This window comes from Nocardia mexicana NBRC 108244 (assembly GCF_001613165.1).
GTDB lineage: Bacteria > Actinomycetota > Actinomycetes > Mycobacteriales > Mycobacteriaceae > Nocardia > Nocardia mexicana.
Genome location: NZ_BDBV01000044.1, coordinates 1 through 56,457 on the forward strand (window position 1 = coordinate 1; position 56,457 = coordinate 56,457).

Here is a 56,457-nt window from a genome sequence, read left to right on the forward strand (position 1 = left end):
CGCGCCGACCGCTCGGCCGGTGCGGGTGGCGGCGGCAGGTCCGGGCGGCCCGTGACCCGCACCGTCAGCTCCGACGGATCCGGGGTGGGCGGCGTATTGCCCGAATAGGCCTGCGGCGCAGGCGGAACCGTCGGGATGGAGGGCTGCGACGGACCGGACTGCCACGACGGCTGCGCCTCGGCACCGGGCCCGCGCGTCGGTGCGTCCGGAAGAGGCGGGCGCGAGCCTGAATGCTGCGGTGGCTGTTCGGGTCCGCGTTGCGGTGCGTCGGGGAGTGGCGGGCGCGAGCCTGAATGCTGCGGTGGCTGTTCGGGTCCGCGTTGCGGTGCGTCGGGGAGTGGCGGGCGCTGTCCCGAATGCGACGGTGCGTCCGGCCCGCGTTGCGGTGCGTCGGGGAGCGGCGGGCGTGAACCCGAATGCTGCGACGGCTGTTCGGGTCCGCGCTGTGGTGCGTCGGGCAGCGGCGGGCGCGAGCCTGAATATTGCGGTGGTTGTTCGGGTCCCCGCTGTGGTGCGTCGGGGAACGGTGGTCGCGGTCCCGAGTGCTGCGGCGGCGCGAAATCACCGCCCGTGGGCGCGGGGGTGGGATGGAAACCGCCGCCCGCGTTCGGATCCGGTGCCGGAGGCATCGTGGGGCCGTGCTGCGCCGGGCCCGGGCCGCCGCCGCGTGGATCATGGTGCGGGGTCCGGAAATCGTCCCTGCCGGGCTGCGGTGGTTGCGGCCGGTCGGGCGCGAGTCCGCCGGAGTGGAATTCGTTGCTCGGCCGGAAGGAGTCCGGTGTGCGGTAATCACCCTGCGGCGCAGCGGTTTCGGGGGCCGGTGGCTGGCCCCAGTCCGTCCGCTCCGGCTCCGGTGCGTCGGGCTTGTCCTTGCGCCAGGTCTTGCGGCGCTTCTTGCCGCCGTCGGGCTCGGGCTTGTCGTCCGGTTTGCGCTTCGAGCGCTTCTTCAGCGCCTGGTCGGGAATGAAGTCCTCGTGCGGCAGGTTCTGGACCGGCGCCTCATAGCCGGACTGGGAGACATCACTCTCCGAGAGCCAGGGCGGCAGCATCGGAAGATCGTTGTTGCGACTCACGACTCCACCTCGCTAACGCTCGGCTCCGTCGTGCCCCGCGGACGCTGTGTCTTCGGTTCGCTCGCAAGCTCGCTCACGACTCCACCTCGCTAACGCTCGGCTCCGTCGTGCCCCGCGGACACTGTGTCTTCGGTTCGCTCGCAAGCTCGCTCACGACTTCGCCTCGCCACCAGCCGTGTCCATGGCTTGCACGCCCCCGACGTCACCTCGCTCACACTCGGTGACACCGTGCGTGCCGCGCGCTGCGCCCACGGCTCGCTGGCTGCGCTCACTCACGAGGCCCCCTGGATCTGCTGGACCGATTACCTGGACAGGCCGTAGTTTACGCGAGCACCAACGGTGGCGAGGCACGCGCTACCCGGCATCGGCCCGCCCAGCGGTACATGTGTCGAGTGTCGTCTTCCCCACACTAGGCGCCCCGCATTGCCGTGCAGTTGCGAGATCGGGAACATGACGGAATGGCAACCGCAGTCGACCCCGGGGACCGCCTGGACGTGCTCCCGGTCCGACCGATCCACGGGAAGCTGGTCGCCCTGGTCGGCATGGGCCTGTTCTTCGACCTGTACGAACTGTTCCTCGCGGGAACCATCACCGGTGTGCTGAAGCAACAGCTGCAGCTGTCGACCTATGAGCTCAGCGGCATCCTCGCCTCGGCCTTCGCCGGACAGTTCGTCGGCGCACTACTGCTCGGCCGCCTGTCGGACGTGTTCGGCCGCCGCCGGATGTTCATGATCAACATCGGGCTGTACGCGGGGTTCACGCTGCTGGGTGCGTTCAGCCCGAACGTCTGGTTCCTGATGGCGACCCGCGTCCTGGCCGGTCTGGGCATCGGGGCGGAGATGACCCTCTCCGACACCTATCTGTCGGAGGTGGTGCCGCCGCAGGTGCGCGGCCGCATGATCGCCATCGCCTACACGATCGGCTTCTGCGCCGTCCCGGCCGTCGGCTTCCTGGCCCGCTGGTTGGTGCCGCTGGATCCGCTGGGTGTGGACGGCTGGCGCTGGCTGTTCGTGATCGGCGGCCTCGGGGCGGCGCTGGTTTTCGTGGCCCGTCGGCACATGCCCGAATCGCCGCACTGGCTGGCCCGGCAGCGCGACGTGCGCAACGCGGAGGCCGCGCCCGCGCCCTTCCTCGAGATTCTGCGCAAACCGTTCCGCGGGCGCACCGCCCTGTTCTCCGCGGTCATGATCCTGCAGGTGTTCGGCTACTACGGCTTCGGCACGCTGGCCGTGCTCGTGTTGCAGCACAAGGGCTTCACGGTCGTCAACAGCCTCGGCTACCTGGCCGTCACCTACCTCGGCTACCCGCTCGGGTCGCTGCTGGCGATCCCGCTGATCGAGCGCATGGAACGCAAGTACCTGGTGATGGCCGCCACGGCGGTGATGGCGGTGTTCGGCCTGATCTTCGGCTTCGCGACCAGCGTGCCGCTGATCCTGATCTCCGGTGGCGTGTTCACCCTGGCCAGCAACGTCTTCTCGGACGCGATCCACACCTACCTGCCGGAATCGTTCCCCACCAGCGTGCGCGGCACGGCCTCCGGCGCCACCTACTCCCTGTCCAAGCTCAGCACCGCGGTCCAGCCGTTCCTGCTGCTCCCGCTCCTGGACAGCCGGGGTTCGGGCGCGGTGTTCACGGTGATCACCCTCGCGCTGGTGTCGATGATCGTGCTGATCGGGGTGTGGGGACCGGTCACCGGACGCAGACCCCTGGATGCGTACTGACCTCGCATCGGACCCCATTTGGCCGGGTCGTACATGCACAGGTAGCATTGATCGGCGGTGCACCTATCCGCCGGTCGCTCATGTCCGCATGTTACTTCCGGTGAGTATGGCACCAGGTGGACGCAAGTGCACGACAAACTGCAGTGAGAGCTAGCCGAAGAGTTGGGCCCAGCCAGGGGCCAGCGTAAACGGGATCGCGGAGGATATGGCGAAGAAAGACGGGGCCATCGAGGTCGAGGGTCGAGTTATCGAGCCGCTGCCCAATGCGATGTTCCGGATCGAGCTGGAGAACGGGCACAAGGTTCTCGCGCACATCAGCGGCAAGATGCGGCAGCACTACATTCGCATCCTGCCCGAGGACCGTGTGGTGGTGGAGCTGTCGCCCTACGACCTGTCCCGCGGTCGCATCGTCTACCGCTACAAGTGACGGCGGCGACGCCGCACGACAACAAAGACTTCCCCGGTCGATAGGCCGGGGAAAACCTGTGTTCACACCCCTGTGAACCACAACCAGATTGGACGGACGTGAAGGTTCAGCCGAGCGTCAAGAAGATCTGCGAGAAGTGCAAGGTGATCCGCCGTAACGGGCGGGTCATGGTGATCTGCGACAACCTGCGCCACAAGCAGCGTCAGGGCTGAGTGCAGGAGCGATCACGGTAGAGCACGAACGCAGTTCGGCTTGACTGAGAAGAAGACCTCCCAGAGCCAGTCACCGTCGGCGAGCCCGTAAGGGCGGATGGTGACCTACCCCCGGAACGGAGGCCGGGGCCCCACTAGCGGGGATGGACAGGGAGAAGACCTCCGCAACGATTAAGGAATCGCCACATGGCACGTCTGATGGGCGTCGATCTCCCGCGCGAGAAGCGCATGGAGGTCGCACTGACCTACATTTTCGGCGTCGGCCGTACCCGCTCGAAGGAGATCCTGGCAGCCACGGGCGTCAGCCCGGACCTGCGTTCGAAGGATCTCACCGACGACGACGTCACCCGGTTGCGCGACTACATCGAAGCGTCGGAATTCAAGGTCGAAGGTGACCTGCGCCGCGAGGTGCAGGCCGACATCCGTCGCAAGATCGAGATCGGCTGCTACCAGGGCATCCGCCACCGTCGCCACCTGCCGGTGCGCGGCCAGCGGACCAAGACCAATGCGCGCACGCGCAAGGGTCCGAAGAAGACCGTCGCCGGCAAGAAGAAGTAGGGATAACCGATGCCTCCGAAGAGTCGGGCCTCCGGCCCCAAGAAGACCCAGAAGTCGCGTCGCAGGGACAAGAAGAACGTTCCCCACGGCAGCGCGCACATCAAGAGCACGTTCAACAACACGATCGTGACCATCACCGACCCGACCGGCAACGTCATCGCGTGGGCGTCGTCGGGTCACGTCGGCTTCAAGGGTTCGCGCAAGTCGACCCCGTTCGCCGCGCAGCTCGCTGCCGAGAACGCCGCCCGCAAGGCGCAGGAGCACGGCGTCAAGAAGGTCGACGTGTTCGTCAAGGGCCCGGGTTCGGGCCGCGAGACCGCGATCCGCTCGCTGCAGGCCACCGGCCTCGAGGTGGGCACGATCTCCGATGTCACCCCGCAGCCGCACAACGGCTGCCGTCCGCCCAAGCGGCGTCGCGTCTAGCGGGAAGGAAGGTAGAGAATTATGGCTCGTTACACCGGCCCCATCACCCGCAAGTCGCGTCGTCTGCGCGTCGACCTCGTCGGAGGCGACCAGGCGTTCGAGCGTCGCCCCTACCCGCCCGGCCAGCACGGCCGCGCGCGGATCAAGGAGAGCGAGTACCTGGTCCAGCTGCAGGAGAAGCAGAAGGCCCGCTTCACCTACGGCGTCATGGAGAAGCAGTTCCGCCGCTACTACGAAGAGGCGAACCGTCGCAAGGGTAAGACCGGCGACAACATGCTGCAGCTGCTCGAGTCCCGGCTGGACAACGTCGTGTACCGCGCCGGCCTGGCCCGCACCCGCCGTCAGGCCCGCCAGCTGGTGAGCCACGGCCACCTGCTGGTCAACGGCAAGAAGGTGGACGTCCCCAGCTTCCAGGTCGGCCAGTACGACATCATCGATGTCAAGGAGAAGTCGCTGGCCACGCTGCCGTTCCAGGTGGCGCGCGAGACCCACGGCGACCGCCCGATCCCGGGCTGGCTGCAGGTGGTGCCGAACCGGCTGCGGATCCTGGTCCACCAGCTGCCGGAGCGTGCGCAGATCGACGTGCCGATCAACGAACAGCTCATCGTCGAGTACTACTCGAAGTAAGGCTGAGCGTTGCTGGTGGGGATGGAGAGCCTCGGCCGACCATCCCCACGCCCCAGTTCGTGGGCGTCAAATAGCGGGCGCCCCTGAAGGAGGAGATCCTCATGCTGATTTCACAGCGACCGACGCTGACCGAAGAGGTCTTGGCGGAGAACCGCTCGAAGTTCACCATCGAACCGCTCGAGCCGGGCTTCGGCTACACCCTCGGCAACTCGCTGCGGCGCACCCTGCTCTCGAGCATCCCGGGTGCCGCCGTCACCAGCATCCGCATCGACGGCGTGCTGCACGAGTTCACCACCGTCCCGGGCGTGAAGGAGGATGTCACCGACATCATCCTGAACCTCAAGGGCCTGGTCGTGTCGTCCGAAGAGGACGAGCCGGTCACCATGTACGTGCGCAAGCAGGGCCCGGGCACGGTCACCGCCGGTGACATCGTCCCGCCGGCCGGTGTCACCGTCCACAACCCGGACATGCACATCGCCACCCTGAACGACAAGGGCAAGCTGGAGATCGAGCTCGTGGTCGAGCGCGGTCGCGGCTACGTCCCGGCCGTGCAGAACAAGGCCTCGGGCGCGGAGATCGGCCGGATCCCGGTGGATTCGATCTACTCGCCGGTGCTGAAGGTGACCTACAAGGTCGAGGCGACCCGTGTCGAGCAGCGCACCGACTTCGACCGGCTCATCCTGGATGTCGAGACCAAGAACTCGATCTCCCCGCGGGATGCGCTGGCGTCGGCCGGTAAGACCCTGGTCGAGCTGTTCGGCCTGGCGCGTGAGCTCAACGTGGAGGCCGAGGGCATCGAGATCGGCCCCAGCCCGGCCGAGGCGGATCACATCGCCTCGTTCGCGCTGCCGATCGAGGACCTGGACCTCACCGTGCGGTCGTACAACTGCCTCAAGCGCGAGGGTGTGCACACCGTCGGCGAGCTGGTGGCCCGCACCGAGTCGGATCTGCTGGACATTCGTAACTTCGGCCAGAAGTCCATCGACGAGGTCAAGGTCAAGCTGCACTCGCTGGGCCTCTCGCTGAAGGACAGCCCGGCCTCCTTCGATCCGTCCAGCGTCGTCGGCTACGACGCCTCCACCGGAACCTGGAGCGACAGCGGCTCGTTCAGCGACACCGACCACGGCGAGCAGGACTACGCCGAGACCGAACAGCTCTAGGCCGTACGGGGTGGCAGCCCCGGTTCGGCCTCACACAAGGAGAACCAACAATGCCCAAGCCCAAGAAGGGTGCCCGCTTCGGCGGGTCGGCGTCGCACCAGAAGGCGATCTTCGCCAATCTGGCCACGGCGCTCTTCGAGCACGGTCGTATCACGACCACCGAGGCCAAGGCCAAGGCGCTGCGCCCGTACGCCGAGAAGCTTGTCACCAAGGCCAAGGCCGGCTCGCTGGCCGACCGCCGCGAGGTGCTCAAGGTGATCCGCAACAAGGACGTGGTGCACGAGCTCTTCGCGACCATCGGACCGTCGTTCGAGGGCCGCGAGGGTGGCTACACTCGGATCATCAAGACCATGCCGCGCAAGGGTGACAACGCGCCGATGGCGATCATCGAGCTGGTCCGGGAGAAGACCGTGACCAACGAGGCCGATCGTGCTCGCCGCGTTGCTGCGTCGCAGAAGGCCAAGGCCGATGCCCCGGTCGAGGACAAGGTCGAAGAGTCCGCGGAGGAGGCCACCGCCGAGGCGACCGAGGCCGAGGCCCCGGCGGCCGAGGAGAAGGCCGACGAGAAGTAGGACTCATGGCGATGCCGAGCGCTAGCGAGGCATCGGCATGAGTGAGCCCGCCGTCCCCTCCGGGTCGGCGGGCTTCTCTCATGTTAACCAGGAGATGGCTGTGACCAGTCCGGATTCGGCCCGGCAAACCGTTGCGATTCGAGTACGACTCGATATCGCCTACGACGGCACCGATTTCACCGGCTGGGCGCGGCAGCCGGGCCTGCGCACGGTGCAGGGCGTGCTCGAGGAGACGCTGAGCAAGGTGCTGCGCGAGCCGATCCAGCTCACGGTCGCCGGGCGCACCGACTCCGGGGTGCACGCCGAGGGGCAGGTCGCCCACTTCGACACCGCCGCGCAATTCGACGGGCCCAAGCTCGTCCACCGCCTGGCCCGCTTCCTGCCGAAAGACGTGCGGGTCACCGGCATCCGCGTCGCCCCACCCGAATTCGACGCCCGCTTCTCCGCGATCCGCCGCCACTACGCGTACCGGCTGACCACGGCGCCCTACGGTGCCGATCCGCTGCGGGCACGCAGTGTGGTGCCGTGCCGCGCGGTCGATCTGGACGCGATGCGGGAGGCGTCGCGCAGACTGCTCGGGCTGCACGATTTCGCGGCCTTCTGCCGCCGCCGCGAAGGCGCGACGACTGTCCGCGAACTGCAGCGGTTCGACTGGGTCGCATCGGCCGATCACGTCGTGGACGACGAGTCCGGCGGGCCCGACGGGCATTCGGCTCCCGACCGCGGCCAACTGCTGACGGCCTATGTCAGTGCGGACGCGTTCTGCTGGTCCATGGTCCGCAGCTTGGTCGGTGCGGTGCTGGCGGTCGGGGAGGGCCGACGCACCCCCGACTGGGTAGCCGGGCTCCTCGCCGAGCGCGAGCGGTCCAGCTCGGTCACCGTCGCCCCCGCGCACGGCCTGAGCCTCATCGCCGTCGACTACCCCGCCGACGCCGACCTCGCCGACCGCAACGCCCAAACCCGCGAAACCCGCACCCTCCTCCCCACGGACCCAGGTTGCTGCGGCACCTAAACCGGTCGCCGAATACCGGGAAGTTTCCGTGGCATCGGCCCAGGAAGGGGTCACGGAGAGTTCCCACTCGGCGACACTGCGCGAGTTGGTGACGGGACGGGCGGGCGCGGATGGCAGACTCGGGCCACATGAGTCCGGTGAGTCGTGGCCGTAAGGGCAAGAACAAGAAGCAGCAGGTCCGCGAGGCCGAGTCGGTCGCGTCTCCGGAGCTCGGTGCGCTCGATCTCGACGCGGTCGACGTCGGCATCGACCGCAGCGGATTCGAGGGGATGATCGACGATATCGAGGCCACCATCGCGCGGCTCGCCGACGTGGACGACCCGGTGGATGGGGAGTATCTGGCGGCCTCGCTACTGGCCGCGACGTACGGCACCCCGGAGTACGACGAGCCGTTCGCCAGCATGTTCATCGAGGAGGCCTTGCGCCAGGCCGGGCCCGGCGGGGTGGCCTTCCTGCAGTGCATCGCCGCGCTGACCCCCGAGCCGTCGCGTACGGCGGCGCTGGAGGCGGCGGACCGTCTGGCCGCGACCGGGGTCGAGGCCCCGGCCTGGGTGGCCGAACTCGCGCGGCCGGTCACCGCGGGCGAGTATCTGCGCTGGACGACGGCGGACGGGCAGGGATCGGTGCTGTACGGCAGCTTCGAGCGGGCCGGACGTGCGGACGGGGTCCTGCTTTTCATCGATGACGAGGACTGCGGCGCCGCCAACGACCTGGCCCCGTTCATCGGCGAGGGCCTGGCCGAGGCGCGCCGCCTGACCGACGAACGCGAGTCCTCCTCCGGCGAGCCCATCGCGGCCGACGAATTCCGGTGGCAGGTCGAGGCGGCATTGGCCGCGCGGGCCCTGCACGAGCGAGCCGCGCTCGAGCTGGGCATCGAGCCGGAGGAGCCCGAGGACGAGGACGACGTACCGCACGAGGTGACGGATGTAGTCCTGCGGGCCCGACTACGTACGCTCCCGATGTCCGCGAAACCCCTTCCGGTGCATGTACATCCGGGGGTTTCCTGAGTAACCACCTCGTATTCCCGGCACGCCGGATCTCGTCGAAGGCGGAATACTCGTCGCGAGAGTCTGGTTCGCTTGGGATATGACGATTCAGGGACTTGGACGATTCGGGGTATGGCGCTACTACTCGGGTTTCACGCCGGAGGACGCGCGCGAGCTGGAAGGCCTCGGGTACAGCACGCTGTGGCTGGGCGCCTCGCCCGGCGCCGACCTGCCCGTGGTGGAGTCTCTGCTGGAGGCGACCGAAACGCAGCTCGTGGGCACCAGCATCGTCAATATCTGGTCGTCCCCGGCCAAACAGGTGGCCGAGTCGTTCCATCGCATCGAGGCGCGCTTCCCCGGCCGCTTCATTCTGGGCGTGGGTGCGGGGCACCCCGAGCACGACCAGGTCTATCGCAAGCCCTATGACGCGCTGGTCGAGTACCTGGACGAGCTCGACGAGGCGGGCGTGCCGAAGGAGCGTCGCGCCCTGGCCGCCCTCGGCCCGCGCGTGCTGGAGCTGGCTCGCGACCGTACCGCGGGCGCGCTGCCGTATCTCACCATTCCGGAACACACCCGCCAGGCCCGGGAGATCGAGGGCACCGGTGCTCTGCTCGTCGCCGAGAACAAGGTCACGCTGGACACCGATGTCGACCGCGCCCGCACCACCGGCCGCGGCAGTGTGGGGTTCTACCTGGACCTGAAGAACTACGTGTCGAACCTGCGCCGCCTCGGCTTCTCCGAGGAGGACGTGACCAAGCCCGGCAGCGACCGCCTGATCGACGCTCTCGCCCTGCACGGCACCGCCGACGAGGTCGCCGACGGCCTGGTCGCCCACCTCACCGCGGGAGCCGACCAGATCGCCGTCCAGGTCTTGGACCAGGACTACATGGCCACCCTGCGCGCCCTCGCCCCCGCCCTGGCCGCACGCGTCTGAGACCGGCACCGGCCGACGTCGCACCCCGCACATCTTCACGCACCCCGTGCGGCACATGCACGGGGTGCGCGAGTGGGCGCGGGGTGCGTGGAGTGGCGGAAGCTACCGGGGCGCGCGCCTCAGGAGCGCACCAGGCGGGCGATGGCGTCGGTGGCCTCCTTGATCTTGGCCTCGGCTTCCGGGCCGCCCTTGACCGCCGCGTCGACCACGCAGTGGCTGATGTGGTCCTCGAGCAGGCCCATCGCGACCGCCTGCAGGGCCTTCGTCATCGCCGACACCTGGGTCAGGATGTCGATGCAGTACTTTTCCTCTTCGACCATGCGCTGCAGCCCGCGGGACTGTCCCTCGATGCGGCGCAGCCGCTTGAGGTAGTCCTCCTTGGCGGTGATGTAGCCGTGCGTGGCGTGATCATGGCAGGGTTGTTCCACCGTCGTGGTCTGGTCCTCTGTCACCGGCTGCTCCCTCACTCCCACCATTGCTTAAATACCCCCCTAGGGTACACGGCCGCGGCGGTCTTGTCAGGGGGCGGAGGGTGGGGCGGTGTGGTGCCCGCCGAGGTGCGCGAGAATCGGGGGCATGAGTTCGGTTCCCCGGCCCGCGCTGGCCATCATCGGCGGCAGCGGCTTCTACGACTTCTTCGGTGACGACGCGACCACGCTCGATATCGAGACGCCCTACGGTGCGCCGAGCGCGCCGATCACCGTCGGAGAGGTCGAGGGGCGGCAGGTGGCCTTCCTGCCGCGGCACGGCCGCAAGCACGAGTACTCGCCGCATACCGTGCCGTATCAGGCGAACATGTGGGCACTGCGCTCGATCGGGGTGCGACGGATCTTCGCGCCGTGCGCGGTCGGCAGCCTGCGCGCCGACTGGGGGCCGGGAACGGTGGCGGTGCCGGACCAACTGGTGGACCGGACCTCCGGCCGGGCGCAGACCTTCTTCGACAACGGGGGCGTCCACGTTTCCTTCGCCGATCCGTACTGCGACGAGCTGCGTACGGCGGCAACGCAATCCGCTGTGGATGAGCTGTCCATGAAGGCCGCGGGGACGATGGTCGTGGTGCAGGGGCCGCGATTCTCCACCCGCGCGGAGAGCCGCTGGTTCGCCGCGCAGGGCTGGGAGCTGGTGAACATGACCGGGTATCCCGAGGCCGTACTCGCTCGCGAGCTCGAGATGTGCTATGCCGCAATCGCTTTGGTCACCGATCTGGATGCCGGGCTGGAGGCCGGTGAGGGCGTCAGCGCCGCGGCGGTGTTCGCGGAGTTCGAACGGAATCTGGTGCCGTTCAAGAAGCTTGTCCGGCAGGCGGTGTCGACGGTGGACGGTACCGGTACCTGTGATCGCTGCCGTGTCCATGCCGGGGTGTCGCTGCCGTTCGAACTACCCTGAGCCCATGGGCAGACGGGCGGTGGCGACGAGCTCGGTGACCGAGGGGGCGGCCGCATGCGCGTACTGCTGACCGGTGCGGCCGGATTCGTCGGGTCGCACGTCCATCGAGCGCTGAGCGCCGCGGGGCATGACGTGGTGGCGATCGATGCCCTGCTGGAGGCGGTGCACGGCGCCGATCCGCAACCTCCCGAAGGGGTTTCGCCGGTCGACATCCGCGATCCGGATGCCCTGGAGCCGATGCTGCGCGGCATCGACGTCGTCTGCCACCTGGCCGCCTCCGTCCCGGCCGGTTCGGTGGCGCCCGCCGCCGCGCCGGTCCAGGGCGCCGAACCACACCGCGACGGGACCATTGCCGCCGCGCCGCCGACTGCCGCGCCGGTTCGAGTCGACGGTCCGCCCGCGGTCACCACTCCCGACGAATCGGAGCCGGGCATTGCCGATTCGGGAATTGTCCAGGTGGACAGGCCCGGTCGGGTGCCGGATTCGACCGAGTCGGGCAAGGAACGCGCGGACGTGATCGCGCCCGGCGCGGCACCGGATCCGACGCCTTCGGGGCAAGACGCCGTCGATTCCGCAGCAGCACAGATGCCCCCGCCCGACGCCGCCGAAACGTCGAGTGGTGGGGACCCTATCGAGGGCCCGGACACGCGCCCGGTGGGGCGGCCCGCGAGCGGTGAGGGTCGCCGAGGCGGCCCGCATGCGGCGCATCCGCTGACCGGTCCGACGACGCGCCCGGTGGCCGGTCCGGCCGCGGGCGCTCCTCGGTCGTCGGCGCACCCCACCGGACTGGGCCGTCCGGAACGGTCACCTCGGGCGGACGGTGGCCAGCCACCGGCCGAGCGTTCTACCGCGGTGCGGCCGGACGGACCCACCATGCGCGGCGCACCGGTTTTCGCCGCGCACAACGACTTCGGGACCGCCGTCCTCCTGGCGGCAATGGAGCGAGCCGGGGTGCGCAGGCTGGTGCTGGGGTCGTCGGTCTCGGTGTACGGCGAGGGGCGCTACCGCACGCCGCGCAGCGGGCCGTACTTCCCCGGCATGCGCCGCCGGGCCGATCTGGATCGCGGCATGTTCGATCACCTGGCGCCGCGCACCGGTGAGATCCTGACCTGGGAACCGGTCGGCGAGGATGCGCCGCTGCGCCCCCGAACCGCCTATGCGGCAAGCAAACTGGCCCAGGAGAACTACGCGCTGGCCTGGGGCGCGACGACCGGCGGCGCGGTGACCGTGCTGCGCTACCACCACGTCTACGGCGACCCGGTCGGCGGCGGCGCCGCACTGGCGGCGCACTCCGGTGTGGCCGCCCGCTTCCGCACCGAACTGGACGCGGGGCGGGCCCCGTTCGTCTTCGAAGACGGCGGCCAGATCAGGGATTTCGTACACGTGCGCGATGTCGCCGCCGCCACAGTCGCCGCCGTGCAGCGCCCGCTACCGGGCTTCGTACCGCTGAACATCGCCTCCGGCCACCCGATCACCCTGTGGGAGGTGGCCTCGATCATGTCTCGCGCCCGCGGCGGACCGCCCCCGGTGGTCAGCGGCCAATACCGGGTCGCCGACGTCCGCCACATCGCCGCCCACACCGAACGCGCCCGCCGCGCACTGAATTTCGCCCCCGCCATAGCCCCCACCCAGGGCCTGGCCGACTACGCCAAGGGCCCCGAAGCCACCAGCCCCTGAGCAGCGGTCGGCAGGTCCCCGGCCCGGTGCTGGTCGTAGATCGCGGCGGTTGTCAGTTTCCCTGGTCCGATGCCGGTCGCAGATCGATGCGGATCAGGGCGAACTGGGGTGGTCCGGCGTCGGGTGGGCCGAAGGGGAGCGGTGATACCTCGACGTCGGTGGTCAGCCAATCGCCGTCGGTTGCGGCCAGGCGGAGCTGGGGGATTGTGCAGACCGGTATGCCCGCCAGGATGTCCTTGCGTGCGGCCAGGATTCGTTCCCGATCGTCGGGGTGGGGCAGGGTGCGCTCGTCGGTGTCCCCGGACCACCGCAGGCCCGGTATCGGATCACTGATCCACCGGATCAGGCGGACCCGCGCGGTGTCGACCACCGCCAGGTAGAGCCCGGGATTGGTGCTGACCAGCGTGTCCACCGTCGCCGCCTCGAACGATTTCCCCTGCGGCGGAACGCTTTCGGTCACGTCCGCGAGCAACCCGCGCCAGCGGTGCGGATCGTCGTCGGCGTTGCGGGCCGCGATGAGCAGGGTGCGCAGACCCACCGGGGTGCGCACGGTGCAGGTGCCCGACCAGCGCGACCCCGGCTCGGCCTTGGCGACGGTGGCCACCAGGTCCAGCGCGCCGTCGAAACGTTCCATGTGCTCGAAGGATTCGGCTCCCGTCCAGACCGAGCGGCCGCGGTCGAAGGCCGGTCCCAGCCCGGCCGAGAGCACCTCGGTGCGGCGGGTGCGCGCGTCCATCAGGAACGGCGCCACCGGCGGTCGCGGCGCATCTCCGCCCGCCCGGAACTGCACGCCGTACACGCAGCCGTCCGGCCCCACGAGGGGAACCGCCCGCGCGGGCTGCTGCGACCACGAATGCCGGGATCTCGGCAGCTCGCGTTCCACCGTCCGGCCGGTGCTGCGCGCGGCGGCAACGATCGGCAACAGTCGCGCGGGAACGGTGCGCGCCAACGATTTCCACTGCCGCGGCGCGGTACCGGCCGCCAGCACCGACCAGGTCTCGGGACCGGCGAGCGTCTCGATCAGCAGCCATTCGCCGACGTTCATCGCCACATCCCCCTCTCCGAGTTCGCCGGTTTCCTGCTCTGCGGTGATAGCCAGCGAATATCGTGCACCATCCGCGGCCGGTCCGGTGCCGGGGCGGCGATATCCGCGCCTGGCGTCGGCACGGCCGGGCGCGCCGCGGATAGGATCCCGGCATGGACACCCCGCTGCGCCTCGAGGTCATCGTCGCCAGCGTGCGACCGGAACGGTTCGCGCCCGTCGTCGCCGACTGGTTCCTGCGCACCGCGCGGGCCTACCCCGAATTCGATATCGGGGTCATCGATCTCATGGACACCCCGCTGCCCACCGACCTGTCGCCGACGCTCCAGGCCCGCGCCTATCGCGAACGGCTCGCGGCCGCAGACGCTTTCGTCGTCGTCACCTCCGAGTACAACCACGGCTACCCGGCCTCGCTCAAGACCGCCCTGGACACCGCGAAGCACGAGTGGCGGGCCAAGCCCATCGGTTTCGTCGGTTACGGCGGACTGTCCGGTGGTCTGCGCGCCATCGAACAGTTGCGTCAGGTGGTCGCCGAGATCCATATGGTCTCGATCCGCGAATCCGTCAGTTTCCACGAGGCCAAGCGCAAATTCGACACCGCCGGGAACACCGAGGACGGCGCCGCGAAGGACGCCGCCCAACGCCTGCTCCGACAGCTGTCCTGGTGGGCCCGCCACCTGCGCACCGCGCGAGCCGCCGATCCGTATCCCGGATGACATCCGGCCTGGCCGGTCACATTTCGCGTCGACGGGGCAGTAGCTGCCGTCTCGAGGCGAAACGTGACCGCGTAGGCCGGATCTACTGGCTCGCCATCGCCCGCCGCTGACCGCGCGGCTGGCCGATGTAGGTGGTCTCGCGGGGGATCGACACCAGGGTCAGGTCGACCTGGGCGGTTCCGGTGCGCAGGATGACGTGGTTGCCGATCGCGCCGGGCTGGTGGATCTGCAGGTCCGGGCGGGTGGCGGGCCAGCCCATCGGGTCGCCGGTCACGTAGATGGTGGTGACACCGGCGTGCGGGGCGGGCGCCAGCACGCCGTCGACCACGGCGGCGGTGAAATTCGCGTCGCTCTGGTGGGTTTCGACGGCGATCGTCAGCCGCTCCGGATTGCCGATGGTCTCGACCAGCTGCTGCCAGGCATGCGGCCGGTCGGTGCGGATGAGGATGCGCTCGCCGACCGCCAGCGCCCGGAACACCAGCTGCTGCGCCAGATACAGCTCACCGGCGACGTACACGGTCGAAATGCCCTGTCCGACAAGGCGGATCGCCACACCGTTGCCCTCGTCGTCCGAGCCGATCAGCTGACCGCAGCCCGACGACGGCAGATGCAGCGCCCCGACCACGTCGATCGGGTACTCGCCCAGCGGCACCGTGTCGTCGACGTCCGGGATGCCGATCGGCAGGTGCGCCAGCAGGCTCTGCCGATGGCGGCCGTTCAGCGACACCATGCCCTTGCGCCGCTGCTTCTCCGGCAGCTCCCGGGTGGTCAGGCGCCATGCGGCACCGACATTCACCTCCTCGGCGGAGCTGCCCGGCCGCAGCCGCACGGCCACGGTGGTGCCGCGCGAGGGCGCCACCCACAGCTGCGCCAGCAGGTCCGAGCCCAGCTGCTTCGGATCGACGGCCGCGCCGATGTTGACGCCGTTGCCGAGTTCGGCGTAGCGCCAGCGGTGGCTGAGCGTGCGCGCATCGATGCCCGCGGTGACCTGCAGCACCGCCTTCTTGATCTCGGGCGCGGTGAGCACGCGCGACGCGCAGTCGGCATCCTCCAGCGCGCGCACGATGCGCTGGGTCGCGATGGTGACGGCGCGGCAGGCGCCCGCGGTCCCGCCACCGCGGCGATCGGCCGCGTCCGGGCAGACCAGCGCGTCGAAGCTGATGGCCAGCCACACCGTGCGGTGCGCGGTGGCCGGCAGCGGGCCCAGCAGCGATTCGTAGATCGGCCCGGCGGGGGTACCGGAGCGGCTGCGGTGGCCGTGGCTGATGATGTCGATGCCGCTGAGCAGGATGTCGTGCTGGTTCAGGCACTGCGCCAGCTCGGGCAGCGGCAGCAGGTGCGAGGCGTGCACGGTGTTGCGGTCGATGCGGGTCAGCCCGCCCTTGGGTGCCAGCACCTCGACCACCGCCACCACGCGGCTGCCCTCCCAGTACAGGCCGAGCGAGCGGCCGTCGGGACCGCGGAAGTCGACGGTGTCGCCGAGCTCGTAGTCGCGGCGGGTGCGGTACCGCCAGATCGTCGCGATCCAGTCGGCCAGCGTTCGTTTGCCGAACGGGATCAGCACCAGCAATCCCGCCCCGACCGCCGCGGCCAGGGCGTACCACCACGGCACGCCCACGACCAGCACGATCACCCCAACCACTAGTCCGAACAACTGCGCCACCAGCAGGTTCGGTAGCGAGATTCGTCCAAACAGCGGGCGGTTGTGCGTGCCGCTCGGTTCGGCCATCGTCGTCCCCCAGGTACCCGGTGTCGGCCATTTCGACGGCCGAGCTGAACTTCAGTCCCGGTGAACTGTACTGTGTTGTGCGGACGTGAGCACTGTTCGGGGGAGCCTTTATGCCTTCAAGACCCACCACTCGCTGGCAGGTGAGCGGTTACCGCTTCCTGGTACGGCGGATGGAGCACGCCCTGGTACGCCGGGATGTGCGCATGTTGCACGACCCGATGCGCTCGCAGTCGCGGGCCTACACGGCCGGACTGGTGCTGGGCATCATCGCGCTCGCCGGCTGCGGCGTGCTGGCACTGCTGCGCCCGCAGGGGGCGATCGGCGACAACAAGATTCTCCTCGGCAAGGACAGCGGCGCGGTATACGCCGTGATCGACGGTGTCGTGCACCCCGCGCTGAATCTGGCATCGGCGCGGCTGGCGGTCGGCGAGCCCGCCAAGGCGGAGTCGATCAAGGAATCGGAGCTGGCGAAGAAGCCGCGCGGCACGCTCATCGGCATCCCGGGCGCACCCGCCTCGCTGAACTTCGACACCGCCGGCAAGGGCCGGGTGTGGACGATCTGCGACGAGATGAGCAACGACGGCAGCCGGGGCCTGACCACGACGGTGCTGGCGGGAGACCCGATACTGGGCGAGAAGGCCGCGACCATGGGCCGCGATTCGGCACTGCTGGTCAAGGGCCGCGACGCCACCTACCTGATCTACGACAACCAGCGCGCGCGGGTCGATATGACCGACCCCGCCGTCACCAACGCGTTGAAGATTCGCGGCATGACGCCCCGGCCGGTCAGCGAGGGCCTGCTGAACTCGATCCCCGAGGTGCTGCCGATCGTGCCGCCGAAGATCGACGATCCGGGCGGCCTGCCTTCCTATTCGCTGGGCAGCAGCCACCGCATCGGCGATGTGGTGCACGTGGATACCAAGGATCAGTACTTCGTCGTGCTGCGCGACGGCATCCAGGCGGTGTCGCCGCTGACCGCCGACATCATCCGGAACTCGAATCCGACTGTGTCGCAGAATGCTTCGATCACCCAGTACGACAGCACCAATGCGCCGCCGACCACCGAGCTGCAGGTGTCGAAGTACCCGGAGCTCGCGCCGAAGATCGTCGACATGAAGGATCAGCCGGTGGGCTGCCTGTCGTGGAAGCCGATGGCCGGTGCCGCCGAGAAGTCGGACGGCAGTAGGCATGCCGAGTTGTCGCTGATCACCGGCCACATGCTGCCGCTGCCCGACAACTCGAAGACGACGCCGCTGGCTCAGGCCGACGCGTCCGGCCCGAATGTCGACGCGTTCTACTCCAAGCCCGGCTCCGGCGTCTTCGTGCAGACCACGGGCATCGAGCCGGACAGCCAGCGCCGCGACAGCCAGTTCTTCATCGCCGACACCGGAGTCCGCTACGGCATCAAGGACACCGAGGCCGGTAAGGCGCTGGGCATGGACCCGGAGAAGGCCAAGCCCGAACCGGCCCCCTGGCCGATCGTCGGCCTGCTCGCCCCCGGCCCCACCCTCGGTCGCCAGGAGGCCATGGTCGCCCACGACGGCGTGGCCCCGGACCCCAACCCGGCCAAGGAACTGGTGAAGTCCAAGGACGACAAGACCACGGCCACCGGGCAGAACTGAGCGACGAGGCGCCGCGTTACCCGCCGATGCTGTTCGGGCCGTGGGTATTCGGTGACGGTATTTCCGTCGGGCGCAATGCCGCGACCTCGGTGCGCAGGGCGCGGATTTCCTCGACGAGCTTGCCGACCTCGATGTCGGTGCGTTCGGTGGATTCCTCGACGGTCTTCAGTTGGTCCAGTACCCAGCTGGTGGTGGTGCCGATGGCGAAGCTGATCAGGCCGATGCCGAAGGTCATGAGGATCAGCGCGACCAGGCGTCCCTCGACCGTGACCGGGTAGTAGTCGCCGTAGCCGACGGTGGTCACCGAGACGACCGCCCACCACAGTGCGTCGCCGAAGCTCTGCACCTTGGCGTCCGGCGCGCCGTACTCGGCGTCGAACATCGCCAGGCTGCACAGGAATACGACCAGCAGCGAACTCACGCCGACGAAGATCGACAGGCGCATGCGGTTGAACGTATTGCGATTGAGGGTGTCCAGCACCAGCAGTGCGGCCCGCAGCAGGCGCAGCGGGCGGATCGGCGGCAGCACGACGATCAGTAGTTCCAGCGGATGCGTGCGCAGGAAACGCCAACGCCGAGTGGACAATCCGACCCGGACCGCGAAATCCGCCGCGAAGATCACCCAGATCGTGATGTCGGCGGCCGTCAGCCAGGTGTCCAGTGCCGGGGAGGCCCCGGTATCGAGGACGTGCCAGGCATAGACGCCGAGAAAGGCGACCGCCAGCACGCCCATCGGGATATTGGTGGCGCGTTCCCAGGCCACCCGGCGGCTGACCGCCGGAGTCGCCGAGGGGGAGAGCACGTCGGAACCTGTGTGAATACCGGTCTGAGCCATGCGGATACTGCCTTGATCGATCGTCGGGCAGCCGCGGAACGGCCGACCGTGAGGGTGCATCGAAACTATCGCTGGTCGGTGCGCCGATGTTGCCCGGCGTCGGATGGTTCCCGATACCGATGAATTCGGGCCGGGAAGGAAGTCGCAACCGTATGGAGACGATCAATCTTGCCGAACTGTACGACCAGCAGGCCATGAGCTGGGACGAGGTCCGGGCCCGGCTCGACGCCGGATTCCCCCAGGAACCGGGCGGCGGCGGCCCCGACCGCCACACCTGCTGGCTCACCACCCTCAACTCCGACGGCAGCCCGCACGTGACCGGCGTCGGCGCCCTGTGGGTCGACGGCACCTTCTGGTTCGAGACCGGCAGGCGAACCCGCAAGGGCCGCAACCTCGCCCACGACCCCCGCTGCGCCCTGAGCCTGGCCACCCGCGAATTCGACCTGGTGGTCGAGGGCACAGCCGACATCGTCACCGACCCGGCGACGGTCGCGAAGATGGCCGCCCATTGGGCCGCGGGCGGCTGGCCCGCCCGCGTAGACGAGTCGGGCCAAGCCCTCACCGCCGAATTCAGCGCCCAATCCGCAGGCAAGCCACCCTGGCACGTCTACCGCATTACTCCGCGCAGTGTGACCGCCCTCGCCACGGTCGACCCCTTCGGCGCCACCCGCTGGCGCTTCGACTAGCGCGGCTCGACTGGCCGCCGCCCGGTGCAGCGATGGAGGTCGGTGGCCGTCAGTCCTCTCGCACACCGAGGCGGCGGCGGATCGGGAACGAGGCCAGGTAGCCCAGGACGAGCAGCAACCCGATCACGCCGGTGCCGATGAGGGCGACGTTGCGGGCGGTGTTGTCCGGCGGCGGCGGGGCCTGGGGGACCGGCAGCTGCAGGCTCTTGGCGGGGCTCGGATGCTTGGGCGGCAACTGATTCGGGACCTGGGCGGTCAGGGCCGCGACCGGGTCGACTGCGCCGTATCCGAGGAAGGGATTCCAGCCCTCGGCGGGGGCGTGCGCGGTCGCCTCGATGCGCTGGATCACCTCGAGCGCGCTCAGCTCGGGGAAGCGGGAGCGAATCAAGGCGGCGACGCCCGACACATAGGGTGCGGCGAAGCTGGTTCCCTGCAGTTGAGCCTGCTGTCCCTGGCCCTGCGGGCTGACCGTTCCGACGATGGTGCCCTTGCTTCCGCCCTCGTTGAAATGCACGTCGAGCGAGGTGATGTCCTCGCCCGGTGCCGCCACGCCGACCCACGGTCCCGGCACGGTGAACTTCGACGGCTGGCCGTTGCGGTCGATCGAACCCACGGACAGCACGTAGTCGTCGTAGCGCGCGGGCGAGACGTTCATATTGACCTTGCTCCACGGGTCCGCGGCCGGATCCAGCGGATCGAGCACCGGATTGGTGCCCTTGCACTTGTCGTTGTTGCCCGCGGCGGCCACCACGACGACGTTCTTCTCCAGCGCGGCATAGCGTACGGCCGCACCGAGACTCGCGTCCTCGATCTCGGCGCGGCAGGCGACCTCCGAGATATTGATGACCGAGGCACCCATGTCGGCCGACCGCCGGACCGCGGAGGCCAGCGTGTTCGTATTGCCGTACCCCTCGGGCATGGCGTCCGGCGCCTGTTCGCGGGACTTGCCCTTCTCTTGATACTGCGAACTGGTCTGCCGGATGGTGAGGATCTGTGCCTCGGGTGCCACGCCCGCGAAACCCTGGCCGGGTTCCTCACTGGCAGCGATGATTCCGGCAACGACGGTGCCGTGCGAATCGCAGTCCTCGGTGCCGTCGGAGTTGCTCACGTAGTCGCCGCCCGCGATGAGCCCCGGCAGCCGGGGGTGCCGCGCGACACCGGTATCGATGACCGCGACCAATTGCCCGGCGCCCTTCGAGAACTGCCAGGCGTGCGGAAGGTCCAGCGCGCGTTGCGGAGTCGGGATGGTCGGCCCGTCGCCGCCCCACACGGTGCCGATCGGGCAGACGGAGTTGGCGTTGCGCTCCGTCGCTCCCGGCGGCGCGGCATTACCCGCGGGCGGCGCCGCCCCCGGCGGGACCACGGGTTTCTCCGCGAACGCCGATCCCGCGCCCACCGATACGCTCATCCCCAGTACGGCGGCCGCCGCAACGACGCGAACCACGTTGCGCCCGAACATCTTCGGTCCCATGGCGCTACAGCGAACGAATCAGCGTGTACAGCTCGGCCACCCAGAACACCAGCGGTATCACCGCGGCCACGAAGGCGTACTCCAGCAGTTCGACGGCCCGGCGCATCGGCGGGGTGGCGGACTGGTTGGGCACGATCAGGCCGAGGATCAGCGCGCCGATCAGCATCACCATCGCGGCACCGAACACCGCCAGCGGCTGATCCATCGTGAGCGCGGCCGCGATCATCATGGCCAGCAGGATGGTGGCGCCGCCGCCGAGCAGCACGACGGCCTGTTCGGCACCGGCGTAGGTGCGGCTGCGGAACATCAGCACGATCGCGCCCACCAGCGCGAGCGCCACTCCGGGCCAGAACGGGTCGTCGGCGCCCGGGTCGGTGGCGGCCAGCACGCCGACGACCGTTACCAGTGTCGTCGCGGTGACCAGTCCGGCCAGATACATCCGTGCGCGTTCGGATTTCGCGCGCAACGCCTCCATGGTCGGCAGCGCCCGGTGGTCGTCCGGATCGTCCTCGGTGGGATCGATCGGCGTGCCCGGCGAGGGCACCGGCGGCAGCGGCAGCTTGGACAGCAGCATCGAGACCCGCGGCGACAGCGACAGGCCCGCCAGCGCGAGCGCGGCGGCGACGGCGCCGATGGCCTTCACCGGCTGCGACGTCAGCAGCCCCACGATGGCGGCGGGAACGGCGAACACCGACAGCGTGGTGGTGCCGATGAACAGCGCCAGGCCCACCCCGCTGACCCGCCACGCGAGGATCGAGGTCGCCCCGACGAGGACCGCCCCCAACAGGATGTTCGCCCATCCGTAGTGGTCGGGAACCAGCAGCATGCCCGCGGTGAACGCGGCGGGCAGCGCGCAGCCGCCGAGGATCAGCGCCGTGGCGCGATCGCCGTACATCCGGCTCAGCACGGTCGCGGCAACGACCAGCAGAATGGCGATGAACGCGGCGATCGACCCGGTGATATAGCCCGACAGCGCGTCCGGCGCGGTGAGCAGCCCGGCGCAGCCGACGAGCATGGTCAGCACGGCGATGACCGAGCCGGTGATGCGCGCTACCCCCGGCGACCAGGTGCGGAAGTGGTCGGCGTCGGCGATCGCGACGTTGTACATGATGTCGTCGAACAGCGGCGTCGGCGCCACGTGGTCGGCGCTCTCCAGCATCAGCAGTTCGCCGTCGCGCACGCCCTGCTCACCCAGGCTGAGCGAATTGGAGAACGGCGGCTGCCCGATGCGCGCCAGCACCCATTCCGCGGGCTGGAACTGTTCACCGGAGTTGTCGAAGTCGTTGTGCCGGCTGTGCTGCGCGACCATGTCGACGACGCTGGGAATGACGAGCGCGACCGGGACGTCGACCGGAATGGCCATGTCCACCTGGGTGTGTTTGGCCAGGATGGTTACGCGGGCAAGATCGGGTGCCCGGACGATCCCGCGGCTCGAATCCTCTTCGATATGTTCCAGTCGCGCGTGCGTCACGCTTCCCCCAACTCCGTCTCTACCTCGGGTTTCCGCATCCGCCCCGGTTTGCGGTCGCGCGGCCGGTCCGTGCAGAATGCCTCCGAACTGTACGTCATGTCGGCAGTGCGCTCTACACTGAGGCCGCTAGCACTGTCGCGAAGGGGGATCTTCCGTCGATGAGCACCGTCCGGTTCCAACGCCGTCAACGCCGGGAGGTCCCGAGATCGCCCGGTGGCGAGGTCACTTTGCAGCCGCCGCCGGAGATTCCGCGCGCGGTACCGGGCAGTCTGATCCAGAAGCTCATGCCGGTCGTGATGATCGTCGGCATGGTCGGGATGATGGCCCTGCTGTTCACGCAGGGCGGGGGCATCGCCTCCAACCCGATGAGCATGATGTTCCCGATGATGATGGTCTTCTCGATGGTCGGCATGTTCGCCGGTCAGGGCGGGAAGGGCCAGAAGGCGGCGGAGGCCAACGAGGACCGCAAGGACTACCTGCGCTATCTCGATCAGGTCCGCAAGGATGTCGACGAGACCGCCAAACAGCAGCGTGAGGCCGTCGAGTGGAGCCACCCGGAGCCCGGCCTGGTCTGGATGCTGGCGGGCACCAGCCGCATGTGGGAGCGGCGCCCCGGCGACAAGGACTTCTGCCACGCCCGCATCGGCCTGGGCGGCCAGCGGCTGGCGACGCGCCTGGTCTCCCCGGAGACCGGCCCGGTCGAGGAGCTGGAGCCGATCGCCGCGGTCTCGCTGCGCCGGTTCGTGCGCACCCACTCCACCGTGGTGGACCTGCCGACCGCGATCGCGGTGAAGGGCTTCGCCACCATCCAACTGAACGGCGACCGCACCCAGGCCCGGGACATGACGCGCGCAATGCTGTTGCAGCTGTGCATGTTCCAGGCGCCGGACCAGGTGCTGCTGGCGGTGGTGTGCGGTGCCGACACGATGCGCGAGTGGGAGTGGACCAAGTGGCTCCCGCACACCCAGCATCCCGAATCGCAGGACGGCGTCGGTACCGAGCGCATGGTGTACGGCTCGGTTCGCGAGATGGCCGCGGGTCTGAATCCGCTGCTGCACAACCGGGTTCGGTACTCGCGTAATCAACCGGCCAACCAGAACCTGGTGCACATCATCATCGTGGTCGACGGCGGCCTGCTGGAGGCCGAAGAGGACAGCCTGCGGGAGTCCGGCTACGAGGGCGTCACCGTCATCGATCTGTGCAATTACGCTCCGCGCCTGGCGGTTTCGCGCGGCATCCAGATGGTGGTCGAGAACGGCGAATGCGTCGGCCGCGGCGCCACCGGCAATATGGAGCGCTTCGCGCTGATCGACCGGATCAGCGCCCGCCAGGCCGAGCAGGTGGCGCGCCGCCTGGCCCCGTTCCGGGTGGCCGTGCAGCGCGGCAGCGACGTGGCGGCCGAGGAGAGCGCGGAGGTCATCTCGTCGTGGTCGCAGCTGATGGGCCTCGGCGACATCGGCACGTTCAATCCGGAGTACGCCTGGAAGCCCCGCTACGGCCGGGAGCGCCTGCGCGTCCCGTTCGGCGTGGGTGCCGACGGGCTGCCGGTGTACCTGGACATCAAGGAGGCCGCGGAGAACGGCATGGGCCCGCACGGCCTGTGCATCGGCGCCACCGGTTCCGGTAAGTCGGAATTCCTTCGCACCCTGGTGCTTTCGCAGCTGGCGACGCACTCGCCCGACCAGCTGAACCTGGTCCTCGTCGACTTCAAGGGTGGTGCCACCTTCCTCGGCCTGGACGACGTGCCGCACGTGGCGGCCGTCATCACCAACCTGGAGGAAGAGGCCGACCTCGTCGACCGCATGAAGGACGCGCTGGCCGGTGAGATGAACCGCCGCCAGGAGGTGCTGCGCTCGGCCGGTAACTTCGCCAATGTCGGCGAGTACGAGAAGGCCCGCGCCGCCGGTGCCGACCTGGACCCGCTGCCCGCGCTGTTCGTGGTGCTCGACGAGTTCTCCGAACTGCTCTCGCAGCACCCGGATTTCGCGGAGCTGTTCGTCATGATCGGCCGGCTGGGCCGCTCGCTGCACGTGCACCTGCTGCTGGCCTCGCAGCGCCTGGAAGAGGGCAAGCTGAAGGGTCTGGAGACCCACCTGTCCTATCGAATCGGCCTGAAGACGTTCTCCGCCAACGAGTCTCGTCAGGTGCTGGGCGTTCCCGACGCCTACAATCTGCCGTCCAGCCCGGGTGGTGGATACCTGAAGGCCGGCGACGGCGAGATCCGGCGCTTCCAGGCGTCGTACGTGTCCGGCACCTACGTCGGTGGCGGTGCGCAGCGCGAGGTCACCCAGGCCGGCATCGCGGGCGGCGAGATCGATATCAATGCTCGCGCCTTCTCCGCCGGCCACGTGAATTTCCGTGCCAGCGATCGGCTTCCGCTGCCGCAGGAGTCGGTGGTGGTCGAGCAGCCCAAGGACGAGGGCGAGAAGATCTCCAACCTCGACATGCTGGTGTCGCGCATCCAGGGCCACGGTCGCCGTGCCCACGAGATCTGGCTGCCGCCGCTGGACGCGGCGCCCACCCTGGATCAGCTCATTCCGCGCTCGATCCTCACCGGCGAGTACAACCAGGTCGCTTCGCTGCGCGCGCCCATCGGCATCGTCGACCGCCCCTATGACCAGCGCCGCGATCCGTACATCGTCGACCTGTCCGGCTCGCGCGGCAATGTCGCCATCGTCGGCGGCCCGCAGTCCGGTAAGTCGACCGCCCTGCGCTCGATGATCATGGCGATGTCGCTGACCCACACCGCCGAGCAGGTGCAGTTCTACTGCCTGGACTTCGGCGGTGGCACGCTGGCGAGCCTCGAGAGCCTGCCGCACGTGGGTTCGGTGGCGAGCCGCCTCGAGGTCGACAAGGTGCGCCGCACGATCTCCGAGATGCAGACCATCGTCCGCCAGCGCGAGCTGCGGTTCCGCCAGCTGGGTGTCGAGTCGATGTCGGAGTTCCGCAGGATGCGGGCCTCCGATCCGGGTTCCAGCCCGGGCGTGGCCGGCGTGCACGAGGATCCGTTCGGCGATGTCTTCCTGGTCATCGACGGCTACGGCTCGATCCGCACGGATTTCGATCCGCTCGAACCGCTGATCACCAGCCTGGCCACGCAGGGCCTGTCATACGGCGTGCACGTGGTCCTGTCGCTGTCGCGCTGGATGGAGGCGCGCCCCGCGCTGAAGGATCAGATCGGCACCCGCATCGAGCTGCGACTCGGTGACCCGATGGACTCCGACTTCGGCCGCAAGGTCGCCGCGCTGGTTCCGCAGGGCAGGCCGGGCCGCGGTATGACGCCCGAAGCCCTGCACATGCTGACCGCCCTGCCGCGGGTCGACGGCAGCTCGAACCCGGTGGACCTGAGCACCGGAGTGGCCGCCGCCGTCAGTGATATCGCCGCCCGGACGCCGGGACGTCCGGCGCCGAAGGTCCGGATGCTGCCGGATACGTTCACGCGGGATCAACTGCTGCAATCGCTCAACGGCTGGCCCGCCACCCTCGACCCGAGCCGCAAGAATGCGCAGATCCCGGTCGGCCTGAACGAATCCGAACTGGCCCCGGTGTTCTTCAATTTCGAAGAGCAGTCGCACTTCCTGGCCTTCGGCGACAGCGAGAGCGGCAAGACGAACCTGCTCCGCACGATCGTCCAGGGCATCATCCAATCCAACCGGCCGGACCAGGCCAAGATCGTGCTGGCCGACTACCGGCGCACGATGCTGGGGCTGATCGAAACCGAACACCTCGCGGGGTACGCGCCCTCGGAGGAAGTGCTGACATCGCTGGCACAGCAGCTGGCCGCACTCTTCAAAGACCGCATGCCCGGTCCGGACATCACCCAGCAGCAATTGCGCGATCGCTCGTGGTGGTCGGGCCCCGACGTCTATGTGGTCGTGGACGATTACGACCTGGTGGTCACCTCCTCCGGCAATCCGGTCGCCGTCCTGGTCGAATTCCTGGCGCACGCAAAAGATCTCGGATTCCACCTGATCGTGGCCCGCCGCTCGGGCGGCGCCTCCCGCGCGATGTACGACCCGGTGATCTCCCGAATGCGCGATGTCGGCGCCATCGGCTTGATCATGAGCGGCAATCGCGACGAGGGCCAACTGCTCGGCAATGTGCGGCCGAGCGAGATGCCACCCGGCCGCGGCACGCTCATCACTCGGGCCGGCAACGACCTGTTCCAGGCGGCGTGGAGCCCGGGGCAATGACTCGGTCGGAGTGCACGATCGCAGGCCTGATAGGGGCTTGCTCGGCCGTGTACTCTAATGAGCTAGTCGACCAGGCTCGCGGGCCGGTGTCGTACGGAAGCGAGGAAGGGGGGTGGGACTCTGCCCGGGCCGCATGACGTCAGCTGTTGCGGTGGCCGGTGCTCTCCCGGGGTTCCGAAACTTGTGGGAGCCGATGGAACCAACGACGTGCACCGTGCGTCGAATCGATATGTAGGGGATCGATGTGCCAAGTCGTGAGTCGACTCGATCCGAAGAGAACGTAGAGAGGGGCTAGGGGATATGACCCAGGCAATGGAACAGGATGATGCGGCGATCTCCAGCGCTGCTCAGAAGGTCATGAATTCGATCGAGCAGATCCGCAGCCAGGTCAACGCGGTGACCGCGAAAGCTCAGGAGATGAAGGCCGGCTGGGAAGGCGATGCCTATGTCGCCTTCTCCGGGGTCGCCGACAGCTGGCAGCAGGAAGGCCTGAAGCTGAACGCCAAGATCGATGCCATGCGGGAGCACCTCCAGACCGTGGTCAAGCAGACCAATGCGGCCCAGAGCGACAGCAGCAGCAACATCGCTCGGCTGAACATGGGCTCCTGATCAGGTCGAATCGACTTTCTCTCATATAGAACGGAGTAGGAATAATGGGTTTTACCAAGTACAACCCGGCTATCATCGTTCCCGGACTTGGTGATCTGCGGGGGTCGCACGCCAAGCTGACGACCGATAATCAGGATATCCAGCAGGCCGCTGCGGAACTGATGGCTATTTGGCGGGGTAAGGCTGCGGACAATTTCGATGCCGCGCACAAGGCTTGGATGAACGAATTCTCGGATACCTTGACCAAGCTGCAGGACCTGATCAATGTATCTCAGTCTGCGATGGATGAAGCCCTCGCGCTGGATGCATCGCTGGCCGGAGGGTTCGGCGCTTAAACGTAAGCGCGCCCCTCGGTGCGATAGCGGCTGGTTGGCAATCTGATATTGCCGACCAGCCGCTTCATTTATTTGCCGAAGAGTGCCGATTCAGTCTAGGTGACAACCTTGGCGAGGGCGGGAACCATCTTGTCGACCAGGGTATCGACCGATTGATCGGTCCAGACCTGGTAAGCCTGGATTGCGGACGGATCGTCGACGATCGCGATCTTCGCAGATGTCCCCAAGAGAGCACTGGGCAGACCTCGCATCCCGCCATTGCCTGCCTGGCTGTCGGATCGCAGGATGACAATGACATCGACTTTCTTGATATCGATATTGCTCATCGAGAGCTGCCGAGGTGATTTCTCACCGGCGGTGGCGCGATAGTCGGGGCTGTATCGGAACCCGAGATCCTGTAGAAAGTCGGTCTGGTCACTGGGATCGAGATCAATCGAGGCGGCGGAGTTCGTATACCGGAGAGCGACGACGGACTTGCCGTCGAACTGCGGATGGCTGCTCTTGGCCTGGGCGACCTTGTCGGTCGAGGATGGTTGAGCACCGTCGTTGGTGAGGAAATATGTTCCGGCGGCGACCGCCACGGCGACCACCAGGGCAGCCAGTCCCGGCACCAGGAACTTTCGTGAACGGGATCGCCGGGGTGTCAGGTTGTTCAGGTTCGGCGTCGTGGCCGCGAGCCGTGGTCCGGTCGTTCCGCGTGTGGGCTGCGTGTAGTTGTATTCCACCTGCGGAGCGACGGGGTAGCTGTGTGGTGGTGTCGTGTATCCCGTTGCGGGCGAACGGTACTGGGCACTGGCACCCATCAATGCGATCTCGGCCGCCTGCGTGAACTCCCGGCAGCTGTTGTAGCGCTCGGCCGGGTTCTTGGCCATGACGCGCGCGATGACGTCGTCCAACGCCGGCGGAAGTCCCGAGCGGAGCATGCTCACCCTGGGCGGCGGCTCATGGAGGTGGCCCATCATGACCATCGCCGGAACCGTTGCAGGGTATGGGTTTTGGCCGGTCAGGAGCTTGACGAGGGAACATCCCAGGCTGTAGATGTCGGCATGATGGTCGAGGCGTTCGCCCAGCAGCTGCTCCGGCGGGGCGTAGGCCACCGTCGCCATGAAGTTGCCGGTCGAGGTGAGATCCTGGCCGTCCTCCGCCGACTTGGCCACGCCGAAGTCGGTGAGATATACCCGCTCCTCGTCGTCGTCATCCGAGGCGGAGAGCAGGAAATTCGCCGGCTTGATGTCACGATGCAGCAGTCCGCGCCGGTGGGCGTAGTCCAGACCCTTGCCGACCTCGGTGACGATTCGCAGGGCGCGCTGCGGAGGCATGGCGGCGGGTCCCTTGGCCACTTCCTCTGCGGCGTCGGTCCCCTGGACGTACTGCATGGCGATCCAGAGCTGGCCGTCCTCTTCGCCGCGGCTGTACACCTTCACGATGCTCGGATGATCCAGTCCGGCCGCGAGATTCGCCTCCCGCTCGAATCTCGCGCGGAACTCGGGATCGGTCGAGAGATCTGCGCTGAGCACCTTCAACGCGTCACGACGGGGGAGGATGGGGTTCTGCGCCAGGTAGACGGTGCCCATGCCGCCACTGCCGAGCACCTGAATCACCCGGTAGCCACCGATCATCGCACCGGGCTGCAACGGCATCCGATCCTCCTACGTGCATATCTGGTGCCCTTACAGGCACCGGTTGGTGTTCAGAATCTAGCAAGGGGGGCAGTGGTAATCGACCGGTCCCGTCGGACGACTATCCTCCTGCCAGTAGTTTGTACTGTGCAGCGGTCTTCTGGTAGAGGTCCTGAGGTTGTTCCGAAGGCACCAGAGCTACATAGCGATCGTGAGATAGGAAGCACCGGTACTTGGAGTCGGCCGCGCTCTCGTCCTTGGTTCTCGAGCACCTGGTATCAGGCAACCCGGGTGGGCTGTCCATCGCTTCGTATCTATCCACGCCTTGAGCGAGGTAAGCGGCGAGTAGCCGCTTCGCGGCAGCTGAGTTCGCGGTGCGAAATAAAATGCTTCCTCGCTCGGCGACAAGATCGACATCAGCATCCTCGAAGGCTCGCTTGATCGAATCGGGCTGTGTCTGCCGATGCAATGCCGCGTGGGACGTGTATACGCCGGTCGTTACCGTCGGCTTGTCCGATGGAATCGTCTTGCCCAAGAGCCCATCGATATCCGCAGGAACTTCGGAAAGCTTGTCGGCGGGCGTGGGCTTGTAACCCTTCAACAATTCGAATTGCTTGTCCAGCATTCTCTTGGTCAGGTCGAGCAGGGGTGCGGGGTCCGGCGGAGTCGCCATATTGTTACTGATATACGTCTCGGCGACGAAGTTGTCGTGAGGTGTCCACGTTTTTACCGAATCGTACTGGCTCAGGAACGCCGAAGACATGGGGTAGCCGTTGACGGTCAGTGGCATCTTGGCGGGGTATACCGCATTCGAGTCCTCCGCCATTGCCTTTGCCGCGTTAGCTGCATGTTCATTCGTGTCGAATCGCAACAGCTTGAACTCGACCTTCGTGCCGGGCTGATTCCCTGAGCGTCGATTTCCGAAGGTGCTCCAACCCGCAATCAACCCGGGTGCTGCGTCTTTGAATTTAACGCCCTTGGAGTCCATGGACGGCGGATACTTGGCGGTATAGGCATGTGTGACGAAACTTCGCCCGTAGACCAACCGGCTATCGATATCGAGCATCAACGGAATATGTTCCGCCATTCGGATGGACTCCTGTACGGCACCCGAGGCATCGTCTTTTACCGTCTCCATGTCTTGCGGTGCTGTGGGGTAGTTCCCCGAATCGAGTTTCGCAATGTCCACGGCGGACGAGTCGGACGTCGATTCTCCGCATCCAACCGCAATGGCGGCGGTGACCGCGAGGGAAATTGTGACAGCGAACCCGCTGAGGGTGCGGCCACCGCGTGTCTTCCGAGAAAATAACTTTCGAGTCATATGCAAGTCGCTATTCGCTCTTGGTAAGTATCGAGTATTGAGCGGCGGCCCGCTGATAAAAGGCCGGATCCACAGCACCGGACAGCTTGCTCTGCGCGCTGATGACTCCCACATAGCGACCGTAGACAACCGCACAGATGAAGGTGTGATCGCGGATGGGTTCCTTATCGTCGAGCTTGATGCAATGAGCATCCGTGACTCCGGGCGGGTTCGGGACCTCCTCATCGTCTCGCCCGAGTCTCGTCAGGGCCGCCTGTAATTTGAATGCGGACTCCAGGTCGCGTGTACGATATACGACACCGTCGTTTCTCGCCACCAGGTCTACTCCATTTTCCGCGAATGCTTTTCGCAGGCCGGTGGCATCCCGCTCGAAGTGGAGATCCCCAGCGGGGTCATAGTACCCGACGGTATTCTCCGTCAGCGAGGCGTCGTAAATCTTATCGGGTAGCTGGAGTGCATATCGCATGATTCCAGCGGGATTCTGCGGAAGATCGAGGATATCGTCCGGAGCGGTGGGCTGCGTCGTGTTCAGCCTGGCGACCTGCATATCCAGGACCTTCTTCAGTCCGACGCCCAGTGCGGCCTGGTCGGGTTTCGGAATTGTCAATGATGTGACGATGACATGAGGTCCGTGTGCGGCAAACACGGTGCCCACCGCGTCGGTCGACGACCCGGAATGCGTATTGGTGGTGTGGCCATCGATCGGTATCGGATGGCGGTTCGGGCTCCTGCCGTACGTGTCCTGGTCGAACTCGGCTGCGGCGGCCTGTGCGGCGGAGTCGGTAGGGAAGCGCATCACCGCGACGGCCAAGAACTTCTCGCTGCGACGACTTCCGTTACTCCGCGCAGTATAGGCGCCGCCGATGAGATGGTTCCGCTCGGCAACGGGCTTGAAACTGCTCGGCAGGACGCCGCTGGTGTCATCGAATATCGAACTGCTGTCTTCGATGATCTTCGTTTCTGCCAATTTACTCATCTCCGGATCGATCTCGTCCGGAGAGATGAGTATTCCCATGAGACGTCGTGACTCGATCGGAAAGACATCCGAACTCATGCTTATTTCCGGTTCGTAATCACTGGGTGCGCCTGCGTAGGGACCGATATTCAGCTTCGCGGTGTTAGCGGGGGTCATTCCGGGGATTGCATGTCCGGAGCTCGAGGCTCCGCAAGCCGAGGTGAGCACGGAAAATACGGCGACGGCGGCGAGAGCGCCGATGCGCTTCCGATTCATAGGAGAGCCTTGCGTCTGCACTGTGGATCACCGAGCCTGGAGGAGCGTGTACTGAGCCAGGATCTTCTGATGCAGATCCTGGATCTGCCTAGCGACGGCTTGCACGAGATACCGACCTGTTTTGAACATGCACAGCTTGATTCCCTGGTATTCGGGATAATTCGAATTCGGCTTATCGGTTGAACACCGGATTTCGGTGTCGACACCTTTCGGCGCCTCGACCGACTGCCGGTTCTCCGTGTCCTCGGACTGTGTCCATTTCTGCCAGAGTGCCTGCGCGCCCTGGTCGGTCCTGCTTCGGAAGACCGTCGCATCGCCGTAGGCGACCAGATCCAGGTCGCCGATGGTGAGAAAGTCGAGGCTCGGGTCCGAGTCGAGACCCGCCATGACACCGCGGCCTGCGTAGGTTCCGTCGGGATCCGGCCGCCATGGCGTCTCCGGATTAGTGGGCAAGGTGCGCCCGAGCAGACCGTCCGGGTCGAGAGGAATATTCGCAAGCTTGTCCGCCGGCGTGGGCTGGAACTTGTCGAGCAGCGGAATCTGTACGTCCAGCATGCGTTCGACCTGCGCCGACAGTGCAGGCAGATCGGGTGCGGACGTATCGTCGTCGACCTTGATGAAGATGACGTACCGGTCGTGCGCTGTCCATGACCCGATCGAGGAGACCGTCGGCCGCCAGTGTGCTTTGGTATTCGGGTATTTCGCGATCGGGACCGGTTGGTTGTCCGGTGTGAACGTGAAGTCGTCGTTCTCGAGAGTGGGACCCACGCTCGCGGCCGTCTTGGCGTCCGGGAACTCCATGACCGCGATGCTGAGTGTGCGGTCCTTGTGGTCCGGGGTTTCCTGAGTGGACCATCGGTTGGTCCAGCCGGCGAGAAGGTCCTTGGCGACATCGTCGAATGTGTCGTTGATGACGAGGTCGCCCATGCCTTTTCGGTTGAGGACGATGTGCGGCCGGATACCGTTGGTGTTGTCCTTGACGTAGGTCGGGTCGGCCTCGAACGGCAGCGCGACATAATCGGCGAGACGCTGGGATTCGCGCACCCGTGCCTGCTTGAAGTTCTTCGCGTTGCCGACAACCCGTGGTGTGGTCTGATAGTTGCCGACGTCGAGGTTGGACACGTCCGGCCCGGCCGGAGCCGGATCGCCGGTCTTGTCCGAACCGCACGCTCCTACTGCGGCGACCACCAGTCCCGCCGTGATCAAGGCAGACGTTGTCCGAGCCATCGCTGATCTCGCGGCGAGCTTCACGCCCTCCCCCTTCTCGTGTGTATCTCGCGGCATCCTACTTCAGAAGCCGGTCCAGGTCAGGATCGAGCAATCACACGTCGAGGGCATGTGACGACCCGAGTTTCCGCCTCGGCGATACCCGACCGGACCACCGCATGGTGATCCGATCGACTTGGAGTCGGGTTGGGGTTTCCTTGCAGCTCTGCGCGTATCAGCTCACGCGGGCAGGAAACGTTCGGCGAATCGCAGACCCAGCCACGGCTTGCGGCCCCAAGTCCCCACCTTGCCCGTCAACGTCGGCCACAGCGGATTGATCCGGCGATAGTTGAGGAGCAGGGCCGTGACCGGTTCCATGCTGATGTGTACGTCGATTCTGCCGGTGTCCGCCGGGTTTGCGGTGAGGACGCCGTCGACGAACCGATAGATATAGCGCGAGTAGCCGCGCAGGCGGAGCTCGTAGGTGGCTGTGTGGCCCAGGGACTGTGCGGGGTCCACCCACCCCGGGACCACCTGGTTCAGGCCGTCCATGATGATCGGCACGTGCGCCGGCTCGATCGGCCACGGCTTGCCGAGCACCTCGGCGATGTCGTATCCGTGGACGACGTATTCGCCGAGCAGCGTTCCGCGCGCCACGTCCGCCCGGATCCGCTGGTCGCCGTCGAACATCATCATCCGCGGCTCGTCGCCGACCTCGGCGATCAGCTCCAGGAACGAATCGGTATCCGCGACAAGTTTTTCGGCGAGCTTGTGCGGATCGCGGGTCGGCAGGGTCCGGATCTGCTCGGCATTGAAGGCGGGCAGATCGGCAGCGCGTGCGGGCCAATCGCCGTGCCCGAGGGCCAGGTCGTGATACCGCGACGGCTCCATCGCCACATGCCCGAGCACATCCCCGATCGACCACTCCGGCGTCCCGGTGACCTTGCGATCCTGCTCCGCTGCGGTGCCGGCCAAGTCCGCGAACCGGCGCGCCATGGTCCGGACAGCATCAGCGACATCCATACCTGTAACTCCCATTCTCGCCAACTCCGGCCCACCCTACGTGTTCACCGCAGGGTCGCCCAGTAACGCCGGCAGGCCTGGAGGGGTGTCGGTGTAGGTGCCCCCGCGGCGGCTCGAGCCGGCCGCCGAAGGGGGCACGTTCGTCGCCGAACTACAGATAGGGATTATTCCTCAGCGGTCCGTCGAAGTACCACTGCCCACTGCCCTGTGGGCGCTCGAAACAAGCCGTCGAATCGGGCGTGGACTGCTGTATTTTGAAGCATGCATGTTCTCCTTCGAATGGCCCTTCCAAGGCGGCTGAGGAAAGTCCTGGGGACCCGAGAATTATTCCGCCAGTCATCAATGCAACCGTAAACAGCCGCTTCCGCATGGTTCCTCCCGTTCATGCTGCCCCCCTTGGGCACGCATCATTCAGAGTACCGGATCATGCCCAGATGCCTTGTTGTGCAGCACGTTTCGGAGGTCGGAATGCCGTCGTTATCGGATCCAGGTATTGGCGACGAATACATTCGAGCCTGTAGCCTGCACATGATTCGAGCGTGTAACACTCGCGCTCGGTTCATGCAACGAATCGCCCCCACGCCGGCGGCCGGAGCGTCTGCATCGGGTGCCCGCGCGGACTACTATCGGCTTGCATGAGCGATGACGGGGGATCGGCGGGACCGGTGCAGGGCGTTTCGGTGGTTCCCGAGGAGGTCGCCGAGATCGGGCGATACGTCTACAACATCGCCGAGACCATGCGGCAGGCACTCGAGTCCGCCGGTAAAGACGTCGATTCGATGCTGTCCGACGGCTGGACCGGGGATGCGGCGGACGAGTTCTCGGAGGGTTGGACCGAAACCCGTGATGGGGGAGCGAAACTCATGCAGACACTGACGACCCTCGCCGAAAAGCTGGGCGTCACGGCAGCGAACTATCAGACCGCCGAAGCCGATGCGGCAGCGTCCGTCGCGCGGTTGAATATGTGATGGGCTCCCAGTTCTCGGTCGACCTCGAGCAACTGGACCAGGTCGTCGCCCGCCTCAACGGCCTGGCCGGTTTCGTGCGCGATCACCTCGACGGGCTCGATGACAAGGTCGCCGGACTGAGCGGTTTCTGGGAAAGCGTTGCGGCGCAGGCGTATACCGAGGCGCATCGCGAGTGGTCGACGGGTGCAAGGGAATTCGCTGACGGAGTCGCCGAGATGAGCGATGCGGCTCGCAAGGCGCACGAACGCTACACCCGGGCAGTCGATCTGAACCTGAGGATGTGGCGGGGGGAGTGACCGTTGAACATCGACTGGCAGATCTACTACGACGCGGCGAAGAAGTGCCACGATCTGGCCACCGACCTCCGCAGTGCCGACAAACCGGTGCACGATGCCGTGAAGAACGAGTGCGGCGGGATGGCGGGAGACGCTCCGGGCTGCAGGGAGTGGGGGCAGACCTATGATCGGACCGCCCGCGATGCGATGCAGGCGTGCACGAATCTCGCCGATGCGCTGACCAACGTCGGATACCTCCTGTACGCGACCGGTTACAACTACGGGATCGCGAACAAGAGCAAACCGCCTCCGCATCGGCCCACGCTCCAGGAGCTGCCGGTTCATCAGGTGTCGATCCCTACTTCGGTGCGCGACAACGGGATCGGCATCGACCATGGCGGCGGTGTGAAGGAGTTGTTCGACCGGCTGATCGCCGAGATCCTGCAGCAGTTCGGCAAGCTGCCGAACGGTGATGTGAAGAAGCTCGAGAAGGCCTCGTCGGTGTGGAAGACGTTCGCCGACAACGGAACCGTCACCGGCGCCGCCGGGCGAGTCGCCGAGATCATCGGCCTGTTCGACAGCATCGAGGACAAGCAGGGCCTACCACACATCCTCGAACGGCTCGATACACTGCGTGGCGGTGCCGAGCAGGTGGCTCTCGCGACGAAGAACGTTGCCGGTCCGGTTTCCGAGTATCACGCGGGCACCGTGGACGTGCGCGGAAAGATCGAATCGTCGATCACCACCGCCGAGTGGGCCATCGGCCTGACGGTGGTCGCCGCTGCCGCTACCGCCTGGTTCACGTTCGGCGGGAGCGCGGCCGCCGGTGCCGGTGGTGTCGGGGCGATCGTCACCAACACCATCAACACCATCCGCACGGTCTACCAGTCCAACAACCTGCTCCGAGTCGTCGGCCTGACCGCGGCCGCCGCGGGCGCCGTCGGCGTGATCAAAGCCTTCGACGCCGTCCCCAGCCTGGACAGCGCCATCAAGTCCCTGGAAAGCATCATCGTGATGCGGGTGCTGCTCGACGATGACGGTCGAGACGGCGAACACAGTTCCGACGGTCCGGACGAGGACTTCGAAGGCACCGGGTACTCCCGCGATGAGATCGCTGAGTTCGCGCGTGGACATGCTGGGGGCGATAACCCCGCAATGGGTAGACCAACGTTGCCGGAGATCGAGGAGACGTTGCAAAAGGGAAAGACATCACCCGGTGCGGGAAACTCTGTACGGTACGATTATAACGGGGTCAGGGTAATCGTAAACCGCGATGTTCCCTGGAGATCCACCACCTACTACCCGAGCCGGTGACATGAACGAGAAATATTCCGAAGAGATGCGGTCGAAATTCGATGGTCCGGAACTCGAGGAGTTGGACTCATGTCGATACAGAGTGAACGACTACAAATCATTCGGTGTTCTCGATCTGTTGGTCAGTTGGAAGCTGCATACTGAAAAGATCGACTCGGATCGCTTCAAATCGCCTGGCGACCGTGGTGTCTGGGGAGGCTACGATCTTGTGGCGGCGCTCTCTGTACGCGATTTTCTGGCCGACTGTATCGACCAACTATCCGAACCGTTGCGTAACAGGATCATGGATCTCGTAGACGAGTGCGATGAACTATTCCGTTCGATAAGTGTGAGCGATGATCGTCGACTTCTCGACCAGTATGCAGATTCGGATTTGTCGACTGCGCCGTGGTGGTGGCACAGGATCCCCGATTCGGGACCGTTGCGGGCCGAACTGGTCGGAGCCTGAAGGGTCCTGTGTTGGCTTGGTGTCTGCTCCTGGCGATCGTGCAGTGCGCGGGTATCATCGGTGGGACCTGAAGCGCCGGTCGGGTGCCGTGCGCCGCACCGCGCGTAGGTTGGTCTGGTGAAATACGTTCCGCGTGCGGCCCTGTTTCTGGGGATTCCCGCTCTGTTGTTCCTGGTGCCGTGGTGGTTGCTGGTGTACACCACGAGTTCGGGGGCGGTGTTCTGGGGTGGGACCGGGGTGTTCCTGGTGGGGTACGCGTGTCTGCCTGTGGGGATGGTGCTCGGGCATGGGCGGGCGCAGTCGGATGCGGCCGTGGTGGTGGGGAATACGCTGCTCGGGGCCGTGTGGGTGTTGTTCAGTTGGTCGGTGATCGGGGCCGTCGTGCGGGCGGGGTTGATCGTCGGGGGTGTGGAGGATCCGGTCCGGTCGCGCATTGTCGCGGTGGGCGTGCTGGCGGTGTGGGCGGGGCTGGTCGGCTGGGGGATGGTCGAGGCGCGGCGGGTGCCGAGGGTCCGGACGGTCGACGTGACGATTCCGGGGCTCGGGCGCGGCCTGGACGGCCTGCGGATGGTGGTGGTCACCGATACGCATTTCGCCGCGTTGAATCGGCTGCGGTGGTCGGAGCGGGTGGTCGAGGTCGTCAACGAGCAGCGGCCCGATATCGCCTGCCACGCGGGCGATCTCGCGGACGGCCCGGTGGTGCGGCGGCGGCCGCAGGTGGAGCCGCTGGGCAAGGTCGACGCGGAACTCGGCCGGTTCTACATCACCGGCAACCACGAGTACTACGGTGATGCGCCCGGCTGGATCGAGGTCATGACGTCGCTGGGCTGGGAGCCGCTGCACAATCGGCACCGAATCATCGAGCGGGGCGGCGACCGGCTGGTGGTCGCCGGTATCGACGACCCGACCGGCATCGCGCTGGACGGGCACGGCCCCGATCTACCCGCAGCCCTGTCCGGCGCCGACCCCGCGCTGCCGGTGATACTGCTCGCCCACCAGCCCAAACAGATCGCGGACGCCGTGAAATTCGGTGTCGCACTCCAGATCTCGGGCCACACCCACGGTGGCCAGATCTGGCCGTTCCACTATTTGGTCCGCCTCGACCAGCCCGTCGTCGCGGGCCTGAGCCGCCACGGCGACCACACCCAGCTCTACACCAGCCGAGGCACCGGCTTCTGGGGCCCGCCCCTGCGCATCTTCGCCCCCAGCGAGATCACCGTCCTGGTGCTGCGCACCCCGAACCGCTGATCTCCTACCGCGTGATCCGCATATCGCGGACCAGTTGTTCGCAGGGAGTGGCTATGGGTTGCCAGCTGTCCGAAGGGTATTGGCAGCCGACGCTGACCTGGAGGCCGGAGTCCACGATGACCTGCCAGCGGACCGTGGTGCCGTCGGGCGGGAATTCCTCGTAGGACAGGCCGGGGCGGCCGCCGAAGGCGGGGTCGCGGCGCAGGTCGGTCACCGTTCCCGCGGGGCGGCGCTGGATCTGGGCCTCCAGGGTGCGGGCGACCTCGTCGACGCTCGAACCGGGAGCGAGATCCTTCTGGGTGAGCGTGATCCGTTGGCGCGCACCGCTGTCCGGGCTCAGGTCGACGCGGTTGTCGTTCTGGGAGGCGATGCGCCAGCCGGCGGGGATCGGGGTCTGGACGCGACCGAACGTCTGCGGCGTCGGACGCGCGGTGGGCGGCGCCGCCTGCTGCGTGGCGGGTGGTGCGGCCGTCGTGCCGCCGGAGGATCGCGTCAGCAGCACCGCCACCCCCACCGCCACGACGAGGGCGACCACCGCTGCCGCCGCGCCGACGGTGACGAGGGTGCGCCGCGATCGGGGCGGCTGGGCGGCGACGGCGTGTTCGCGCAGCGGCGCATCCCATTCGACGGGTGGCGGCGCGGCGGGCCCGTAGCGGCTCGGCTGCGCGGGGTGCCCGAGCGGCTGCGATCCGCGGATGAGTTCGGTGCCCGCGACGGGGCGCACGTCGACCGGAAATCCACACTGCCCGGCGATCGCCGTGCGCAACGCCTCCAGCAGTGCGGGATCCGAGATCCCCACGGCCAGAAGGTAAGTCGGTGTCTGGCCCGCGAGCAGGCGGGCGACCACGGCGCCGACGGCGTCCAAGCCGGGCCCGTCCTGCGCGTCGGCGAGGCCGACGGTCGGCTCGTGCTCGCACGCGTCGATCCAGGTGTTCGACCCGGAGCGGCCGACCAGGGTCACGGTGGTGGACAGCGGGTTCAGCTCCAGCACCGCGATCCGCTGATGCTGTGCGGTACTCGCGCCGAGCGATACCGCGCGCAATGCCAGCGGCTCGACCGTCACGTCGGCGACCAGGCGGGACGCCGCCGCCTCCACCGCCGCGCGCCGCCGCCTGCCCCAGTCGGAGGGCGCCAGGACGGTGAGCCGCTCGCACGGGCCGGTCAGTCGCAGATTGGTCAGCACCGCCCCGAACAACACCGCGAAGGCGTCGGCCAGGGTCGGCAGGGCCGGGAAGGCGATCCGGTCGGCATCCGCCAGCCGTACCACCGACACCGCCGGATACTGCGGCCGCAACGCCTCTCCCACAACGAAACTCGTGCCGTCGCTGGCGGGTACGATCGACGGCGGGCCGTCCCAGTGCGTGGCCTCGCTGCGCGCCCACAGCCGGGTGTCGGTCAGAACCAGTTCGACAGTGGACATCAGGCCGCGACCGCCCGGTCCTCGTGCGCCGTGATCTTCACGCCCTCCCCTTCCGTGTAGGTCTCGCGGAATCCTACTGCAGGCACACTGCGCAATCCCGGTCAGTAGTTGTTCGCCAGCAGGGCGTACGCGGCGGCCGTCCGGTACTTGACGTCCTGCAGATCGCTGCCGACGACCACCTGGACATAGCGGTGATACGGGACGTAACAGCGGTAGCGGCCCTCGCGCTGCGGATCGCCTCTGCCGTTGAGCTGCATACACTTTGCGCCCGGAATACTCGTCGGCGCGGCCAGCGGATCGTACTGCGGTCCCGTGGCGGCGAGCAGTCCGGTGATCAGCCGCAGGCCCGCATCGTCGTCGCGCACCCGCAGCACCGAACTGGTCTCGGCGATGGCCACGGCGTCCAGTCCGGTGTCGTCGACCAGGCGCTGGCGGGTCGCCTCGTCGGAGGCGATGTGGACGAACGCGGGCCCGCCGAACACCCCGAACCGCTCGGCATCCGGCCGTTGCTGCCGGTCGCGCACGACCGCCCGGGCCAGCATCCGGTCCGGGTCGACAGGCAGTTCGTCGAGCCGATCCCGCGGGGTGGCGCGGAACCCGTCCAGCGCCGCCACCTGCGTGTCGAGGGTCTTCTGCACCCAGGCGAGCAGGTCCGGCTCCTCGGGGCGGGGACGCTCGATGAACAGCGAGATCACGAACTCCCGGTGTGCCAGGAAGGCGCCGATGGTGGCCACGCCGGGCCGGTAGTGGATGAAGGCGTCCGGATACGCCGGCAGCGTGAGCTTGCGATTCAGGTCGGGTGCGACACCGAAGTCGGCGTCCTCCAGTTCGCGGGCGGCCAGCGCGGCCGCCTGCGCATCCGGGAACCGCATGACCAGGTCGGTGACGGCGGTGGCCTCCGGACCCCTGGGCCTGTCCGATCCGCCCGCCACGTAACCGACCACCATCTCGCGGCGGTCGAGCACCCGCTTGGACACCGCCGCGAGCAGGCGCTCGGTGGCCTCCGCGGTGTTCGCGACCACCCGCCCGCCCTGGCCGACCGTCAGCGACGGATCGATGCGGACGGCGGGCACCACGACCTGCGACATCCGCATGCCCTCCAGCAGCGAGCCCTTGCCGTCCGAATCCCAGGCGTAGTGGTGCCGGTTCACCTCGTACGGGCCGACTTCCAATGTCCGGACGTCGATTTCGCCGGGCACGGGGCTGCCGGCCACTCCGCATCCGGTCAGCAGTCCCGCCAGCGCGATTGCCCCGGCGACGAGCGACGCACGTGTGCTGCGGCCCATGGATCAGCCCCCGTTCCTCCCGACACGTCGTCTCAAATTACCGGAACGAAGGCCGGGCCGGGGCCCCGTGCGAACCGTTTGCCTTTAACCTTGTGCATGTGGTGACGACCGCGCAGACCTACCCCGGAGGCCGATTCCGTTGATGGATCGGCAGGTCGAGGTTGTCGCCGGCAACCATGTGGTGGTCCGGGTGGCGGGCGCGGTGGTGCTGGTCGCGCACCCCGGCCGCGGCCGCGTGACTCCCGATTCCCCGGCCATGCTGGCGGCCGAGGCGCTGGCGCAGCTGGTGTCGGACGCGGCCGAGCAGGCGCCGGCCGGGCCGGGACGGCTGGTGGCCCGGGAGGTGACGCGCTGGCTGATGCGCGACGCCGAGCAGATCAGCCCGGACCGGCCGATCGATCTGGGGATTTTGTCACAGGCCGAGACCGGTGGGGTGGCGATCTTCCTGCACGGCGGCGTGACCGCGGTGCTGGACGGCGAGCACGGGCCGGAGCGGTACCGCGGCGTGGACGCGGCATTCACCGTCGACCGCGTGGCCGAGCAGCCCGCCCGGGCCGTGGCGCTGTTCATCGACGACGACCTCGGGCGCATCCCGGAGCTGCCGGAGCGGGGTATCGGATCGCTCGTCGAGGGCGTGGCGGCGGCCGCGGGCGCGATCGTGTGGTTCGAGGGGGAACGGACGCGGACGCGAAATCGGGAGCGGGCCAACGGCGGCGCGCATCGGAAGTCCGAGGCCCCGGTGCCTCCGACGCGAGCGGATATCGATCTGCAACCCGGCGAGGATCGCCGCTTGGCCGAGACGCAGCTGGGCGGGACATCCGGCGAGCCGCAGCAGCGCGGAGGGCCCGCCCCCGGAACGGATCCCGGTGTGCCGAGTTCGGCCCGCGGCACCAATCCGGCGCCGGAACCGGACCCGGAACTGGAACGCCGTATGGAGGCGACCGCGCGCGCCACCTCGCTCACGGTCAAGGTGGTCGGATTCAAGTGTGCGCGAGCGCATCCCAGCGATCCGCGCTCGGCGTTCTGCACCGTGTGCGGGATGCCCGTGGACCAGACCCAGCAGCCGACGGAGGTGGTGCGACCCCCGCTGGGCACGCTGGTGCTCGACGACGGCATGACCTACCTGCTGGCGGCGGACGCGGTGATCGGCCGCGATCCGGAGAACTCCGAGGCGGCCCGGCGCGGCCTGGTGCCGCTGAAGATCGAGGACACCTCCGGGGGCATGTCCCGCGCGCACGCCGAGATCCACCTGATGAACTGGGATGTCACCGTCGTCGACCGCGGTTCCACCAACGGCACGCACGCGCGCCCGCCCGGCTACCGGGACTGGATCCGCCTGCAACCGCACCAGCCCATGCCCCTGGTCCACGGCGCCGAGATCATGCTCGGCAACCGGGTGCTGCGCCTGGAACCCGCGGCCCCACCGCCTTTCGGCTGAGTTCCAGGACACGGGAGAGTGCTAGCGACCCGTGAACTTGGGGGTGCGGCGGTCGAGCATGGCGGAGACCGCCTCGTGGTGGTCTTCGGTCTGGTGGGCGAGGGCCTGCAGGGCGGCGGACAGCTCGAGCAGGCTGTCCAGGCTCTGCCACTGGCCTTCTCGCAGTAGCTTTTTCGTCATGCGCAGCACCTGCGGCGGGTTCGCGGCGACGCGGTCCGCGAGGGCGCGGGCGGCGTCGAGCAGCTCGTCCGGCGCCACGACCGCGGAGACCAGCCCCCAGTCCAGGGCCGTCGCCGCGTCGATGGCCTCGCCGGTGAACGCCATCTCGCTGGCCCGGGCCATGCCGACCGCGCGGGGCAGCAGCCAGGCGCCGCCGTCGCCGGGGATGATGCCGACCTTGGCGAAGCTCTCGGCAAAGGTCGCGGTGCCGGAGGCGATTCGCATATCGCACATCAGCGCCAGGTCGCAGCCGGCGCCCACGGCCGGTCCGTTCACCGCGGCGATGGTCGGAATCTCGCAGTGGTACAGGGCCTTCGGGATGCGCTGGATGCCGTGCCGGTACCCCTGGCGCAGCTCGGCCGGGGAGCCGCCGAACATGCCGGTGCGGTCGCGCATGTGCTTGACGTTGCCGCCCGAGGAGAAGGCCGTCCCCGCGCCGGTCAGAATCGCCACGCGCAGTGCCGGATCCGCATTCGCGGCGGCGACGGCGGCCTCCAGGGCGTCGATGGTCGCGGCGTCGGAGATCGGGTTGCGGGCCTCGGGATTGTTGAGGGTCCAGACGACCACGTCGCCGGTGCGTTCGATCAGGACGGGCTCACTCACGATTTCCTCTCCTCGGGTGCGATGACGATCCGGACATCCACGGGAACTATGCCCGCACCCGCGGCGACGACGGGATTCAGGTCCAGCTCCGCGATCTCCGGATGGGCGGCGACCAGATCGCCGATGCGCACGAGGAAACGCGCGAGCGCGGAACGGTCGACCGCGGGCAGGTGGCGGTACCCGTCGAGCAGCCGGGAGGCGATCGTCTCCCGAATCATCTCGTGCGCCTCGAGTTCGGTGAACGGCGCCGCCCGGAAGGTGACGTCCGCCAGCGCCTCCACCAGCACGCCGCCGCTGCCGAAGGCGACGACGGGCCCGAAGATCGGGTCCCGGGTGGCGCCGACGAGCAGTTCGACCCCGCGCGGCGCCATCGGCATGACGATCATGCCGTCGATCCGCGCGCCCGGGACGGCCCGCCGGACCGCATCGGTGATCGCGCGAGCCTGTGCGGCGGCGTCCTCCGCGACCACATCGAGCCGCACACCCCCGGCCTCGGACTTGTGAATCACCTGCGGAGAAACGACTTTCACCGCACATGGACGGTCGAACCCGGCGACGGCGACCGCCACCTCGTCGGCGTTCGAGGCCAAGGCCCAGGGGCCCACCTCGATCCCGTAACCCTCGAGCAACCGGCGACCGGTCGGCTCGTCGAGCACGCCCGCCCGCTCCGTCACCGGTGCCGCGGGGTCGGGCAGCGCGAGAGTCGTGCGCTGCCCGGCGGTCTCCAGCCGCCGCCTGCGCCGATCCAGCGCGGCCACGATCCGCACCGCGTGATCGATGGAGGCGAGCACGGGGACCCCCGCGGCCCGGAGCGTGTCGTGATTGGCGATCCGGGCACCGGCGTAGCAGCTCTGCACCACCAGCGGTGTGCCGTTCGCGGCCCGGTTGGCGAGAACCCTTCGCACGGTGTCGTTTTCGGCGGACTCCAGGGTCGCGTCGAATCGGAGGTGATACCCGCCGAACAATCCGACCACGAGCACCAGCCCGACCGCGGGATCGGCGGTCAGGATCTCGATCGCCGCCGCGAATACGGCCGGATCGGCATCGGTCGCTCCGGCGACGTCGACGGGATCCGCCACCGAGGCCGCCGGGCCGAGCAACTCGCGCAAAGCCGTTCGCGTCCGCTCGCTCAGGTCGGCCAGTTCGATGCCGCGCGCGGTGAGGGCGTCCACCGCCAGCGTCGCATGCCCGCCGCCGTCGCTCAGCACCGCCACCCGGCGGCCCGGCAGCACCGGTCCGGTGGTGGCCAGCGCTCCCGCGACCATGGCCAGCTCGTCGGAGCGCTGCACGAGTTCCACGCCCGCCTGCGCCAGCACGGCCGTGGCCACCGCATCCGACCCCGCGACGGATCCGGTGTGCGACAACGCGGTTCGCTGCCCGGCCGCCGAGCGCCCGCCGCGCAGCATCACGACCGGGGTGTCGGCGGTGGTGCGTGCGGCGGCGGTCAGGAATGCGCGCCCGTCGATGATCCCCTCGGAGTGCACGGCCACCGCGCCACAGCCCGGCTGCGCCGCGAGTTCGGGCAGGCACTCGTCGTAGCGGACGTCGGACTGGTTGCCGAGGCCGACGTAGGTGTGCAGGCCCGGCCCGTACATCGCGTCGTTGTCGTTGACCAGCGACAGCAGCATGTTCCCGCTCTGCGTGACCACGCTGACCGGCCCCCTCGGAATGCCCTGCAGCCCCACCAGATTGGCGCCGCTGGCGACATTCGCCAGCCCGGACGTGTTCGGGCCGATCACCCGCACGCCGCTGTCGGCGATGGCGGCGGCGAGCTCGGCCTCGAGGCGCTCGCCCGCCGCGCCGATCTCCCGGAACCCGTTGGCCAGCACCACCGCCCCGGCGATTCCGGCGGCACCGCACTCCCGGAGCACCCGCGGAACCGCGGCGCCCGGCACGGCGACGAGTGCGACGTCGACCCCGGGTGGCAGCCGATCGATGCTCGAAACCACCGCCAGCCCGCGGATTTCGGATGCCTTCGGATTGACCGGATACACGGGATGCTCGTACCCGGATTCCTGCAGCGCCCGGATCGCCTGGTAGCCGCGCTTGGCCGGATCGGTGGAGGCCCCGATGATCGCGATCGACCGGGGGTCGAGCAGTCGCTGCAGCGCGGTGCGCGCGGTCGCGGCGAGCATGGTGGTGGATGCGTGTGTCACCGGCACTCCTCACTGTCCCCGGAAGATCGGATCGCGGCGCTCCGAGAAGGCCGCGACACCCTCGGCCCAGTCCTCGGTTTCCATCAGCGCCAGCAGATCCCACGGTTCGGACTCCAGTGCCACGTCGAGCGGATCGTCGCGCCGCAGCGCGGCCTTCATCCGAGCCAGCGCCAGCGGCGCCTTACTCGCGATCGAATCGGCCAGTGCCGCAGTCGTATCCCTGAGATCCACGGGGCGTACGGCGGCGTGCGCGAGGCCCCAGTCGTAGGCCCGTGCCCCGGTGAAGCGTTCGCCGAGGATGAGCAGGTCCGTCGCCCGCCGCAGCCCGACCAGCCGCGGCAGCCGATGGGTGACCCCGCCGCCGACGAAGGTGCCGATACTCACCTCCGGGAACCCCATGCGCGCGTCGTCGGCGATCACGAGGAAATCTGCGCTGACCGCCAGCTCCGCGCCCGCCCCGAGCGCATAGCCGTTGACCGCCGCCACGACCGGCGTGGACATGGTCTGGATCTGCCGGCACGCCTGCTGCCCGAGCTGGGCGTATTCCTCCCGATCGGCGCGGGTGCGGGTACCCGCGGCATGCGCCTTCAGGTCGGCGCCGACGCAGAATGCGCGACCGGCGCCGGTCAGGACCACGCACCGCACCCGTGGATCGTCGTCGGCCGCGACGAGCGCGTCGATCAGGGTGCGGTACAGCTGCTCGCTGACGGCGTTGAGCCGGTCGGGCCGGTTCAGCGTCAGCTCCGCGACCCGTCCGCGACGGGTCACCAGCACGGTCGGTGCGTCGGTGGCTGCGGTCATCGTGGTGTGTCTCCTCTCGGAATGGCGGTCAGCGCGCGGCGCCGGCCACCGGGGTGGGGGTGAGCGGAATGTCCCCGCCGGGAGCGGATTTGGTGCGTCGGCCGCGCCCCTGCCGGGAGGTGAGCAGGCGCGCGAGGAACGAGATCGCGAAGTTGGTGGCGATGTACATGACCGCGACGCCGACATACAGCTGCATGGAGTACTGGCTGCCGTAGTACTCGACCAGTGACCGGCCCTGCCGCAGCAGTTCGGCGTAGCCGACGATGAAGCCCAGCGAGGTGTCCTTCAACAGGATCACCATCTGGCTGACCAGGACCGGCAGCATGTTCGGAATCGCCTGGGGCAGCAGGATTCTGCCCAGCAGCACCCCGCGGCCGAGTCCCATCGCCTCGGCGGCCTCGGTCTGGCCCTTGTCGATGGCCAGGATGCCGCCGCGGAATATCTCGCACAGCACCGAGGAGTTGTAGGCCACCAGTGCCAGCACCACGATCTGCAGCAGGCTCAGATCCATTCCGAGGCTGGGCAATCCGAGCGCCGCGAACAACATGAGCAGCAGCAGGGGGACACCGCGGAAGCCCTCGACGACGGCACCGGTGGCCAGCCGGACGCTCCGGCGCGTCGACAGCCGCCCGGCCGCGAGGATCAGCCCGACCGCCAGCGCGATGACCATCGCGAGGGCCGCCGCCTTGATGGTGGCGACGTATCCCTGCCACAGCACCTGGGGCACACCGGTTTCCGGATCGAACAGGATGGCCCACCGCTTGTGGTCGAGCTGCCCGTGCGACTCGAGCCGCAGCAGCACCGCGACCACGAGGATCGCGCAGACGATCCCGGCCGCGATGCCGATCCGGCGCGACCGGCGGATCTCGTCCGGGCCGGGCTCGTCGTAGAGGAAGGAGGTATTCATCGCGCGACCGCCAATCGGTGCTCGAGCCGGCGGAATCCGAAGGCGGACCCCAGGGTGATGACGAGGTAGGCGACCGCGATCCACAGCAGCGCCTGCACGACGGCGGCGGGCTCGAGGAAGTTGATCCGCTGCCCTGACGCGGTCAGCTCCAGCACGCCGAATCCGGCGGCGATGGAGGTGTTCTTGACCAGCGCGATCCACACGTTGGCCAGCGGCGGCACGACCGCGCGCAGGGCCTGCGGGACGATGATGAACCGCATGTTCTCCAGGAACGAGAGCCCCAGTGCCCGTGCGGCTTCGGCCTGTCCGCGGCCGACGGTGTTGACGCCCGCGCGGACGGCCTCGGAGACGAAGGCCGCGGTGTAGAACCCGAGCGCGATCACCGCGGCCAGCACATAGCTGGGGATGGTCAGTCCGAGTTGCGGCAGCACGAAGACGATCAGGAAGAACACGACCGTCAGCGGGGTGTTGCGGATGATTTCGACGTAGACCGCCCCGGCGCGCTGCAGGAACGGCACCGGCGACATTCGCGCGACCCCGACGAGCAGCCCGACGACCGCGGCGAGCGCGCCGCCGCCGACGCTGAGCAGCAGGGTGGTCCCGAAGGCCTTCGTCAACAGCGCGGCGTTATCGGTGATGACATGCATGATGGTGCCCCTCAATAGCTTTCGACATCCGGAGGCGCCGGTGCCGCGCCGAGGATGCGGCCCGCGGTGCGGTCCCAGGCCGTGGTCCAGGCGCCGTCGGCGAAGGCGGAGCGCAGCGCGTCGTCGATGAAGCGCACGAGATCCTCACGCCCCTTGGCGATCCCGATGCCGTACGGCTCCTGTGTGAAGGTTCCGGGGACCAGGTCGAAGGCGTCCTCGTCGAGGCTGCGCAGGCCGCCGAGGATGGTGTTGTCGGTGGTCATCGCCACCACCTGCCCGTTCTTCAGGGCCTCGGCGCATTTGCTGTAGGAGTCGAAGAGCACGACGTGGGCGCCGGGCACCCGGTTGCGCATATTGGTGGACGATGCCGAACCCTCCACCGCGCAGACGTTCTTGCCGGACAGGTCGTCCGGCCCTGCGATCTCGGCCGGATTGCCGTGCCGCACCATGAGCGACTGTCCCGCAATGTAATACGGTCCCGCGAAGTTGATGATCTCCTTGCGCTTGTCGTTGATGGTGTAGGTGGCGATGACGGCGTCGACGCGGCCCTGCTGCAGGAACGGTTCCCGGTTGGCGGAGACCGTCTCCACCCATTCGATCCGGTTCGCCGGGATGCCCAGCCGGGCGGCGACGAGCTTGCCCATCTCGGCGTCGAAACCCTCCGGGCGGCCGGTGACCGGGTTCTTGAGGCCGAAGAGCGGTTGATCGAATTTCGTTCCGATGGTGATCTTCTGGGCGTCGTGCAGGCGCTGCATGGTCGATCCGGCCGGAAAGTTCACCGTAGTGTCCACGGGCGGACCGGAATTGGACAGGTCGATGGCGGGGGCGCCGGAATCGCAGGCGGCGGTGAGGGTTACCGCGGCGACGCCGAGCAGTGCGGCGGCGAGGCGGGCCAGTCGTCTCATCACGGCGGCCCCTCAGTGCTGCAGCACCCGGGCCAGGAAGTCCTTGGCCCGGTCGCTGGTGGGTGCGGTGAAAAACTGTTCGGGAGGGGCCTGTTCGGCGATGACGCCGTCGGCGAGAAACAGCACGCGGTCGGCGCTGGCCTTGGCGAATCCCATCTCGTGGGTGACGACCACCATCGTCATCCCCTCGCTCGCCAGGGCTCTCATGACGTCGAGCACCTCGCTGACCATCTCCGGGTCCAGGGCGCTGGTCGGCTCGTCGAACAGCATCACCTCAGGTTCCATGGCCAGGCCGCGCGCGATAGCGACGCGCTGCTGCTGCCCGCCCGAAAGCTGCGGCGGATACGCATCGGCCTTGTGCGCCAGGCCGACTCGTTCCAGCAGCGCCTTCGCCCTGGCCTCGGCGTCGGCGCGGGTCAGCTTGCGGATGCGGATCGGCGAGAAGGCGATGTTCTGCAGCACGGTCATGTGCGGGAACAGGTTGAACGACTGGAACACCATGCCGATATCCGCCCGCACCTTCTTCAGCGCGGCGCCGGAGGCGGGTAGCGGCTCACCGCGGAACGTGATGGTGCCGCCGCTGATCGTCTCCAGCCGGTTGATGGTCCGGCACAGCGTGGACTTGCCGGAACCGGACGGGCCGATCACCACGACGACCTCGCCCTTGTCGATGTCCAGGTCGATATCGCGCAGCACGGTGACGGTGCCGAAGGTCTTGGTCACGCCGCGCATCGAGATCAGCGGGGTGGCGGGGGAGGGTTGGGGCGACGTCGCGGCGTCGGTGAGAGATGTAGTTGTCATGTGCGAATCCAGTCCTCATCGGATGTTCGTGTGAGGTAGCTAACAACACTCGGCCGGTCGATGCAAGAAGATTTGCAGAACTTTGTAAGAATGCAATTTCGATTACGTATCGTGGTGGATACCTTCCGACCGCCGCCGAGCAGCGAGGGACAATGAACGCCGTGACCGATCAGGGACCGCAGACCTTCGACGAACTGGTCGCCGAGCTGCGCGCGCGGCACGACTCGCTGTCGCAGGCGCACCGCAAGCTTTCGGAGCGGGTGATGGCCGACCCGGAGGCCGTCGCGTTCATGACCGTGTCGGAGCTCGCGGCGGCGGTCGGCGTCAACGAGGCGACGGTCGTCCGCTTCGCGAATGCCCTGGGGCTCAAGGGGTATCCCGGGCTGACCCGGCTGTGCCGGGAGCGGCTGCAGGAACAGGCCCAGCTGCTACGCCGGTTCGACAATCTGGAGCGGCTGCCCGCCGACGGGGGCGGGTTGCTGAACCGCACGCTGGGGTTCGATCAGGCCAATATCGCCCGAACCTTCGCCCGCATCGAGGACGAGACCTGGGACCGGGCGGTGCGGCACCTCACCGAGGCGCCGCGGGTGCATGTGATGGGGCTGCGCAAATGCCATGCCCCGGCCTATCTGCTGGCCTATCTGCTGGGCATGGTGCGCGAGGAGGTCGCCCTGGTGACGGCGACGGCCGGCGCGCTGACCGACGATCTGCGCCGGGTGCGCGAGGGAGATTGCTTCGTGGCCATGTCGATTCACCGCTACATGGCCGAAACCGTGCGCGGCGCGGCATGGGCGCGTTCGGTCGGCGCGCATGTCGTTGTGCTGACCGACAATCCGGGGTCGCCGCTGGCGGCCACCGCCGACGACTGTTTCTTCGTCGACGCCACCAGTCCCTCGGTGCTGCGGTCGATGACCGCGTTCACCTCACTGGTGCAGGCGCTCACCGCGGGGGTGGCCAAGTCGCACGGGCGCGAGGCGCGCGCCTCGCTGCTGCAGGAGGAGCGGCTGCTCAGCGACTTCCACGTCTACACAACGGATTCGGGCCGGTAGGCAAACCTGCCCGGAGCGGGCGTCCGCGACGCCGACTCGCGCCGTTTGGGATCGGTGCGGCCGGGTACCGCTCCGCTGTGAGGTCGCTGGACGTGCTGGTCGCCGGGCAGGTCGCCCGCGACCTGGTGCTGACGGTGCCGCGGATGCCGGACTCGCGGGCGGCCGCCCGGGTGGGGGAGCGGCGAGAGACATTGGGCGGCAAGGGCGGCAATCTCGCCGTGGCGTCCGCACAGCTCGGCCAGCGCGTGGCACTGCTCGGCGTGGTGGGCGACGACGAGATCGGCAGGCGGCTCGTCGCGCGGATCGAAACCGACGGCGTCGACGCCGCTCCGATCGTGTGCCGGACCGGAACCGCGAGCGGCCTGGTCGTCCGCATACACGAGGACGGTGGCCGGTGGCATCAGCTGGAGGACCTGCCGCCGCCGGTCCGGCTCACCGCGGCCGATGCCGCACACGCGCAGCGCTGGATCGAGGCGACCCGGTCGGTGATCATCGAGCTCCGACAGCCGTCGGCGGCGGTTTCGGCACTCGCGCAGCGGGCCCGCGCCGCCGGTTGCCGCATCGTCCTCGACGGCCTGCCGGTCGACGACGGGCGCCGGGAATCGTTGCTGCGTCTCACCGATGTCCTGCGGGCCGATCACCGTGCGGCCCGGGAACTCACCGGCGATCGGCTCGGCACCGCGGAGGCCGGACTGCGGGAGGCGCGTGCCCTGCAGCGGCGCGGTCCCCGCTGCGTGGTGCTCGACATCGACGGTGGCACCGTATTCGTCTGGCGCGACGGCCATCTCGTGCTGCCGCGGCTCGATGTGCCGATCGTCGACACGGCGGGCGCCGGTGCGGCCTTCACCGCCACGCTCATCGCGGCCCACAATCACGGTCTGCCGCCGCATCAGTGCGCGCGGTGGGCGGTGGCCGCGGCGGCCGCGACCGCCGGTCATACCGGTGGGCGGCCGAGGCTGACGATCGAGGTACTGCGCCATTACCTCGCGCAGCTGGACGAACAGGGCGAAACCGGCCGACTCCGGCGGTGACCGCTCACACTCGGCCGGCCGGTGCCGGGGCGAACCACGTGACGTAGAACGCGGTCACCAGCCCCGCGAAGACGCCGAGCAGCGCAACCCCGAACGGAATCGGATGTTGCGCCATCTCGGCGGCGAAATACCTGGTGCACAGCAGGACCCCGGTGAATGTCGCGATGCCCAGCGCCACCAGGCCCGACCGCTGCCGATCCCAGCCGCGGCCGGGATCGCGCAGCACGGATTCGATGGTCAGGCACAGTGTGGCGCCGACGATGAGGTCGATGCCGTAGTGGGCGCCGAACCCCAGCGTCGCGGCCAGCGTCCCGGCGAGCCAGAACGCCCCGCCCCAGCGCAGCCAGAGCGGTCCGCGCCGCGAGTGGATGAACAGCGACAGCGCCCAGGCGGTGTGCAGCGAGGGCATGCAGTTGCGCGGCGTGATGCCGTCGAAGCTCAGCGGATCGATCGAGTTCGACAGCGGCGGAACGATATTCGGCCAGACGTCCGCCACCTCCAAGCCGTGCCCCTCCGGCCCGTACGCGAGGATCGGTCCCACCACCGGGAAGATCACGTAGAAGATCGGCCCGATGAGCCCGATCGCCAGGAACGTCCGCACCAGGTAGTGCCGAGGCCATGCGCCTTTGGTCACGTCGCGCAATTGCCAGACCGCCACCACGATCGCCGCGACCGGCAGTTCGAAGTACACCCAGCGCAGGATCCCGGACACCACCGGCCCCGCCGCGTCGAGCGCCTGACCGGCCACCCACGACGGGTTCCCGAGTGCCCGATCGGCCTGTTGCACAAAGGGATCGAGCACCTGCGGGGTGGCCCACGCGGTGACGTCCAGCCAGATGTCGCCGACTTTGGTGGCCAGGATGAGCAGCGCGCCCAGCGCGATCGTGCGCAGTGCGGTGCGCTGTCGCTCGCCGGTCCAACGCGTGGCCGCGAGCACCGCGAGGGCGGTCAGCACCAGCGTCGGGCCGTTGCCGACGGTGAACTTGTGGCCCTCGGCGGCGCGCACGATCACGAAGGCGAGATCCAGCCCGACCGCGGCGGCGACGGCGATCGCGCGTTCCCGCCAGGTGATTCCGACCAGCGCCAGGAGGAAGCCCGCCCAGGGCGTGGTCGCGGACTTGGGAGTTCCCGCGTAATCGCGGAACAGGCTGGTCAGCGGGCCCAGCGCATGGATGTGGACGGCCATGAGCTCGCCGGCGACGAGCACGAGCACCGCCGCCGCGATACCGAGCCACACCGCCGCCGGCCCGTAGCGGCGAACTCGGAGTTGCAGCGCGCCCACCCGTTCGACCGGCGGGGCCGGTCTCCCGTGCGCGTCGTCGAGAAGCATCCGGATATCGTAAACAGTGCATGAACGGAGGATTTCGGGACCGTTCCCCGATCGCGTGATCAGGCGCTTTCGGTCAGCCGCCGCCGCTCGTTGCGTTCACCCGCCCCCGCCCGTTGCGATCACGTGCCGCTGCCAGTGGCGTTCGATCGAGCGCAGCAGCGGCGGGTACACCAGCAGATAGCGGAACGGCTTGATCCCGGCCATGTACAACCTGCCGAACAGGCCGTTCGGCTTCACCAGCACGGCCATCTGACCGCGGTAGCGGCCGGGCTCGTCCTCGACCCAGCCGATGTGCATGACGCCGTGCATGGTCCGGTTGGCGATCTCGCTGGCCCATTCGGTGTCGGTGCGGTACAGCGAGCGAAAGGGCTTGCCGCGCAGGTCGGGTCCGCGCGGTCCGTCCCGGAGATCGTCGGGCAGCCGATCGCACAGCGACGGCACCCGGGTGTCGAGGCCGTCGCCGTCGCCGTCCCAGCCGAGCAGCGCCCCGAGCTTCCAGCGGATCGCGAACAGCAGCCGGTAGACGACGGAGGCGTCGGAGTCGTCGCCCGCGGAGATCTCCCGGATCAGCAGCGGGAGGTCGTCGGGGCCGCCGGGCGTCGGCAGCGCCCAGACGTCCTCCAACTCGAAATCGCGGGTGAGGTCGTGAATTCGCCAGGGGCGCTCGGTGTGTGCGGTCGGCGGGAGTCGCATCGCTGCCTCCATCGGTCGTCGGCTTCTCCGGGGTCGTTGTGGAACGATCCCTCTACAACCAATTGGAACATACCTTCTAATTGCCTGGGAAGGCCGCCGCCGTATGACCCGGACCACCGTGCGCGGTCGCGGTGGCATCGTCCGGGGCGGGGGTGCCGGTTTCGGTGCGGCGCGAGTTCTGCCACGTGACGTAGGCGGCCCCCGAGCAGATGCACACGATTCCGGCCCAGCGCTGGATGGACAGGCCCTCGTGCAGGACGACGAGCCCGGCGAGCGCCGCGACCACGGGCTCCAGGGTGAGCAGCGTTCCGACGATTCCCGCGGAGAGCCGTTGCAGCGCAGCGAGTTCGAGCGAGTACGGGATGACGGCCGAGACCACCGCCACGACCGCGCCCGCGAGCAGGACCCCGGGATGGATCAGGGCGCGGCCGTCCTCCAGCCCGCCCCACGGCACCGCCAGCAGCGCGCCGGCGCCCACGCCGAACGCGAGCACGGATCGGCTGTCCGCCAGCGACCCGGCCCGGCGCGACAGCAGCAGGTAGATCCCCATCGCCGCCGCCGAGAGCAGCGCCAGCGCGATGCCCTGCCAGGCCAGCGCGCCCGAGGCCGGATCGCGCACCAGCCACACTCCGGCCACGACCAGTGCCACCACGCCGATATCGGCGACGCGGCGCGAGGCGCACAGCGCCACCGTCAGCGGTCCGAGCAACTGCAGGCTGCTGGCGACCCCGAGCGGAAGGTAGTGCAGCGCCGGGTAGATCAGGTTCATCCCGGCGATCGCGGCGCCGAGCCCGAGCGCGGTGCGCAGCCGGGCGCCCCGGGGCAGCGCGCGCGGGCGGGCCAGGGCCAGCAGCACGATCGCCGCGAAGCCGAGCCGGAGCGCGACGACCCCTCCGGGGCCCACCTGCGCGAACAGTTGTTTGCCGAGTGCCTGGCCGGTCTGCGTCGATACGGCGGCGGCCAGGACGAAAACTGGTGCGGGAAGCATGCTTTCAGCGTTATCCCGCAAAGTGTTCAGGTCCATCGAATAATATCGATGATTATTCTTTAGAATCGACTACATGATCGATCTGCGCCGAGTTCAGGTGCTGCGGGTGCTCGCCGACCGCGGCACCGTGGCGGCCGCCGCCGCGGCACTGTATGTGACACCCTCGGCGGTCTCGCAGCAGATCCGTTCGCTGGCCACCGAACTCGGCGTCGAACTGCTGCGCCGGGAGGGTCGCAACGTGCGCCTGACCGAGGCCGCGCGGGCCCTGCTCGACCATGCCGACGCGCTGCACGAGCACTGGGAGCGTGCCCGTGCCGACGTCCTGTCCCGGGGCGCGGACCTGACCGGTCCGCTCCGGTTCACCGGCGTCTCCTCCGCCCTCGCCGCCGTCGTCGCGCCCGCCCTGGCGCTGCTGCGCGAGCGGCATCCCGGGATCGAGGGTTACGCGCGGGAGCAGGAGTCGACGAGCTTCTTCCGGGAGCTGCTGGTCGAATCCGCCGATATCGCCGTCGGATTCCCCACCGCCGCGACACCTCCCGTCGACGACACCCGTTTCGAACAGCGCGTGCTCTTCGACGACGTGCAGGACCTGCTGGTACCGCGCGGACATCCACTGGCCCAGTGGAATTCGGTAACCCTGCGCGATGCGGCCGCGGAGCCGTGGATCCTCGACGAGCCCGGCGGCGACACCTACGATGTCGTGATGACCTCCTGCGCGGCAGCGGGATTCACCCCGCGCGTCGCTCATCACGTCAAGGAGTGGTTCGCCGTATCCACGTTCGTGGCACAGGGTTTCGGCGTATGCCTGCTGCCGCGGCTGGCCCCCATCCCCGACGACCACGCGGTCACCCGGATTCCCCTGCGCGGCAGCCCGCGTCCGACCCGCACCATCATCGGCGGCATCCGCCGGGGCTCGGGGGAGAACCCGCTGATCGCGGCGGGCCTGGCGGCCGCCGTCGAGGTCGGCGAGGCCATCGCCGCCGCGAACGGTGACCGGTAGTTCGCGTCACAGATCGGCGCCGCGTCCGCCCGGATGCCGGTCCCGCCACACCCAGAACACGGTGCAGGACAGTATCGCCCAGCCCGCCAGCACCAGGAACGGGAACAGGTGCTGGTGACCGGCGAAGTACACCGCGGTGTGCTGGGCGTTGACGGAGGCGCCCGGCGGCAACCACCGGCCGATGCTGCCCAGCACCGACGGCAGCAGCGGCCACGAGACCGCGCCGCCCGACGACGGATTGCCCAGCAGCACCATCAGGCCCCACGTCGGGATCATCGCCCAGCGGCCGAACAGCGTGTTGAACATCGTGAAGATCATGCCCGAGGTGAACATCGTCAGGGCCAGGATGAACCACGACTCCACGAAGGGCAGCCGCAGGGCGCCGAGCCACCAGTCCACCACCGCCGCGATCACGAAGCCGCCCAGCACGGAATAGGCGACGGAGTAGGCGATCCGCTCCAGCGGATTCAGCGCCTGCGCGTGCACGCTCAGCTGAATCGCCCCGACGAAGCCGACGATCACGGCCGCCAGCGTGATGTAGAAGATCGCCAGGCCACGCGGGTCCCCGCGCTGCAGCGGATTGATGTCGGTGACCGTGACCGGCACCCCGACCTGACGGCCCACCTGCCCGGCCGCGCTCGAAATCACCTCGGCCACAGAGGATCCCGAGGCGCCCGAGACGTCGACCGTCACGAGGTCGGGCTGTCCGACATCCACGATCGCGAAGACCTGCTGCGCCGCCACGGCCTGCCCCGCCGCCTCGGGCGTGTCGTACCGGACGACGTGCAGCGACCCGTCCACCGCCCGGTCCATGCTCGCCAGGAAGGCCGCCCCCGTGGTCGGCGCGGCGCGGTCGGCGTGCACCATCGCCACCGGAATGCGATGCGGTGTCGGATTCGCGAGCGTATAGGTGTAGGAGCCCGCGAACAATCCCGCCGCGGCGCCGAGGATGAACACCAGCACGGTCGCCGGGAAGAACGGCGACAGCCGGAAGCGGTGCCACCGTCCGCGCCAGATGGCAACTCGGCCGCTATTGGCATCACTATGACTCTG

General features: G+C 68.2%; 52 protein-coding genes and 1 pseudogene (1 of these 53 only partly in view). 28 read left to right on the forward strand and 25 right to left on the reverse strand.

Going from position 1 to position 56,457, the window contains the following annotated elements; genetic code table 11:
- Nucleotides 1–1,073 (reverse strand): annotated as a pseudogene (locus tag NM1_RS17050) (hypothetical protein); the annotation flags it as partial.
- A gap of 458 nt (nt 1,074–1,531) precedes the next feature.
- Between NM1_RS17050 and NM1_RS17055 the strand changes: the two are divergent.
- The 11 genes from NM1_RS17055 to NM1_RS17100 all read left to right on the forward strand — a co-directional run bounded on the left by NM1_RS17055 (nt 1,532) and on the right by NM1_RS17100 (nt 9,705).
- Nucleotides 1,532–2,794 carry an MFS transporter gene (locus NM1_RS17055; protein ID WP_068020669.1) on the forward strand — a complete coding sequence of 421 codons (1,263 nt, stop codon included), beginning with the start codon at nt 1,532–1,534 and terminating at the stop codon, nt 2,792–2,794.
- Between the two features lie 205 nt (nt 2,795–2,999).
- The gene (infA, locus tag NM1_RS17060) at nt 3,000–3,221 is read left to right on the forward strand and encodes a translation initiation factor IF-1 (RefSeq protein WP_003886926.1); all 222 of its coding nucleotides are present in this window, start codon (nt 3,000–3,002) and stop codon (nt 3,219–3,221) included.
- Between the two features lie 98 nt (nt 3,222–3,319).
- The gene (rpmJ, locus tag NM1_RS41205; protein ID WP_025347279.1) at nt 3,320–3,433 is read left to right on the forward strand and encodes a 50S ribosomal protein L36; all 114 of its coding nucleotides are present in this window, start codon (nt 3,320–3,322) and stop codon (nt 3,431–3,433) included.
- Nucleotides 3,434–3,619: 186 nt separating this feature from the next.
- Nucleotides 3,620–3,991 carry a 30S ribosomal protein S13 gene (gene rpsM / locus NM1_RS17065; protein WP_068020671.1) on the forward strand — a complete coding sequence of 124 codons (372 nt, stop codon included), beginning with the start codon at nt 3,620–3,622 and terminating at the stop codon, nt 3,989–3,991.
- Between the two features lie 9 nt (nt 3,992–4,000).
- Nucleotides 4,001–4,414 carry a 30S ribosomal protein S11 gene (rpsK, locus tag NM1_RS17070; RefSeq protein WP_068020673.1) on the forward strand — a complete coding sequence of 138 codons (414 nt, stop codon included), beginning with the start codon at nt 4,001–4,003 and terminating at the stop codon, nt 4,412–4,414.
- Between the two features lie 21 nt (nt 4,415–4,435).
- Entirely contained in the window at nt 4,436–5,041 is a 606-nt protein-coding gene (gene rpsD / locus NM1_RS17075) for a 30S ribosomal protein S4 (protein ID WP_068020674.1), read from the forward strand.
- Nucleotides 5,042–5,142: 101 nt separating this feature from the next.
- A complete protein-coding gene (locus tag NM1_RS17080) occupies nt 5,143–6,201 on the forward strand; it encodes a DNA-directed RNA polymerase subunit alpha (RefSeq protein WP_068020676.1) in 1,059 nt (352 codons plus the stop codon).
- Between the two features lie 50 nt (nt 6,202–6,251).
- Nucleotides 6,252–6,773 carry a 50S ribosomal protein L17 gene (rplQ, locus tag NM1_RS17085; protein ID WP_068020678.1) on the forward strand — a complete coding sequence of 174 codons (522 nt, stop codon included), beginning with the start codon at nt 6,252–6,254 and terminating at the stop codon, nt 6,771–6,773.
- A gap of 94 nt (nt 6,774–6,867) precedes the next feature.
- Nucleotides 6,868–7,785 (forward strand): tRNA pseudouridine(38-40) synthase TruA, encoded by a 918-nt coding sequence (gene truA, locus NM1_RS17090; RefSeq protein WP_068020680.1) that lies wholly within the window; start codon nt 6,868–6,870, stop codon nt 7,783–7,785.
- 128 nt (nt 7,786–7,913) lie between these two features.
- Complete coding sequence (locus NM1_RS17095; RefSeq protein WP_068020682.1) at nt 7,914–8,792, forward strand: hypothetical protein; 879 nt, start codon at nt 7,914–7,916, stop codon at nt 8,790–8,792.
- Between the two features lie 79 nt (nt 8,793–8,871).
- The gene (locus NM1_RS17100) at nt 8,872–9,705 is read left to right on the forward strand and encodes an LLM class F420-dependent oxidoreductase (protein ID WP_068020684.1); all 834 of its coding nucleotides are present in this window, start codon (nt 8,872–8,874) and stop codon (nt 9,703–9,705) included.
- A gap of 119 nt (nt 9,706–9,824) precedes the next feature.
- Here the strand turns inward: NM1_RS17100 and NM1_RS17105 are convergent, their stop codons facing one another.
- Nucleotides 9,825–10,181, reverse strand: coding sequence for a metal-sensitive transcriptional regulator (locus NM1_RS17105; RefSeq protein ID WP_373864048.1), 357 nt, complete (start codon nt 10,179–10,181; stop codon nt 9,825–9,827).
- Nucleotides 10,182–10,281: 100 nt separating this feature from the next.
- Here NM1_RS17105 and NM1_RS17110 point away from each other — a divergent pair, with 100 nt between their 5' ends.
- On the forward strand, nt 10,282–11,091 hold the full coding sequence (locus NM1_RS17110) for an S-methyl-5'-thioadenosine phosphorylase (protein WP_068020686.1): 810 nt from the start codon (nt 10,282–10,284) through the stop codon (nt 11,089–11,091).
- A 54-nt stretch (nt 11,092–11,145) separates the two neighbouring features.
- Complete coding sequence (locus NM1_RS44655) at nt 11,146–12,768, forward strand: NAD-dependent epimerase/dehydratase family protein (protein ID WP_068020690.1); 1,623 nt, start codon at nt 11,146–11,148, stop codon at nt 12,766–12,768.
- A gap of 52 nt (nt 12,769–12,820) precedes the next feature.
- On the opposite strand, the gene NM1_RS17120 is transcribed toward NM1_RS44655, so the two are convergent.
- Nucleotides 12,821–13,813 carry a GAF domain-containing protein gene (locus NM1_RS17120; RefSeq protein ID WP_068020692.1) on the reverse strand — a complete coding sequence of 331 codons (993 nt, stop codon included), beginning with the start codon at nt 13,811–13,813 and terminating at the stop codon, nt 12,821–12,823.
- Nucleotides 13,814–13,965: 152 nt separating this feature from the next.
- Between NM1_RS17120 and NM1_RS17125 the strand changes: the two genes are divergently transcribed.
- The gene (locus tag NM1_RS17125; RefSeq protein ID WP_068020694.1) at nt 13,966–14,526 is read left to right on the forward strand and encodes an NADPH-dependent FMN reductase; all 561 of its coding nucleotides are present in this window, start codon (nt 13,966–13,968) and stop codon (nt 14,524–14,526) included.
- A gap of 82 nt (nt 14,527–14,608) precedes the next feature.
- Here NM1_RS17125 and eccE read toward each other — a convergent pair whose 3' ends face one another.
- Complete coding sequence (gene eccE / locus NM1_RS17130) at nt 14,609–16,255, reverse strand: type VII secretion protein EccE (protein WP_068020696.1); 1,647 nt, start codon at nt 16,253–16,255, stop codon at nt 14,609–14,611.
- A gap of 110 nt (nt 16,256–16,365) precedes the next feature.
- Here eccE and eccB point away from each other — a divergent pair, with 110 nt between their 5' ends.
- Nucleotides 16,366–17,877: a type VII secretion protein EccB gene (eccB, locus tag NM1_RS17135; RefSeq protein ID WP_084519722.1), complete on the forward strand. Its 1,512-nt coding sequence runs from the start codon at nt 16,366–16,368 to the stop codon at nt 17,875–17,877.
- A 16-nt stretch (nt 17,878–17,893) separates the two neighbouring features.
- Here eccB and NM1_RS17140 read toward each other — a convergent pair whose 3' ends face one another.
- Nucleotides 17,894–18,712 (reverse strand): potassium channel family protein, encoded by an 819-nt coding sequence (locus tag NM1_RS17140; protein WP_068020701.1) that lies wholly within the window; start codon nt 18,710–18,712, stop codon nt 17,894–17,896.
- A 152-nt stretch (nt 18,713–18,864) separates the two neighbouring features.
- On the opposite strand from NM1_RS17140, the gene NM1_RS17145 reads away from it, so the two are divergent.
- Nucleotides 18,865–19,398 carry a pyridoxamine 5'-phosphate oxidase family protein gene (locus NM1_RS17145; RefSeq protein ID WP_068020704.1) on the forward strand — a complete coding sequence of 178 codons (534 nt, stop codon included), beginning with the start codon at nt 18,865–18,867 and terminating at the stop codon, nt 19,396–19,398.
- A 49-nt stretch (nt 19,399–19,447) separates the two neighbouring features.
- Here the strand turns inward: NM1_RS17145 and mycP are convergent, their stop codons facing one another.
- Nucleotides 19,448–20,869 carry a type VII secretion-associated serine protease mycosin gene (gene mycP / locus NM1_RS17150; protein WP_246010859.1) on the reverse strand — a complete coding sequence of 474 codons (1,422 nt, stop codon included), beginning with the start codon at nt 20,867–20,869 and terminating at the stop codon, nt 19,448–19,450.
- A gap of 4 nt (nt 20,870–20,873) precedes the next feature.
- Nucleotides 20,874–22,340: a type VII secretion integral membrane protein EccD gene (gene eccD, locus NM1_RS17155; RefSeq protein ID WP_068020706.1), complete on the reverse strand. Its 1,467-nt coding sequence runs from the start codon at nt 22,338–22,340 to the stop codon at nt 20,874–20,876.
- Nucleotides 22,341–22,498: 158 nt separating this feature from the next.
- Between eccD and eccCa the strand changes: the two genes are divergently transcribed.
- The 3 genes from eccCa to NM1_RS17170 all read left to right on the forward strand — a co-directional run bounded on the left by eccCa (nt 22,499) and on the right by NM1_RS17170 (nt 27,477).
- Nucleotides 22,499–26,533: a type VII secretion protein EccCa gene (gene eccCa, locus NM1_RS17160; protein WP_068020708.1), complete on the forward strand. Its 4,035-nt coding sequence runs from the start codon at nt 22,499–22,501 to the stop codon at nt 26,531–26,533.
- A gap of 300 nt (nt 26,534–26,833) precedes the next feature.
- On the forward strand, nt 26,834–27,142 hold the full coding sequence (locus NM1_RS17165) for a WXG100 family type VII secretion target (RefSeq protein ID WP_068020709.1): 309 nt from the start codon (nt 26,834–26,836) through the stop codon (nt 27,140–27,142).
- Between the two features lie 44 nt (nt 27,143–27,186).
- Nucleotides 27,187–27,477, forward strand: a complete 291-nt coding sequence (locus NM1_RS17170) for a WXG100 family type VII secretion target (RefSeq protein WP_068020711.1) — start codon at nt 27,187–27,189, stop codon at nt 27,475–27,477.
- A gap of 95 nt (nt 27,478–27,572) precedes the next feature.
- Here NM1_RS17170 and NM1_RS17175 read toward each other — a convergent pair whose 3' ends face one another.
- The 5 genes from NM1_RS17175 to NM1_RS17195 form a co-directional block, all read right to left on the reverse strand.
- Entirely contained in the window at nt 27,573–29,117 is a 1,545-nt protein-coding gene (locus NM1_RS17175) for a serine/threonine-protein kinase (protein ID WP_068020713.1), read from the reverse strand.
- 100 nt (nt 29,118–29,217) lie between these two features.
- Nucleotides 29,218–30,417, reverse strand: a complete 1,200-nt coding sequence (locus NM1_RS42325; protein WP_147288898.1) for a DUF7373 family lipoprotein — start codon at nt 30,415–30,417, stop codon at nt 29,218–29,220.
- A gap of 10 nt (nt 30,418–30,427) precedes the next feature.
- Nucleotides 30,428–31,648, reverse strand: coding sequence for a DUF7373 family lipoprotein (locus tag NM1_RS17185; RefSeq protein WP_147288899.1), 1,221 nt, complete (start codon nt 31,646–31,648; stop codon nt 30,428–30,430).
- Between the two features lie 27 nt (nt 31,649–31,675).
- The gene (locus tag NM1_RS17190; RefSeq protein WP_068020913.1) at nt 31,676–32,899 is read right to left on the reverse strand and encodes a DUF7373 family lipoprotein; all 1,224 of its coding nucleotides are present in this window, start codon (nt 32,897–32,899) and stop codon (nt 31,676–31,678) included.
- A gap of 195 nt (nt 32,900–33,094) precedes the next feature.
- Complete coding sequence (locus NM1_RS17195) at nt 33,095–33,877, reverse strand: maleylpyruvate isomerase N-terminal domain-containing protein (protein ID WP_114699462.1); 783 nt, start codon at nt 33,875–33,877, stop codon at nt 33,095–33,097.
- Nucleotides 33,878–34,512: 635 nt separating this feature from the next.
- On the opposite strand from NM1_RS17195, the gene NM1_RS17200 reads away from it, so the two are divergent.
- From NM1_RS17200 to NM1_RS17220, 5 genes are all read left to right on the forward strand, one after another.
- A complete protein-coding gene (locus tag NM1_RS17200) occupies nt 34,513–34,845 on the forward strand; it encodes a WXG100 family type VII secretion target (protein ID WP_068020719.1) in 333 nt (110 codons plus the stop codon).
- Nucleotides 34,845–35,141, forward strand: coding sequence for a WXG100 family type VII secretion target (locus NM1_RS17205; protein ID WP_068020721.1), 297 nt, complete (start codon nt 34,845–34,847; stop codon nt 35,139–35,141). Before NM1_RS17200 ends, NM1_RS17205 begins: the two co-directional genes overlap by 1 nt.
- Nucleotides 35,142–35,228: 87 nt before the next feature.
- Nucleotides 35,229–36,434 carry a hypothetical protein gene (locus NM1_RS17210; RefSeq protein ID WP_255286196.1) on the forward strand — a complete coding sequence of 402 codons (1,206 nt, stop codon included), beginning with the start codon at nt 35,229–35,231 and terminating at the stop codon, nt 36,432–36,434.
- Between the two features lies 1 nt (nt 36,435).
- Nucleotides 36,436–36,882 (forward strand): hypothetical protein, encoded by a 447-nt coding sequence (locus NM1_RS17215; RefSeq protein ID WP_068020725.1) that lies wholly within the window; start codon nt 36,436–36,438, stop codon nt 36,880–36,882.
- A 117-nt stretch (nt 36,883–36,999) separates the two neighbouring features.
- A complete protein-coding gene (locus tag NM1_RS17220; RefSeq protein ID WP_068020727.1) occupies nt 37,000–38,130 on the forward strand; it encodes a metallophosphoesterase in 1,131 nt (376 codons plus the stop codon).
- Between the two features lie 4 nt (nt 38,131–38,134).
- Here the strand turns inward: NM1_RS17220 and NM1_RS17225 are convergent, their stop codons facing one another.
- On the reverse strand, nt 38,135–39,550 hold the full coding sequence (locus NM1_RS17225) for a type VII secretion-associated protein (protein WP_068020728.1): 1,416 nt from the start codon (nt 39,548–39,550) through the stop codon (nt 38,135–38,137).
- Between the two features lie 101 nt (nt 39,551–39,651).
- Nucleotides 39,652–40,836 (reverse strand): DUF7373 family lipoprotein, encoded by a 1,185-nt coding sequence (locus NM1_RS17230; protein WP_068020730.1) that lies wholly within the window; start codon nt 40,834–40,836, stop codon nt 39,652–39,654.
- A gap of 142 nt (nt 40,837–40,978) precedes the next feature.
- Between NM1_RS17230 and NM1_RS17235 the strand changes: the two genes are divergently transcribed.
- On the forward strand, nt 40,979–42,274 hold the full coding sequence (locus NM1_RS17235; RefSeq protein ID WP_068020732.1) for an FHA domain-containing protein: 1,296 nt from the start codon (nt 40,979–40,981) through the stop codon (nt 42,272–42,274).
- Nucleotides 42,275–42,295: 21 nt separating this feature from the next.
- On the opposite strand, the gene NM1_RS17240 is transcribed toward NM1_RS17235, so the two are convergent.
- From NM1_RS17240 to NM1_RS17270, 7 genes are read right to left on the reverse strand one after another with little or no spacing between them, the layout of a single operon-like run.
- Nucleotides 42,296–43,096, reverse strand: a complete 801-nt coding sequence (locus NM1_RS17240; RefSeq protein ID WP_068020734.1) for a crotonase/enoyl-CoA hydratase family protein — start codon at nt 43,094–43,096, stop codon at nt 42,296–42,298.
- A complete protein-coding gene (locus NM1_RS17245; protein ID WP_147288900.1) occupies nt 43,093–45,252 on the reverse strand; it encodes an acetate--CoA ligase family protein in 2,160 nt (719 codons plus the stop codon). Before NM1_RS17245 ends, NM1_RS17240 begins: the two co-directional genes overlap by 4 nt.
- 9 nt (nt 45,253–45,261) lie before the next feature.
- Nucleotides 45,262–46,053, reverse strand: a complete 792-nt coding sequence (locus NM1_RS17250) for an enoyl-CoA hydratase/isomerase family protein (RefSeq protein WP_068020735.1) — start codon at nt 46,051–46,053, stop codon at nt 45,262–45,264.
- Nucleotides 46,054–46,081: 28 nt separating this feature from the next.
- Entirely contained in the window at nt 46,082–46,960 is an 879-nt protein-coding gene (locus NM1_RS17255) for an amino acid ABC transporter permease (protein ID WP_068020736.1), read from the reverse strand.
- Entirely contained in the window at nt 46,957–47,607 is a 651-nt protein-coding gene (locus tag NM1_RS17260; RefSeq protein ID WP_068020737.1) for an amino acid ABC transporter permease, read from the reverse strand. The genes NM1_RS17255 and NM1_RS17260 overlap by 4 nt, the downstream gene beginning before the upstream one ends.
- Before the next feature lie 11 nt (nt 47,608–47,618).
- The gene (locus tag NM1_RS17265) at nt 47,619–48,512 is read right to left on the reverse strand and encodes a glutamate ABC transporter substrate-binding protein (protein WP_068020738.1); all 894 of its coding nucleotides are present in this window, start codon (nt 48,510–48,512) and stop codon (nt 47,619–47,621) included.
- Nucleotides 48,513–48,524: 12 nt separating this feature from the next.
- Nucleotides 48,525–49,313 (reverse strand): amino acid ABC transporter ATP-binding protein, encoded by a 789-nt coding sequence (locus NM1_RS17270; RefSeq protein WP_068020739.1) that lies wholly within the window; start codon nt 49,311–49,313, stop codon nt 48,525–48,527.
- A gap of 161 nt (nt 49,314–49,474) precedes the next feature.
- Here NM1_RS17270 and NM1_RS17275 point away from each other — a divergent pair, with 161 nt between their 5' ends.
- Together NM1_RS17275 and NM1_RS17280 are read left to right on the forward strand one after the other, a co-directional pair.
- Nucleotides 49,475–50,362 carry a MurR/RpiR family transcriptional regulator gene (locus tag NM1_RS17275; protein WP_169814280.1) on the forward strand — a complete coding sequence of 296 codons (888 nt, stop codon included), beginning with the start codon at nt 49,475–49,477 and terminating at the stop codon, nt 50,360–50,362.
- 77 nt (nt 50,363–50,439) lie between these two features.
- Nucleotides 50,440–51,393 carry a PfkB family carbohydrate kinase gene (locus NM1_RS17280; protein WP_068020741.1) on the forward strand — a complete coding sequence of 318 codons (954 nt, stop codon included), beginning with the start codon at nt 50,440–50,442 and terminating at the stop codon, nt 51,391–51,393.
- Nucleotides 51,394–51,397: 4 nt separating this feature from the next.
- Here the strand turns inward: NM1_RS17280 and NM1_RS17285 are convergent, their stop codons facing one another.
- The 3 genes from NM1_RS17285 to NM1_RS17295 form a co-directional block, all read right to left on the reverse strand.
- Nucleotides 51,398–52,723, reverse strand: a complete 1,326-nt coding sequence (locus NM1_RS17285) for a phosphatase PAP2 family protein (protein ID WP_068020742.1) — start codon at nt 52,721–52,723, stop codon at nt 51,398–51,400.
- 96 nt (nt 52,724–52,819) lie between these two features.
- The gene (locus tag NM1_RS17290) at nt 52,820–53,416 is read right to left on the reverse strand and encodes a DUF2867 domain-containing protein (RefSeq protein WP_068020917.1); all 597 of its coding nucleotides are present in this window, start codon (nt 53,414–53,416) and stop codon (nt 52,820–52,822) included.
- 76 nt (nt 53,417–53,492) lie between these two features.
- Nucleotides 53,493–54,404, reverse strand: a complete 912-nt coding sequence (locus tag NM1_RS17295; RefSeq protein ID WP_068020743.1) for an EamA family transporter — start codon at nt 54,402–54,404, stop codon at nt 53,493–53,495.
- Nucleotides 54,405–54,477: 73 nt separating this feature from the next.
- Between NM1_RS17295 and NM1_RS17300 the strand changes: the two genes are divergently transcribed.
- A complete protein-coding gene (locus NM1_RS17300; RefSeq protein WP_068020744.1) occupies nt 54,478–55,404 on the forward strand; it encodes a LysR family transcriptional regulator in 927 nt (308 codons plus the stop codon).
- 6 nt (nt 55,405–55,410) lie between these two features.
- On the opposite strand, the gene NM1_RS17305 is transcribed toward NM1_RS17300, so the two are convergent.
- Nucleotides 55,411–56,457, reverse strand: partial view of an ABC-2 transporter permease gene (locus NM1_RS17305; RefSeq protein WP_246010862.1) — the 3' portion only. Its footprint extends 30 nt past the window's final position; only the last 1,047 of its 1,077 coding nucleotides appear in the window; its start codon lies beyond the right edge, outside the window — the gene reads right to left on this strand; its stop codon occupies nt 55,411–55,413.

Bases quoted from the DNA above. Each gene is read 5' to 3' on its own strand.
- NM1_RS17285 (WP_068020742.1), bottom strand. From the start codon at position 52,723: ATGCTTCTCGACGACGCGCACGGGAGACCGGCCCCGCCGGTCGAACGG.
- NM1_RS17260 (WP_068020737.1), bottom strand. From the start codon at position 47,607: ATGCATGTCATCACCGATAACGCCGCGCTGTTGACGAAGGCCTTCGGG.
- eccE (WP_068020696.1), bottom strand. From the start codon at position 16,255: ATGGCCGAACCGAGCGGCACGCACAACCGCCCGCTGTTTGGACGAATC.
- NM1_RS17225 (WP_068020728.1), bottom strand. From the start codon at position 39,550: ATGTCCACTGTCGAACTGGTTCTGACCGACACCCGGCTGTGGGCGCGC.
- NM1_RS17195 (WP_114699462.1), bottom strand. From the start codon at position 33,877: ATGGATGTCGCTGATGCTGTCCGGACCATGGCGCGCCGGTTCGCGGAC.
- NM1_RS17105 (WP_373864048.1), bottom strand. From the start codon at position 10,181: ATGGTGGGAGTGAGGGAGCAGCCGGTGACAGAGGACCAGACCACGACG.
- NM1_RS17165 (WP_068020709.1), top strand. From the start codon at position 26,834: ATGACCCAGGCAATGGAACAGGATGATGCGGCGATCTCCAGCGCTGCT.
- NM1_RS17095 (WP_068020682.1), top strand. From the start codon at position 7,914: ATGAGTCCGGTGAGTCGTGGCCGTAAGGGCAAGAACAAGAAGCAGCAG.
- rpsK (WP_068020673.1), top strand. From the start codon at position 4,001: ATGCCTCCGAAGAGTCGGGCCTCCGGCCCCAAGAAGACCCAGAAGTCG.
- NM1_RS17110 (WP_068020686.1), top strand. From the start codon at position 10,282: ATGAGTTCGGTTCCCCGGCCCGCGCTGGCCATCATCGGCGGCAGCGGC.
- NM1_RS17235 (WP_068020732.1), top strand. From the start codon at position 40,979: ATGGATCGGCAGGTCGAGGTTGTCGCCGGCAACCATGTGGTGGTCCGG.
- NM1_RS17175 (WP_068020713.1), bottom strand. From the start codon at position 29,117: ATGCCGTTGCAGCCCGGTGCGATGATCGGTGGCTACCGGGTGATTCAG.
- NM1_RS17250 (WP_068020735.1), bottom strand. From the start codon at position 46,053: ATGACCGCAGCCACCGACGCACCGACCGTGCTGGTGACCCGTCGCGGA.
- NM1_RS17140 (WP_068020701.1), bottom strand. From the start codon at position 18,712: ATGGCTCAGACCGGTATTCACACAGGTTCCGACGTGCTCTCCCCCTCG.
- NM1_RS17295 (WP_068020743.1), bottom strand. From the start codon at position 54,404: ATGCTTCCCGCACCAGTTTTCGTCCTGGCCGCCGCCGTATCGACGCAG.
- NM1_RS17205 (WP_068020721.1), top strand. From the start codon at position 34,845: ATGGGCTCCCAGTTCTCGGTCGACCTCGAGCAACTGGACCAGGTCGTC.
- eccCa (WP_068020708.1), top strand. From the start codon at position 22,499: ATGAGCACCGTCCGGTTCCAACGCCGTCAACGCCGGGAGGTCCCGAGA.
- infA (WP_003886926.1), top strand. From the start codon at position 3,000: ATGGCGAAGAAAGACGGGGCCATCGAGGTCGAGGGTCGAGTTATCGAG.
- NM1_RS17230 (WP_068020730.1), bottom strand. From the start codon at position 40,836: ATGGGCCGCAGCACACGTGCGTCGCTCGTCGCCGGGGCAATCGCGCTG.
- rplQ (WP_068020678.1), top strand. From the start codon at position 6,252: ATGCCCAAGCCCAAGAAGGGTGCCCGCTTCGGCGGGTCGGCGTCGCAC.
- rpsM (WP_068020671.1), top strand. From the start codon at position 3,620: ATGGCACGTCTGATGGGCGTCGATCTCCCGCGCGAGAAGCGCATGGAG.
- NM1_RS17265 (WP_068020738.1), bottom strand. From the start codon at position 48,512: ATGAGACGACTGGCCCGCCTCGCCGCCGCACTGCTCGGCGTCGCCGCG.
- NM1_RS17215 (WP_068020725.1), top strand. From the start codon at position 36,436: ATGAACGAGAAATATTCCGAAGAGATGCGGTCGAAATTCGATGGTCCG.
- NM1_RS17125 (WP_068020694.1), top strand. From the start codon at position 13,966: ATGGACACCCCGCTGCGCCTCGAGGTCATCGTCGCCAGCGTGCGACCG.
- NM1_RS17300 (WP_068020744.1), top strand. From the start codon at position 54,478: ATGATCGATCTGCGCCGAGTTCAGGTGCTGCGGGTGCTCGCCGACCGC.
- NM1_RS17255 (WP_068020736.1), bottom strand. From the start codon at position 46,960: ATGAATACCTCCTTCCTCTACGACGAGCCCGGCCCGGACGAGATCCGC.
- NM1_RS17200 (WP_068020719.1), top strand. From the start codon at position 34,513: ATGAGCGATGACGGGGGATCGGCGGGACCGGTGCAGGGCGTTTCGGTG.
- NM1_RS17100 (WP_068020684.1), top strand. From the start codon at position 8,872: ATGACGATTCAGGGACTTGGACGATTCGGGGTATGGCGCTACTACTCG.
- NM1_RS17185 (WP_147288899.1), bottom strand. From the start codon at position 31,648: ATGAATCGGAAGCGCATCGGCGCTCTCGCCGCCGTCGCCGTATTTTCC.
- truA (WP_068020680.1), top strand. From the start codon at position 6,868: ATGGCTGTGACCAGTCCGGATTCGGCCCGGCAAACCGTTGCGATTCGA.
- NM1_RS17055 (WP_068020669.1), top strand. From the start codon at position 1,532: ATGGCAACCGCAGTCGACCCCGGGGACCGCCTGGACGTGCTCCCGGTC.
- eccB (WP_084519722.1), top strand. From the start codon at position 16,366: ATGCCTTCAAGACCCACCACTCGCTGGCAGGTGAGCGGTTACCGCTTC.
- rpsD (WP_068020674.1), top strand. From the start codon at position 4,436: ATGGCTCGTTACACCGGCCCCATCACCCGCAAGTCGCGTCGTCTGCGC.
- NM1_RS42325 (WP_147288898.1), bottom strand. From the start codon at position 30,417: ATGACTCGAAAGTTATTTTCTCGGAAGACACGCGGTGGCCGCACCCTC.
- NM1_RS17120 (WP_068020692.1), bottom strand. From the start codon at position 13,813: ATGAACGTCGGCGAATGGCTGCTGATCGAGACGCTCGCCGGTCCCGAG.
- NM1_RS17080 (WP_068020676.1), top strand. From the start codon at position 5,143: ATGCTGATTTCACAGCGACCGACGCTGACCGAAGAGGTCTTGGCGGAG.
- NM1_RS17270 (WP_068020739.1), bottom strand. From the start codon at position 49,313: ATGACAACTACATCTCTCACCGACGCCGCGACGTCGCCCCAACCCTCC.
- NM1_RS17170 (WP_068020711.1), top strand. From the start codon at position 27,187: ATGGGTTTTACCAAGTACAACCCGGCTATCATCGTTCCCGGACTTGGT.
- NM1_RS44655 (WP_068020690.1), top strand. From the start codon at position 11,146: ATGCGCGTACTGCTGACCGGTGCGGCCGGATTCGTCGGGTCGCACGTC.
- mycP (WP_246010859.1), bottom strand. From the start codon at position 20,869: ATGGGACCGAAGATGTTCGGGCGCAACGTGGTTCGCGTCGTTGCGGCG.
- NM1_RS17145 (WP_068020704.1), top strand. From the start codon at position 18,865: ATGGAGACGATCAATCTTGCCGAACTGTACGACCAGCAGGCCATGAGC.
- NM1_RS17290 (WP_068020917.1), bottom strand. From the start codon at position 53,416: ATGCGACTCCCGCCGACCGCACACACCGAGCGCCCCTGGCGAATTCAC.